The organism is Pseudomonas sp. IT-P44, assembly GCF_949768225.1.
GTDB lineage: Bacteria > Pseudomonadota > Gammaproteobacteria > Pseudomonadales > Pseudomonadaceae > Aquipseudomonas > Aquipseudomonas migulae.
Map to the genome: position 1 here is coordinate 1 of NZ_CATKQM010000033.1, position 47,407 is coordinate 47,407.

The 47,407-nt window shown below is 59.5% G+C and carries 42 protein-coding genes and 1 pseudogene; 26 read left to right on the plus strand and 17 right to left on the minus strand.

Features of this window, described 5'->3' with window-relative positions; genetic code table 11:
• The first annotated feature begins 207 nt into the window (after positions 1-207).
• The 15 genes from ACM6IO_RS17700 (at position 208) to ACM6IO_RS17770 (ending at position 18,266) form a co-directional block, all read left to right on the plus strand.
• Positions 208-1,623, plus strand: coding sequence for a purine-cytosine permease family protein (locus tag ACM6IO_RS17700; RefSeq protein WP_414911952.1), 1,416 nt, complete (start codon positions 208-210; stop codon positions 1,621-1,623).
• Positions 1,624-2,213: 590 nt separating this feature from the next.
• A complete protein-coding gene (locus ACM6IO_RS17705) occupies positions 2,214-3,524 on the plus strand; it encodes a nucleotide sugar dehydrogenase (protein WP_008027175.1) in 1,311 nt (436 codons plus the stop codon).
• A 57-nt stretch (positions 3,525-3,581) separates the two neighbouring features.
• Positions 3,582-5,063 carry a glycosyltransferase family 2 protein gene (locus ACM6IO_RS17710; RefSeq protein WP_414911953.1) on the plus strand — a complete coding sequence of 494 codons (1,482 nt, stop codon included), beginning with the start codon at positions 3,582-3,584 and terminating at the stop codon, positions 5,061-5,063.
• Between the two features lie 64 nt (positions 5,064-5,127).
• A complete protein-coding gene (locus tag ACM6IO_RS17715) occupies positions 5,128-6,342 on the plus strand; it encodes an HlyD family efflux transporter periplasmic adaptor subunit (RefSeq protein WP_414911954.1) in 1,215 nt (404 codons plus the stop codon).
• Positions 6,339-7,739, plus strand: a complete 1,401-nt coding sequence (locus ACM6IO_RS17720) for an alginate biosynthesis protein AlgK (RefSeq protein WP_223497626.1) — start codon at positions 6,339-6,341, stop codon at positions 7,737-7,739. Before ACM6IO_RS17715 ends, ACM6IO_RS17720 begins: the two co-directional genes overlap by 4 nt.
• Positions 7,740-7,780: 41 nt before the next feature.
• The gene (locus ACM6IO_RS17725; RefSeq protein ID WP_223415530.1) at positions 7,781-9,169 is read left to right on the plus strand and encodes an alginate export family protein; all 1,389 of its coding nucleotides are present in this window, start codon (positions 7,781-7,783) and stop codon (positions 9,167-9,169) included.
• An 83-nt stretch (positions 9,170-9,252) separates the two neighbouring features.
• A complete protein-coding gene (algG, locus tag ACM6IO_RS17730; RefSeq protein ID WP_192228291.1) occupies positions 9,253-10,770 on the plus strand; it encodes a mannuronan 5-epimerase AlgG in 1,518 nt (505 codons plus the stop codon).
• An 11-nt stretch (positions 10,771-10,781) separates the two neighbouring features.
• Positions 10,782-12,179: an alginate O-acetyltransferase AlgX-related protein gene (locus ACM6IO_RS17735; protein WP_414911955.1), complete on the plus strand. Its 1,398-nt coding sequence runs from the start codon at positions 10,782-10,784 to the stop codon at positions 12,177-12,179.
• The gene (locus tag ACM6IO_RS17740) at positions 12,179-13,291 is read left to right on the plus strand and encodes a mannuronate-specific alginate lyase (RefSeq protein WP_414911956.1); all 1,113 of its coding nucleotides are present in this window, start codon (positions 12,179-12,181) and stop codon (positions 13,289-13,291) included. The genes ACM6IO_RS17735 and ACM6IO_RS17740 overlap by 1 nt, the downstream gene beginning before the upstream one ends.
• 105 nt (positions 13,292-13,396) lie before the next feature.
• Positions 13,397-14,818: a mannose-1-phosphate guanylyltransferase/mannose-6-phosphate isomerase gene (locus tag ACM6IO_RS17745; RefSeq protein WP_414911957.1), complete on the plus strand. Its 1,422-nt coding sequence runs from the start codon at positions 13,397-13,399 to the stop codon at positions 14,816-14,818.
• Positions 14,819-14,937: 119 nt separating this feature from the next.
• Positions 14,938-15,570: a CGNR zinc finger domain-containing protein gene (locus tag ACM6IO_RS17750; RefSeq protein WP_192228295.1), complete on the plus strand. Its 633-nt coding sequence runs from the start codon at positions 14,938-14,940 to the stop codon at positions 15,568-15,570.
• A gap of 112 nt (positions 15,571-15,682) precedes the next feature.
• Positions 15,683-16,558 carry an alpha/beta fold hydrolase gene (locus ACM6IO_RS17755; RefSeq protein WP_414911958.1) on the plus strand — a complete coding sequence of 292 codons (876 nt, stop codon included), beginning with the start codon at positions 15,683-15,685 and terminating at the stop codon, positions 16,556-16,558.
• Between the two features lie 499 nt (positions 16,559-17,057).
• On the plus strand, positions 17,058-17,351 hold the full coding sequence (locus ACM6IO_RS17760) for a fructose-bisphosphate aldolase (RefSeq protein WP_207284517.1): 294 nt from the start codon (positions 17,058-17,060) through the stop codon (positions 17,349-17,351).
• Between the two features lie 143 nt (positions 17,352-17,494).
• Positions 17,495-17,809 (plus strand): type II toxin-antitoxin system RelE/ParE family toxin, encoded by a 315-nt coding sequence (locus ACM6IO_RS17765; protein ID WP_253403897.1) that lies wholly within the window; start codon positions 17,495-17,497, stop codon positions 17,807-17,809.
• Between the two features lies 1 nt (position 17,810).
• A complete protein-coding gene (locus ACM6IO_RS17770) occupies positions 17,811-18,266 on the plus strand; it encodes an addiction module antidote protein (RefSeq protein WP_414911959.1) in 456 nt (151 codons plus the stop codon).
• Positions 18,267-18,403: 137 nt separating this feature from the next.
• Here the strand turns inward: ACM6IO_RS17770 and ACM6IO_RS17775 are convergent, their stop codons facing one another.
• From ACM6IO_RS17775 to ACM6IO_RS17795, 5 genes are all read right to left on the minus strand, one after another.
• Positions 18,404-18,850: an NUDIX hydrolase gene (locus tag ACM6IO_RS17775; RefSeq protein ID WP_192228300.1), complete on the minus strand. Its 447-nt coding sequence runs from the start codon at positions 18,848-18,850 to the stop codon at positions 18,404-18,406.
• Positions 18,851-18,964: 114 nt separating this feature from the next.
• Positions 18,965-19,513, minus strand: a complete 549-nt coding sequence (locus ACM6IO_RS17780; protein WP_007946335.1) for a cupin domain-containing protein — start codon at positions 19,511-19,513, stop codon at positions 18,965-18,967.
• 372 nt (positions 19,514-19,885) lie between these two features.
• Positions 19,886-21,184, minus strand: coding sequence for an NAD(P)/FAD-dependent oxidoreductase (locus ACM6IO_RS17785; RefSeq protein WP_253403902.1), 1,299 nt, complete (start codon positions 21,182-21,184; stop codon positions 19,886-19,888).
• Between the two features lie 52 nt (positions 21,185-21,236).
• Complete coding sequence (locus tag ACM6IO_RS17790) at positions 21,237-22,727, minus strand: aldehyde dehydrogenase (protein WP_414911960.1); 1,491 nt, start codon at positions 22,725-22,727, stop codon at positions 21,237-21,239.
• 198 nt (positions 22,728-22,925) lie between these two features.
• Positions 22,926-24,302 carry a glutamine synthetase family protein gene (locus ACM6IO_RS17795; RefSeq protein WP_008039000.1) on the minus strand — a complete coding sequence of 459 codons (1,377 nt, stop codon included), beginning with the start codon at positions 24,300-24,302 and terminating at the stop codon, positions 22,926-22,928.
• 272 nt (positions 24,303-24,574) lie between these two features.
• Here ACM6IO_RS17795 and ACM6IO_RS17800 point away from each other — a divergent pair, with 272 nt between their 5' ends.
• The 5 genes from ACM6IO_RS17800 to ACM6IO_RS17820 all read left to right on the plus strand — a co-directional run bounded on the left by ACM6IO_RS17800 (position 24,575) and on the right by ACM6IO_RS17820 (position 29,887).
• Entirely contained in the window at positions 24,575-25,336 is a 762-nt protein-coding gene (locus tag ACM6IO_RS17800) for a gamma-glutamyl-gamma-aminobutyrate hydrolase family protein (protein ID WP_008027209.1), read from the plus strand.
• A 348-nt stretch (positions 25,337-25,684) separates the two neighbouring features.
• A complete protein-coding gene (gene potA / locus ACM6IO_RS17805; RefSeq protein ID WP_414911961.1) occupies positions 25,685-26,827 on the plus strand; it encodes a polyamine ABC transporter ATP-binding protein in 1,143 nt (380 codons plus the stop codon).
• A 29-nt stretch (positions 26,828-26,856) separates the two neighbouring features.
• A complete protein-coding gene (locus ACM6IO_RS17810; protein WP_162130710.1) occupies positions 26,857-27,738 on the plus strand; it encodes an ABC transporter permease subunit in 882 nt (293 codons plus the stop codon).
• Positions 27,735-28,619, plus strand: a complete 885-nt coding sequence (locus ACM6IO_RS17815) for an ABC transporter permease subunit (RefSeq protein ID WP_008027215.1) — start codon at positions 27,735-27,737, stop codon at positions 28,617-28,619. The genes ACM6IO_RS17810 and ACM6IO_RS17815 overlap by 4 nt, the downstream gene beginning before the upstream one ends.
• Before the next feature lie 170 nt (positions 28,620-28,789).
• On the plus strand, positions 28,790-29,887 hold the full coding sequence (locus ACM6IO_RS17820; RefSeq protein ID WP_192228304.1) for a polyamine ABC transporter substrate-binding protein: 1,098 nt from the start codon (positions 28,790-28,792) through the stop codon (positions 29,885-29,887).
• A gap of 383 nt (positions 29,888-30,270) precedes the next feature.
• Here the strand turns inward: ACM6IO_RS17820 and ACM6IO_RS17825 are convergent, their stop codons facing one another.
• Together ACM6IO_RS17825 and thpR are read right to left on the minus strand one after the other, a co-directional pair.
• Entirely contained in the window at positions 30,271-32,157 is a 1,887-nt protein-coding gene (locus ACM6IO_RS17825; protein ID WP_414911962.1) for a hypothetical protein, read from the minus strand.
• Positions 32,158-32,446: 289 nt separating this feature from the next.
• Complete coding sequence (thpR, locus tag ACM6IO_RS17830; RefSeq protein ID WP_414911963.1) at positions 32,447-32,986, minus strand: RNA 2',3'-cyclic phosphodiesterase; 540 nt, start codon at positions 32,984-32,986, stop codon at positions 32,447-32,449.
• Between the two features lie 60 nt (positions 32,987-33,046).
• Between thpR and ACM6IO_RS17835 the strand changes: the two genes are divergently transcribed.
• Positions 33,047-33,241, plus strand: coding sequence for a hypothetical protein (locus tag ACM6IO_RS17835; protein WP_008027221.1), 195 nt, complete (start codon positions 33,047-33,049; stop codon positions 33,239-33,241).
• Positions 33,242-33,254: 13 nt separating this feature from the next.
• Here the strand turns inward: ACM6IO_RS17835 and ACM6IO_RS17840 are convergent, their stop codons facing one another.
• Together ACM6IO_RS17840 and ACM6IO_RS17845 are read right to left on the minus strand one after the other, a co-directional pair.
• Entirely contained in the window at positions 33,255-33,608 is a 354-nt protein-coding gene (locus tag ACM6IO_RS17840; protein WP_008039011.1) for a DUF1428 domain-containing protein, read from the minus strand.
• A 2-nt stretch (positions 33,609-33,610) separates the two neighbouring features.
• Positions 33,611-34,696: a hypothetical protein gene (locus ACM6IO_RS17845; RefSeq protein ID WP_192228307.1), complete on the minus strand. Its 1,086-nt coding sequence runs from the start codon at positions 34,694-34,696 to the stop codon at positions 33,611-33,613.
• 414 nt (positions 34,697-35,110) lie between these two features.
• On the opposite strand from ACM6IO_RS17845, the gene ACM6IO_RS17850 reads away from it, so the two are divergent.
• Positions 35,111-35,371: a hypothetical protein gene (locus tag ACM6IO_RS17850; RefSeq protein ID WP_008027230.1), complete on the plus strand. Its 261-nt coding sequence runs from the start codon at positions 35,111-35,113 to the stop codon at positions 35,369-35,371.
• Positions 35,372-35,390: 19 nt separating this feature from the next.
• On the opposite strand, the gene ACM6IO_RS17855 is transcribed toward ACM6IO_RS17850, so the two are convergent.
• Positions 35,391-36,278 (minus strand): LysR family transcriptional regulator, encoded by an 888-nt coding sequence (locus tag ACM6IO_RS17855; protein ID WP_414911964.1) that lies wholly within the window; start codon positions 36,276-36,278, stop codon positions 35,391-35,393.
• A 135-nt stretch (positions 36,279-36,413) separates the two neighbouring features.
• Here ACM6IO_RS17855 and ACM6IO_RS17860 point away from each other — a divergent pair, with 135 nt between their 5' ends.
• The gene (locus ACM6IO_RS17860) at positions 36,414-37,832 is read left to right on the plus strand and encodes an MFS transporter (protein WP_414911965.1); all 1,419 of its coding nucleotides are present in this window, start codon (positions 36,414-36,416) and stop codon (positions 37,830-37,832) included.
• A 237-nt stretch (positions 37,833-38,069) separates the two neighbouring features.
• Here the strand turns inward: ACM6IO_RS17860 and ACM6IO_RS17865 are convergent, their stop codons facing one another.
• Both ACM6IO_RS17865 and ACM6IO_RS17870 read right to left on the minus strand, forming a co-directional pair.
• The gene (locus tag ACM6IO_RS17865; RefSeq protein WP_192228310.1) at positions 38,070-38,519 is read right to left on the minus strand and encodes a cupin domain-containing protein; all 450 of its coding nucleotides are present in this window, start codon (positions 38,517-38,519) and stop codon (positions 38,070-38,072) included.
• Positions 38,520-38,657: 138 nt separating this feature from the next.
• Positions 38,658-39,044: a DUF1801 domain-containing protein gene (locus ACM6IO_RS17870; RefSeq protein ID WP_414911966.1), complete on the minus strand. Its 387-nt coding sequence runs from the start codon at positions 39,042-39,044 to the stop codon at positions 38,658-38,660.
• Between the two features lie 208 nt (positions 39,045-39,252).
• On the opposite strand from ACM6IO_RS17870, the gene ACM6IO_RS17875 reads away from it, so the two are divergent.
• Positions 39,253-40,629, plus strand: a complete 1,377-nt coding sequence (locus tag ACM6IO_RS17875) for a pyridoxal-phosphate dependent enzyme (RefSeq protein ID WP_008039030.1) — start codon at positions 39,253-39,255, stop codon at positions 40,627-40,629.
• Entirely contained in the window at positions 40,626-41,804 is a 1,179-nt protein-coding gene (locus tag ACM6IO_RS17880; protein WP_414911967.1) for a cystathionine gamma-synthase, read from the plus strand. Before ACM6IO_RS17875 ends, ACM6IO_RS17880 begins: the two co-directional genes overlap by 4 nt.
• A 158-nt stretch (positions 41,805-41,962) precedes the next feature.
• Here ACM6IO_RS17880 and ACM6IO_RS17885 read toward each other — a convergent pair whose 3' ends face one another.
• Entirely contained in the window at positions 41,963-43,063 is a 1,101-nt protein-coding gene (locus ACM6IO_RS17885) for a polyamine ABC transporter substrate-binding protein (protein ID WP_008027246.1), read from the minus strand.
• Positions 43,064-43,899: 836 nt separating this feature from the next.
• Here ACM6IO_RS17885 and ACM6IO_RS17890 point away from each other — a divergent pair.
• The gene (locus ACM6IO_RS17890; protein ID WP_008027251.1) at positions 43,900-44,328 is read left to right on the plus strand and encodes a nuclear transport factor 2 family protein; all 429 of its coding nucleotides are present in this window, start codon (positions 43,900-43,902) and stop codon (positions 44,326-44,328) included.
• 50 nt (positions 44,329-44,378) lie between these two features.
• Here the strand turns inward: ACM6IO_RS17890 and ACM6IO_RS17895 are convergent, their stop codons facing one another.
• From ACM6IO_RS17895 to ACM6IO_RS17910, 4 genes and pseudogenes are all read right to left on the minus strand, one after another.
• Positions 44,379-44,654 carry a DUF971 domain-containing protein gene (locus tag ACM6IO_RS17895; protein WP_008027252.1) on the minus strand — a complete coding sequence of 92 codons (276 nt, stop codon included), beginning with the start codon at positions 44,652-44,654 and terminating at the stop codon, positions 44,379-44,381.
• Positions 44,651-45,613, minus strand: a complete 963-nt coding sequence (locus ACM6IO_RS17900; protein WP_414911968.1) for a HEAT repeat domain-containing protein — start codon at positions 45,611-45,613, stop codon at positions 44,651-44,653. The genes ACM6IO_RS17895 and ACM6IO_RS17900 overlap by 4 nt, the downstream gene beginning before the upstream one ends.
• Positions 45,610-46,458: pseudogene (locus ACM6IO_RS17905) on the minus strand (ABC transporter ATP-binding protein). The gene ACM6IO_RS17900 and the pseudogene ACM6IO_RS17905 overlap by 4 nt, the downstream one beginning before the upstream one ends.
• Entirely contained in the window at positions 46,458-47,240 is a 783-nt protein-coding gene (locus ACM6IO_RS17910) for an ABC transporter permease (protein ID WP_414911969.1), read from the minus strand. Before ACM6IO_RS17910 ends, ACM6IO_RS17905 begins: the two are co-directional and overlap by 1 nt.
• Positions 47,241-47,407: the final 167 nt, after the last annotated feature.

Genomic DNA, 47,407 nt, shown 5'->3' on the forward strand with positions numbered 1-47,407 from the left:
ACCCCGGATTACCCTATGGGAGCAAGCCCGCTCCCACAGGTTTTTGACCTGTCCACAGGCATACATTTTTTAACGTCTGTACCAACAAAACTACTAATTTATCTATCCCACCCCACCGCACATCATCAACTCCAACAAGAAAAGCGTCGCCCCACGCGGCGCTCACCGAAGTACGTCCACGTACTCAAAATTGCCTTGGAGTCCGTCATGGTTACCGCAGCAACAACCCCCGCCCCGCTCATCGAAAAACACACCATCGGCTACGTGCCACCCGAAGATCGCCACGGCAAAACCCGTGACCTGTTCACCCTCTGGTTTGGCGGCAACATCGCCCCGCTGCCCATCGTCACCGGCGCCCTCGGCGTGCAGATGTTTCACCTCAACCTGGTGTGGGGCATTGTCGCCATCCTCGTCGGCCACCTGGTCGGCGGCGTGCTGATGGCACTGCACTCGGCGCAAGGCCCGCAGATGGGCATCCCGCAAATGATCCAGAGCCGCGCCCAATTCGGTTCCCTCGGCGCGCTGCTGGTGGTGCTGATCGCCGGCATCATGTACATCGGCTTTTTCGCCTCCAACATCGTCCTCGCCGGCAAGTCCCTGCATGGCGTGGTCGACAGCGTGCCGGTGCCAGTCGGCATCGTCATCGGCGCCCTCGGTTCCGGCATCATCGGCATCATTGGCTATCGCTTCATCCACGTGCTCAACCGCATCGGCACCTGGGTGCTCGGCGCGGGTATCGTGCTCGGCTTCGGCTACATCTTCACTCACGTGCAGACCGCCGATTTCCTCACACGCGGCAGCTTCAATATTTCCGGCTGGCTCGCCACCGTGTCCCTTGCCGCACTCTGGCAGATCGCTTTCGCGCCTTACGTCTCCGACTACTCGCGCTACCTGCCGGCCAACGTGCCCGTCGCCGCAACCTTCTGGACGACTTATCTGGGCACCGTGCTCGGCTCCAGCCTCTCGTTCATCTTCGGCGCCGTAGCCGTCCTCGCCACGCCCGTCGGCATGGACACCATGGACGCCGTCAAACTCGCCACCGGCTCCATCGGCCCGTTGATGCTCGTGCTGTTCCTGCTCAGCGTCATCAGCCACAACGCCCTCAATCTCTACGGTGCGGTGCTGTCGCTGATAACCCTGGTACAAACCTTCGCCTACCGCTGGATCCCCACCGCCAAAAGCCGCGCCATCCTGTCGATCATCCTCCTCGCCGCCTGCTGCTTTGCCGCCGTCGGCGCCTCCGCCAACTTCATCGGCCACTTCGTCGACATGGTGCTGGTGTTGCTCGTGGTGTTGGCGCCATGGACCGCGATCAACCTGATCGACTTCTACGCCATCCACAAAGGCCAGTACGACATCAATTCGATCTTCAAGGTCGATGGCGGCATCTACGGCCGGTACAACCCGCAGGCACTGTTGGCGTATGCGATCGGGATCGTGGTGCAGATTCCGTTCATGAACACGCCGCTGTACGTCGGGCCGATTTCGCAGCACATCAATGGGGCTGACCTGTCCTGGCTGGTGGGCCTGATCATCACCTCGCCGCTCTACTACTGGCTGGCCAATCGCGACACCGCGTACAAGCGCCGACTCTCCATCGGGAAACTGGCCAATAGCCTCTAACTCCCCCGCATTTCAACCTTAATAAAAAACCGCATCAATGCGGTTTTTTATTGCTTGATCATATTATGCAGCTCCAAGATATTTACTATCACGCATAATACAAACGCCAATAAAACCGTTATTGAAAATTTGACATGTCTCAGCAACTTTACACTCTAAGAAAAAATTGATCTGGCTGATTGCAAAATTGTAACGCTGGCGTTGCACCGCGCCAGTGCCGCTTCAAAAAAACGATATAGGCGCCTGCCTGATTTTGGTGCAAAAATACATATTCTACTCATATTTCCAAACGAAATAAGTTAGTTATCTTGCTGTTTTTATTAGTATTTTTTATTCGCAATTCACACATTGTCTTTTGGCACCTTCCTTGTAACCCCCACTCTTTATATTGCTGGCGCGAACTGTTCGAAATTCCTGTTAAAAAAAATGACAGTGCCAGGAAGATGTTTGTCTACACTCTTGGTTCTGCGTTTGCGGACCCGAAAAACACGTTGAACCAAACTGCCGCTTAGTTAGCCAAATAGAGCAACTGTCGGCCTGTGTGGCATGCCGATGGCCATCCGAAATCCGGGTATATGGGGAACTTACCAATGCGTATCAGCATATTTGGTCTGGGGTATGTGGGCGCTGTATGCGCGGGCTGTCTCTCTGCTCGCGGTCATGACGTAATCGGCGTGGATGTCTCGCAAGTCAAGATTGACCTGATCAACCAGGGCAAATCGCCTATCGTCGAGCCCGGCCTGGAACCGCTGCTCGAACAGGGGGTGAATTCGGGGCGGCTACGCGGCAGCAGTGATGTAAAGGCGGCCGTGATGGACACGCAGATGTCATTCCTCTGCGTCGGTACACCCTGCAAGAAGAATGGCGATCTGGATCTGGTCTACATAGAGTCGGTCTGCCGCGAGATCGGCGAAGCCCTGCACACCAAGGACAGTTGGCATACGGTGGTGGTGCGCAGCACGGTACTGCCGGGCACCGTCAAGAATGTGGTGATCCCGATACTGGAAGACTGTTCCGGCAAGAAGGCCGGGGTCGACTTCGGTGTGGCGATCAACCCGGAATTCCTGCGCGAAAGTACGGCGATCAAGGACTACAACTGTCCGCCCATGACAGTGATCGGTGAACTCGACCAACGCAGCGGCGACCTGCTCGCCTCGCTCTTTCAAGAGCTGGACGCGCCGCTCCTGCGCCGCAGTATCGAAGTGGCCGAGATGATCAAGTACACCTGCAATGTCTGGCACGCGACCAAAGTCACCTTCGCCAATGAGATCGGCAATATCGCGAAGGCTGCCGGCGTGGACGGTCGCGATGTGATGGACGTGGTCTGCCAGGACACCAAGCTCAATCTGTCGCGTTACTACATGCGCCCCGGATTCGCATTCGGCGGTTCCTGCCTGCCCAAGGATGTGCGTGCGCTGAACTACCGCGCCGGGCAACTGGATGTCGAGCACCCGCTGCTGGCGTCGATCATGCGCAGCAATGCGGCGCAGGTTCAGCGAGCCTTCGACATCATCACCAGTTACGGCAAGCGGCGTATCGCCCTGCTCGGCCTGAGCTTCAAGGCCGGCACCGATGACCTGCGCGAAAGCCCGCTGGTGGAGTTGGCCGAGATGTTGATCGGCAAGGGCTACGACCTGCATATCTTCGACCGCAACGTTGAATACGCGCGCATCTACGGCGCCAACAAGGACTACATCGAATCGAAGATTCCGCACCTGGCTTCGCTGCTACGCGCTGACCTTGTGAAGGTGATCGACGAGGCAGAGGTGATTGTGCTTGGCAACGGTGACGAGTCCTTCAGAGCCCTCGCGCTTGAGGTGCCCGAGGGCAAGCAGGTGGTTGACCTGGTGGGTTTCATGCCACACACCAGTGACGATCAGCTCGAAGGCATCTGCTGGTAAGAGAGTCACCGAACTGCAACACGGGCAATACGGGTTTATCGAACAGGAGTCACAAGTATGGCTGGTGCCAGGGATTACTTGCGCGAAGCGGCGGGCTGGCTGTTTTACGTCACCGCGTTGCTGGGGCTTGCACTGCTGCTGCCGCGCTCAGTGTTCGATCCCCAATCCAGGGACTTCCTCCTGTTGCTGGGGGCGGTCGGCATCTGGCGCTACTCGATGGGGGCTGTCCATTACATACGAGGGTTACTGTTCCTTTATGTGGTGTTCCCCTACTACAGACGCAAAGTCACCCGGCTCGGCAGCATTGCCGATCCGTCGCACGTGTTTTTGCTGGTCACCAGCTTTCGGATCGAGGCGTTGACCACGGCGCAGGTGTACCGCTCGGTGATTGAAGAGGCCATCGGTTGTGGTTACCCGACCACGGTGGTCTGTTCCATCGTCGAGCTCGCCGATGAATTGCTGATCAAGGCACTCTGGGACAGCTATACCCCGCCAGAGCAGGTCAAGCTGAGCTTCGTGCGGATTCCCGGCACCGGCAAGCGCGATGGCCTGGCCCATGGTTTCCGGGCGATCTCCCGGCACGTGCCGGACGTCGATGCAGTGGTGGCCGTGGTCGATGGCGACACCGTGCTTTCCGCCGGGCTGGTACGCCAGACCGTGCCCTGGTTCAAGCTTTTTCCGAACGTTGGCGGGTTGACCACCAATGAGTTCTGCGAAGTGCGCGGCAGCTACCTGATGAGCGAATGGCACAAGCTGCGGTTCGCCCAGCGGCACATCAATATGTGCTCGATGGCACTGGGCAAGCGGGTGCTGACAATGACCGGGCGGATGTCGGTGTTCCGCGCCCAAGTGGTGACCGATCCCGGCTTCATTCAAGACGTTGAGCGCGATTATCTGCAGCACTGGCGCCTGGGGCGTTTCCGCTTTTTGACCGGCGATGACAAATCCAGTTGGTACAGCCTGATGCGGCTGGGTTACGACACCTTTTATGTGCCCGACGCGGCGATCAACACCGTCGAGCATCCCCCGGAAAAGAACTTCATCAAGGCCAGCCGCAAGCTGATGTTCCGCTGGTATGGCAATAACCTGCGGCAGAACTCACGGGCCCTGCACCTGGGCGTGCGGCGGCTGGGCTGGTTCACCTCGCTGGTGTTGCTCGACCAACGCGTATCGATGTGGGCCAGCCTGCTCGGGCCGTCGGTGGCGATCATTGCCAGCCTCAAATACAGCATCGCCTACTTGCTGATTTATGTGCTCTGGATCGGCGTGACGCGCCTGATCCTGAGCCTTCTGTTGCTGGCGTCGGGGCACCCGGTCGGGCCGGCTTATCCCCTGATTCTCTATTACAACCAGCTGGTCGGCGCCATGGTGAAGATCTATGTGTTCTTCCGTCTCGACCAGCAATCGTGGACGCGCCAGAAAACCAAACTCGACCGTGGGCTGGCGAGCTATCAGCGCTGGTTCAATACCTGGTCGTCGCGGGCCATGACGTTTTCGGCCGGCAGCGTGTTTTGCGCGCTGCTGATGTGGATTGTGTAGTGCAGGTGTCAGGGCCGTGGCAGGCCGTGCCGGATCGGACTCAATCGATGGGAAGGAACGCGTTATGAACACAGCTTTTGTTGCTGTTGATGACAATGTCGTGCACGAGTCGGAGGTGCAGCGTCAGCATGCGCGGCTGACTCTGCCGGCGAGGATCAAGTTTCACGGGCCGGACCGGGAGCCGTTCGATTGCGAGCTGATCGACTTGTCAGCCGGTGGATTCAGCCTGAGTCAGCCGGCTACAACGCTGATCGTTGGCCGGCAACACAAAGGCAAACTGGTGTTCCAGGTCGATGCGCTGGGGTTTGCCATCGACGTGGAGTTTGTCGTGCGCTCGATTAACGACGAGGGGCAGCGCATAGGTTGCGAGTTTCAAAACCTGCGCCCTCGTGCGATTTCCGCCTTGCGTTACGTGATCACCTCTTACCTCTCGGGCGGGGTGATCAGCCTGGGTGACATGCTCTCGACCCAGCAGCGCGACAACTTCACCAAGCCGCGAAAGCACGAAAGTGGCCACGGCATGGGCATTCTCGCTCGCGTGCGGGCCACCGCGGTAAGCCTGCTGATGTTCCTGGTGGGACTGTTTGCCTTTGGCTATGTGGTGCACCAGTTGTATGGCATTTATTTCGTCACCCATGCCGAATCGGCGCGGGTCAATGTGCCCGGCCAGTTGATCGGTCTGCCGCGCGACGGCAGCGTCAATTCGTTGGTCAAAGTCGGGTCGGTGGTGGCCAAGGGCGCCCCGCTGGCGACCTTTTCCGCCTCGCTGCTGGATGTGATGAAAGGCAACCTGCCGCCCGGACAGGCGACCCCGGAAAACCTTGAGCGCCTGTTCAGCCGAACCCTGCAAGGTTCGCTGACCAGCCCTTGCGATTGCCGGGTGGTGTCGCAACTGGTGCCGGACGGCCAGGTCGTCGGCAAGGGCACCACGGTGTACGAGTTGATGCCAATCGACGGTGTGGCAACCATCGAGGCGCGCTTCCCCTACAAGAATTTTGCCAAGATCCAGCCCGGCAAAGCGGTGAGCTTCCAGTTGATCGGCGAAGAACAGCCTCGCGCGGGCAAAATCACTGCGGTGGCGCTGGACAACGGCGGCCTGGCCTCGGACCTGCGGGTCACCATTGAGCCTGACAGCCCGTTGCAAACCGATCAGGCCGGGCGACCGGTGGAGGTCAGTATCGAAGACCTGCAAGGCAATGTCTGGGTGCAGAGTGCCTCGGCGGCCAATGCCTGGGTGAAAAACACCTGGGCGAATAAAGTCATGGCGGCCGGAAAATGAACGGCGCATGGCGATCGGGGCTGCGGTTTTCCGCGCTGGCCGCGGCCCTGACAATGATTCATGGGTGCGGCACCCTCCCCGATCAAGGCTTGGCGCGCGAGGCCATGGCGCGCGGCGATTATGAAACGGCTCGCAAGAACTACGCACCGCTGGCCGAGGACGGCTATGCCGACGCACAGGCCGGAATGGGCGACTTGACGGCCTCGGCGGGCGACCCCGCGAGCCTGAAAGAGGCTGAGGGATTGTATCGGCAGGCCGCGCCGGAATCGGTCAAGGCGCAGTCACGTCTGGGCCGCGTGTTGCTGCGCCAGGGACCGACGGATCCCAAGCAAGTGCAAGAGGCCCGGCAATTGCTGGAAGGTGCGCTGGACAAAGGCGAGTTCAGTGCAGTGGTGCCGCTGACCTTGTTGTACCTGGGCTACCCGCAACTGACGCCGGGGGTGGATCCGCAGCAGAAGGTCAACAGTTGGCGCGCCCAGGGCATTGTCGAGGCAGACATGGCGCAGATTCTGATTTACCGCAATCAGGGCACTTATAACGCTCACCTGCCGCAGATCGAGCAGATGTGCCGGGCGAGACTGGCATTACTCGATGCCTGTTATGTGGAGCTGGCCACCATCAACCGAATGCGCGCCCAGCCCAAAGCGCAAGCCGACTTGCTGGCGCAGTTGCGCCAGGGTTGGCGCGAGGGACGAGTCGCGCCCTTGCGGGTCGAGTCGGTGGCGCGCGTTCTGTCGACGCCGACACTCGAAGGCCCGGCCGATCCGCAAAGCGCCCAGCGCCTGCTCGAAGAACTGGCACCCGACTATCCACCGGCCTGGACCAGCCTGGCGCGGCTGATCGACGACTACCCCGCCCAAGGCGATGCGCCGCAATTGCTCTCGGCCTTGCAGCGCGGGCGCGAAGCGGGCGATCCACGGGCGGAACTGCTGACCGGGCGCCTGTATTACCTCGGCAAATGGCTGCCGCAGGATCCGCGCCTGGCGCAAGAGCACCTGCTCAAGGCGGCCGCCGCCGGTGAAGTCGGGGCGCATTACTACCTCGGCCAGTTGTACCGGCGCGGTTATCTGGGCCAGGTCGAACCACAGAAAGCGCTGCAACACTTGCTGCTGGCAGCGCGCAACGGTTCGCCCAATGCCGACCTGGCGCTGGCGCACATGTTTTCCGATTCACGCGGGGTCAAGGTCAATCGAATCAATGCTTTTGTCTTTGCGCAACTCGCGCAACGCCAGGGCGTGGTAAATGCGGGGCCAGTGCTGTCGGCCGTGCAGTCGGGGATGACCCCGGCAGAGAGGAAAATCGCGCAGCCCTTACTTGAGGAAGAAGCTCAGGCCCGTCTGACGGGCGCGGCTCTCGCCAGGCTGCAAACTCCGGAAAATGGACAGGACTTACTATGAAACAAGCACTGTTGGCAGGTTATGGTCTGGGAGTTTCGCTGATGTGCAGCGCCGGTCTGGTGCTGGCGGCGGAAGTGGCGCCGAAGAATTTCGGCCTGGATGTGAAGATTACCGGCGAGTCGCAGGACGACCGGGACCTGGGCACTGCACCCGGTGGCACCCTCAACGATATTGGCCTCGACCTGCGCCCCTGGGCCTTTGGCCAATGGGGCAACTGGAGCGCCTATGTGATGGGCCAGGCGGTAGCGGCGACCGACACCATCGACACCGACACCGTGAACAACGGCGTCGACGACAGCAACACCCGTGAAGCGGATGACAGCTACCTGGCGCTTCGCGAGTTCTGGGTCGACTATTCAGGCATCACGGCCTATCCGGGCGAGCACCTGCGCCTGGGGCGCCAGCGTCTGCGTGAGGACAGCGGCGAGTGGATGGACACCAACATCGAAGCGCTCAACTGGACCTTCGAAACCACGCTGCTGCGCAGCCACGTCGGCGCCGCTCAACGCTTTTCCGACTACCGCACCGACCTGGACGACCTGGCGCCGGAAGACAAAGACCGTTCCCATGCCTTCGCCGACATCTCTACGCAATGGACGCCCAACAATTGGGTCGGCCTGCGTGTACATCACTCGGAAGACAGCGGCAATCTGCCGGACCCCGGTGACCGGCTCGACACACTCGACAAGACCACCACCGGCAGCCTGACCTGGGTCGGCCTTGAAGCGAACGGTGACGGCTACAACTATCGCTCGACGATGCCGCTCAATTACTGGATCAACGCAACCTGGCTGACCGGCGATCGCGACAACCTCAACAGCGTGATCGTCCCTTCCGGCGATCGAATCGCGACAGGCCACACCAGCGGCGACGTCAATTCCTGGGCCGCGGACCTGGGCTTGCGCTGGAACATCGATGACGCCTGGCGCCTCGGTGCTGCCGCCGCCCGTGGCGATGGCGGCGGCAACGACCAGGAGAACCAGTTCCAGCAAACCGGCCTGCAAAGCAACCGCTCCAACTACACCGGCACGCGCTCACGGGTACACCGCTTCGGCGAAGCCTTTCGCGGTGAACTGAGCAACCTCCAGACCGCAACGCTGTTCGGCGCCTGGTCGTATCGCGAGGACTACGACGCCAGCCTCGTCTACCACCGCTTCTGGCGGGTCGACGACCAGACGGAAACCGGCGACGACGGGATCATCAATGCGGCGCTGGTGGACGGCGAGAAGGACCTGGGCCAGGAAGTCGATCTGGTCATGACCAAGTACTTCAAGCAAGGCCTGTTGCCCGCGAGCATGGTGGATTGGGTCGACGAACCCTCGGCACTGATCCGCCTGCGCCTGGGCGTGTTCTTCCCCGGTGACGCCTACGCCAATGACACCGATTCGAGCATGCACCGGGCGTTCATCGATTTCGTCTGGAAAATCTAGGACCCGGTGGCTGCCCGCGCTGAAGCCATCGCGGGCAACGGCACATTGATCACAACCGGCTGCCTTTTGGATGAGTGAGACTTATGGACCGTGTCGTCAAGATAGGACTGATGCTCGCCGCAATGCTGTTGGTGCAGACGGCAGGTGCCAGTGCGGCAGGTGACCTCCTGATACCGCGCTACAGCATCAGCGAGGCTCCGGGAAAACCGTTGCTGATCAAGGAACCGAAAATGCCCGACCTGTCCGGCTATACCGCCGAGGCAGTCGCCGCGAAGATTGCCTACAAGCCCGCCGGCCGTGCCTTGATCCAGCCGATGCTCAAGGAAAACGCGCTGGACGAGTTCATCGGCGGCCAGGACCGCTTCAAGGAATGGGTGGTGCGCCAGAAGCAAATGCCCGTGGCGATCTTCATCGACCGTGGCTACATGAGCCTGACGCAACTGGCACGCAGCCTGCCGCAGACAGCCCTGCGCGAGACCGCACCGGGGGTGTTTCTGGCGCGCTTGCCGATCGTCATCCGTCCCGGCGGGACGCTGCATATCGACAAGTCGGTGAAGGAATTGCGCTTGTCCCAGGACGGCGGTTCGTTCCTGGTCAACGACGGCAAACTGTTCATTACCGATACCAAGGTCAGCGCCTGGAGCGAGAAAGACGACAGCCCGGCCTGGTTCAAAAAAGAGGAAACGTTTCGCCCGTTCCTGATTTCCTGGGGCGGCACCGAAACCTACATCGTCAACAGCACCATCACCAGCTTCGGCTACACCGAGAGCAAGAGTTATGGGGTGAGTATTTCCCAGTACAGCCCGAGCATGGCGCCGAAGATGAAGCGCAAGAAACCGACCGGCTGGCTGATCAATTCGCAGTTCATCGACAACTATTTCGGCTTCTATTGCTACGAGGCCGACGACGTGGTGATTCTGCGCAACACCTATCGCGCAAACATCGTATATGGCATCGACCCGCACGACCGTTCGCGCCGGCTGATCATTGCCCATAACGATGTCTTCGATACCCACAAGAAGCACGGCATCATCCTCTCGCGCGAGGTCAACGACAGCTGGATCATCTACAACCGCACCTACAACAATCATCTGTCGGGCATCGTCCTGGACCGTTCCAGCGTCAATAACCTGCTGGCCTACAACGAAACCTACAAAAACCGCTCCGACGGCATCACCTTGTACGAGAGCGGCAATAACCTGATCTGGCGCAACCGCGCGGCGGACAATGACCGACACGGGATCCGCGTGCGCAACAGCACCGGCGTGCGCCTGTACGAAAACGAGCTGATGGCCAACGCCCTGACCGGGATCTATGGCCACACCAAGGATTTGCGTGGCAGCGACCGCGATCTCAAGGAAGACCCCTACGAAGCCAAACTGTCGCTCACCGTGGTCGGCGGCAAGCTGATCGGCAACGGTTCCAGCCCCATCGCCGTGTTTTCACCCTCGCGCCTGGAACTCTATGACTTGACCTTTCTCGCGCCGCAGAAACAGGACGGCCTGGCCTTCACCGGTTTGCTGGGGGACGTCCAGGGCGACTTGATGGACATCCTCCTGCGCCGCCATGCCGCCGCGCTGATTCTGCCCGAGACACTGTGAGGAGCCTGCCGATGAACACCTTTCATGGATTTGCCGCGCTTGGCCTGCTGTCCATGTCGATGGGGGCACAAGCACAGCCGCAGTACACGGCCGAGGCCTGCTGTCAGCTGTGCCCGCAAGCGGCACAGGCAACCTATTACGAGCCACCGGAACTGAAAAACTACGCGACGCTGGTGGAGGCCAAGGACCAGTGGCTGTTTCGCACCCGTAGCGATTTGCGCACGGACTTCGGCCTCGACGAGAGCGGCTACAAAGCCCTCAAGCGCCTGCGCGACGGGCTCGCCCAGCGCGGGGTCGAACTGGTGCTGGTGATGCCACCCAGTCGCGGCCTGCTGCACGCCGACCGCCTGACGCCGCTGGAACTGGCCAGCTTCGATCAGGCCAGGGCCCGGCAAAACTACCTGCAAACCCTGGACCGGGTGCGCGGCCTGGGCATCCTGGCACCCGACTTTGCCAACCTGCTGAGTTCGCCACAGCCCGCCGGGCAGCCCTTCTACTTCAAGGGCGATCACAACTGGACGCCCTATGGCGCCGACCGCAGCGCCCAATTGGTGGCCCAGACACTCAAGGGCAACGATGTGCTCAAGGCGTTGCCGCATCAGGTCTTCGCCAGCCAACCGGCCGGCCTGTTGGGACGCTCGGGCACGCTGCAAAAAGCCGCCGCACAGATCTGCGGCAACGGCTATGCGGCGCAGTATGTGACCCGATATCAAACCCGCGCCCAAGGCGATGCCAAGGGGCCGGCCAAGGTCGCACTGATCGGCACCAGCGCCAGCAGCGAGCTGTTCAACTTTCCCGGTTTCCTTGAACAATACCTGCAGACGCCAGTCCGCAACTTCAGCGTACCGGGCGGTGGCTACGATGATTCATTGATCGCCTACCTGCTCGGCGACGACTTCCAGAACACCCCGCCGGCGGTGCTGGTGTGGGAAACCGACAATCTCGACAGCCTCGGCAAATCCAGCTTCTACCGCCAGGCAATGGCGGCGCTGAGCGATGGCTGCGACAACCAGTCCCCGCTGCTCAAAAGCCAGGCGACCCTGCACAGCGGGCGCAATCAAGTGTTGTTCAACGGCAGTGGCGGCAACGTGTATCCGATCAAGGGCAATCGTTATCAGGTCGACCTCAAGTTCGCGGATCCCGGCGTGCGTCTGTTGAACGCGACCCTGACCTACCTGAACGGTCGCCAGGAAAACCTCAGCTTGAGCCGTTCGCCGACGGTCAATACCCAGGGCCGCTTCGCCTTCGAGCTGCGCGGCGACGGGGATTGGGGCGAACAGACGCTTCTTTCCATGGACGTGCAACCGCCGCCGGGTATGACCACCACAGGGCTTTCGACCCGACTGTGCGTCAAACCCGCCATCACGGCAGCACCGACCCTGCGCACTGCGCAGACGGAGGAAAACTGATGCGCCCGGCACACTGGGCCGCCATTGGCGTGGCCTTCGTTCTGATGGGGCCGACTGTATCGGCAGCCGCACAACTACGCCCGCCGCAGGGCTATTACGCACCGGCCACGGAGAAAAAGGGCGACGCGCAGAGCTGTCCGGCGACGCCCAAACCCTATACCGGCGACCTGTTGATCCCCAGCAAATACGAAGGCTCGGGCAAGGCACGGGATCAGCTCAACGCAGAGTCCAACAAACGCTACAAGGAAATGTCCGGCGATATCAACGAACTGGAAAAAGGCGTCAACAAACAAGTCGCCGCCTATCTGCGGCTCGGCCGCCCGGGTCATGTGGACTGCACATTGAGCTGGCTGGGCGATTGGGCCAAGGCGCAGGCGCTGCTGAGCACCACCTACACCCACACCGGCAAGTCGATGCGCAAATGGGCGCTGGGCAGTATTTCTTCGGCGTACCTGAGGCTCAAGTTTTCGCAATCACAGCCATTGAGGGGCCGTGAAGCGCAGACCCGTCCCATCGAAGCCTGGATCGGCAAGCTCGCCGAACAGGTGGTGCGGGACTGGCGCGACCAACCGCTGGACCGCCTCAACAATCACCAGTATTGGGCGGCATGGTCCGTCATGGCGGCCTCGGTGGTGGTTGACCGGCGCGACCTGTTCGACTGGTCGGTTGCACAGTTTCGCATCGGCGCGTCCCAGGTCGATGCCGACGGGTACCTGCCCAACGAATTGGGCCGCGACACCCGCGCACTGGCTTACCATAACTACGCGATGGGGCCGCTGATGATGATCGCCTCCTTCGCCCAAGCCAACGGCGTCGACCTGCGCGAAGAAAACCACGGCGCCATGCGGCGTCTGGCGACGCGCGTGGAAGAAGGCATCAATAATCCAGGTTTGTTTGAACGCAAGACCGGCCACAAGCAAGCACTCGAGGACCTCAACGAGGATGGCAAGTTTGCCTGGCTGGAACCGTACTGCGCCCTATACGACTGCTCAGCGCAAACCAACCGCTGGCGCCAATCGGTCGAACCGATGAAAAACTACCGCCTGGGCGGCGACATCACCCAACTGTTTGCTGACCAGAAAGACCAGGTGCAACAGCCGGCACGCCCCTGATTGCGGCCACTTTGAATTGAGCTTGTGTTTCAAATAATGGAAGGCAGTCCTTCGCTGTTCGAAGCGCCTTCATATCGAACGATGAAGGTGTGGGAGGAAAGAAAAATGATTCCAGTCATTCTGTCCGGGGGCAGTGGTTCCCGGTTGTGGCCATTGTCACGCAAGTTGTATCCCAAACAATTCCTGAGCCTGGCCGGTGAAGGATCACTCTTTCAACAAACCCTGCAGCGCCTGGCGTTCAACGGTATCGGCAAACCGATCGTCGTGTGTAATCAGGAGCATCGCTTTCTCGTCAACGAACAACTTGCCGCCATCGGCTGCACGCCGCAGGCGATCCTGCTCGAACCCTTCGGTCGCAACACCGCACCGGCGGTGGCGCTGGCAGCCCTCAAGCTGATTGCCGAGGGCCGCGATGAGCTCATGTTGGTCCTTCCGGCCGACCATGTGATCAGCGACGTCCCCGCCTTGCGCGCCACGCTGGAACACGCAGAGCAAGAGGCGCTCAAAGGCAATCTGGTGCTGTTCGGCATTCCGGCGACGCGTCCGGAAACCGGCTTCGGCTACATCAAGGCCGACTGCAGCGATGCGGATGCCCATGCCTTCAAGGTCGAGCAATTTATCGAAAAACCCGACCAGCAAACCGCCGCCGAATTTGTCCGCTCCGGCGAATACTTCTGGAACAGCGGCATGTTCCTGTTCCGTGCCAGCCGCTACCTCGAAGAGCTGCGCACTCACGAACCGGACATGTACGACACCTGCGTGATGGCCCTGGAGCGCAGCCCCAGCAGCGAAGGCGTGACCAGCATCGATCGCGTCACCTTCGAATGCTGCCCGGACAACTCCATCGACTACGCGGTAATGGAACGCACCCACCGCGCGTGGGTCGTCCCGCTCAGCGCTGGCTGGAGTGACGTCGGTTGCTGGTCGTCGCTGTGGGATGTGCACGAAAAGGACACCGACGGCAATGTGCTCAAGGGCGATGTCGTCAGCTACAACAGCCGCAATTGCTTCGTCCATGGCAGCAGCAAACTGGTGACCTTGCTCGGGGTGGAAAACCTCGTCGTGATAGAAACCGAAGACGCACTGATGGTCGCGCACCGCGACACCGTGCAAGACGTGAAAAAACTGGTGAACGCGCTCGACGCCCAAAATCGCTCGGAAACCCAGAACAACTGCGCGGTGTATCGCCCCTGGGGCAGTTACCACTCGGTGGACAACGGCATCCGCCACCAGGTCAAACACATCACCGTCAAACCGGGCGCGCAACTGTCCCTGCAAATGCACCACCACCGTGCCGAACACTGGATCGTGGTCTCCGGCACGGCCCAGGTGACGTGCAATGAAAAAGTCTTCCTGCTGACGGAAAACCAGTCCACCTACATTCCGATCGCTTCGGTGCATCGGCTGGCCAACCCCGGGAAAATTCCGCTGGAGGTGATTGAGGTGCAGTCCGGAAGCTATTTGGGTGAGGATGATATTGAGCGGTTGGAGGATGTTTATGGGAGGAACCAGCAGGTCAAGAATTGAGCCCATTCAGTAACCCCACCGAATACCATGAAGAGGTTATCAATTAAACAGTAACTTGTCGGATGCACTTTGAGTGGTTACGCTGAGCCTTATCAATCCAGGCTTTAGCGGACATCCTCATGAATAGCACTCCCCGTGGACCGGCCCTCTTCGTCGCCGACGCCGCCGCTCTCGATTTCCTGAACTCGATAGCAACGCCGGTCGATGAACCCGTCGACTGGATCGACGACGGCAACGGCTGGCTGGACTGGCTGAAACAATCGGGCTGGGTGGAAGACGAGATACTGCAACGGCTTCAGGCACAAGCGATGCCTGGCGAGCTGGAAACCGTCGCGGCGCAGGCACGGTCATTGCGCGAGTGGTTTCGCGGTTTTGTCCTGAAATACAAAGGCCAACCGCTTGAAGCCTCGGCCCTGAAAGAGCTCGACGCCTTGAATCGCTTGCTCGAACGGGACGAAAAATACACCCAGATCACGCTGCAGAACGGCGAAACACCAAAGCTCGCCTGGGAACTGAAACGCCGCTGGCGCAGCCCGGATTCCCTGCTGTTGCCACTGGGCGAAGTGCTCGCGCAGTTCGTCAGCGAGGAAGATTTCACCAACGTAAAATGTTGCGAAGGACCGAGCTGCACCCTGATGTTCGTCGACCACACCCGTGGCAGAAAACGCCGCTGGTGCAGCATGGCGGTCTGCGGCAACCGAGCGAAAGCAGCGGCCCACCGCGAACGGCAAAAGAAAATCATCGATGCTTGAGGGCGAAAAATAATAACCTATCAAAATCATTTTGACAGGTTACTTTGTTCGTGCCAGATTTAATCTCGAAAACCGGCTTGATCTCATCCATGCGGTTACGAGGCCAATCATCATGACCAGCACCACTGCACCCATCCGCTACACATTTGCCGACGTCGACGGCGTTCGCGTCTTCTACCGGGAGGCAGGAGAACCGGCCAAGCCGACCCTCCTCCTGCTCCACGGGTTTCCCAGCTCATCCCACCAGTTCCGCCAACTCATCCCGCTGCTGTCGGCACACTTCCACATCATCGCCCCGGACCTGCCCGGCTTTGGATTCACCCAAGTGCCTGCCGAGCGCAAATACGCGTACACCTTCGACGCGCTGGCAGAAACGCTGGGGCATTTCGTCGAGACCCTGGGACTGAAACGCTACGCGATGTACGTCTTCGATTACGGCGCACCGACCGGCCTGAGACTGGCAGTCAAATACCCCGACAGAATGACCGCACTGATCTCGCAAAACGGCAACGCGTATCTGGAAGGATTGGGCGATGCCTGGGCACCGATCAGAGCCTACTGGGCAGAACCGTCGGCCGAAAATCGCCAGGTCATCGCCGACGCAGTCCTGCACCTGGAAGGCACGCGCTGGCAATACGAACATGGCGTCAGCACGCCTGAACTCATCGCCCCCGAGTCCTACACCCTCGACGCGCTGCTATTGGAGCGGCCGGGCAACAAAGACATCCAGCTCGACCTGTTCCTGGACTACGCGAACAACCTCAAACGCTACCCGGACTTTCAGCGCTTCTTCCGCGAGACCCAACTGCCAACCCTGGCCATCTGGGGCCAGAACGACCCCTTCTTCATCCCGCCTGGCGCAGAGGCGTTCAAACGCGACAACCCCAATGCCGTAGTCGAACTACTCGACACCGGACACTTCGCCCTGGAAACCCACGTCGACTACATTGCGAAGCGAATCATCGAAGTGATTGGTCACGCGGCATAAAGGGATCACAGGCGGACGCAACAATGCGCCCGCCTACATCTCCCCTGTGGGAGCGAGACCGGCTTGCCGGCGATGAGGCCCTCACATTCAACACAAACATTCACTGTCACACCTTTCAGCCCACTCGATTTCACAAACCTGACATCCGAAAAACGTGTAGGAATTTACCTTTTGTAACGAGGGGAATTGTTCCCAGTAAGCAGCGAATCGACCCCAAAACCTGCCCCCGATTTCCCACGGCACTCCACCCCCCTCGGAATGCCGTGAAAACCCCGTAAACAGTGGCATTGAGCCTTGTCACAACAAGCGCCAAAGCGTCCTACAGCCCGGTTGTGAGCGCCAAAATCGCAGCTTATAGTTTCCCCCGTCGCTGCCATTGTCGGTGACCGGGATTCGCAGCCCAAAAGAGAAGACACCGAAGACCGCCAGACCCGCGCAGCCGACCCCCGTCGGTAAACGAGTAATGGCGATTGTGATTCATCTTTCTAGGACTACATCCATGTCGACCCAACATCCGCCCCGCCGCTTCACCCCCATGTCCCAATTCGCCACCGACTACCCCGTGCTAGTCATCGACAGCCACGCCCCAATCCGCGAACTGCACAACGTCGTCAGCGAACGCCTGAACGCCGTCCTCCCCTACCTCCAGCTCATGGGCTGCACCAGCCTCCCCGACTACGCCGAAAACGACATCAACACCGTCGCCAACATCGCCCGGATTTTGCTCCAGGACGTGAGTGATGTTTTTCGGGTGATTGAGCAGCGGGGGTTTGATACCTCCAAAGGTCAGTGAACGAATTTCACACAAAAAGCCCGCGTTAGATGCGGGTTTTTCTTGCCTCATAAATCCTCAACTGGGCGATGTGCAAGAAGTCATTTCGACCCGCACATAGCTTTTCATCAGCAAGGAGTAGCCAGTAGGCTACAACCAGGACTATTATCGAAAAGAGAGAAATCAACATTCACAACACGCCCGAGTTTGATAAATGGCTGGGTGATGTGACGGACGGCCTGGGAAAGGCAGCTATCTTGAGCCGCTTGGACCGCGCCAAAGATGGCCATTTCGGGGATTGCGAAGCGGTGGGTGGCGGTATGAGCGAAATGCGTGTTTTTGTTGGTCCTGGCTACAGAATCTACTTTGTGCGCACCGGGATGACCGACTACACGATGCTCACTGGAAGCGATAAAACGGATCAAGCGCGAGGCATCAAACGAGCTAAACAGATCCTTGATGCTATGAAAGGTAAATGACATGAGCGAACCGACATTCAATCCCGAGGATATGCCTATCCTCAATCTCGACACTTCTGGCACAAGTCGTCACGAAGCCTCCCGCTTCCTCGACAGCCCGGAAATAATGGCTGCTTACATTGCTGAAAGCATGAAGGCAGGTGACACGGCATTGGTTCGTGCACTGGGTGAAGTTGCAAAAGCTATAGGCGTAAACAAAGTCGCCCAGGAAGCAGGGGTCAACCGCGAAAGCCTTTATAAGGTGCTTAAAGGTGGAACGAAAACGCGATTTGAGACAATCCGAAAGCTGATGACAGCGATAGGCCTAGAACTCACCGTACGCCCGATATCGACGCCAGTCGCAGCCCCAAGCAATCCCAGACCTACTGCTGAAAAATCCGCTGCCCGGCCTACTGCTGGCAAACCGAAGTCCAGAGTTGCGGTAACCAAAGTTGCTATCAAACCAGTTCCAGCCTAAACCGGTTGTTTGTTGCCAGGTTCCGACGAAAAAAGGTGAAAAAAAGGTGACAGATCTATTTATTCAAATAGATCTGTCACCTTTTAGGTCTAAAAATCAGCCGGACGCGCTTGATCCAGAGTTATTGGAGGACGCCGTCAATCCAGCAATGCGACTTTCTTCAGCAATTCGTAAAGGCCATCAGGCACCAACAGTGCTTCATCAGTAAAGCTCGCACAAGGAAGCCACTTCGCAACGAAGGCCGCACCATCGCTTTCTTGAGCATTCAAGTGCGACAACTCATAGACACTGGCATCCACAAACTTCGCGTCGTACACCTGCACGATTTCGTGCCCTGGTGTGCCGTTATACGTAAAGAGGCTTTCAAGCGTGCCGAGCAAGCGAACATCGGTGATGGGCAAACCGAGTTCTTCCTGTACTTCTCGTACAACGGCTTGGGCACTGGTTTCACCGAATTCGATTCCGCCACCGATTGGGCGGAAGAATGGCTTTTCAGTGATGGGGTCGCGAGCTTCGTTGACCAGTATCTTGCCGTCGTGATGGAAGATACAGAGTGCGAGGGGGCGGATGCGGGGTGTGGTCATGATGTGAAGTCCATTTACTTTGAAAATTCCTGAAGCAGCTGCTTCCATTCGGCATGGGCGTTGGTCGCGGACGCAACCTCGGCAGCTGCGACAGGTTGGCGTCCGTTTTTGAGATCAGAAGTTCGCTGGGGTGTTGGCGCTGATGATTTCCGCTTCGTCCTGGCCGATGTTGCGAAACTTGTGCGGCAACGTCGTCGGGAAGTAGTAGCCATCCCCCGCGTTGAGCACACTAATCTGCCCATCCACCGTCAACTCAACCGTCCCCCGCGTAACCAACCCACACTCCTCCCCTTCCGAGTGCACAATCGGCTCTTCCCCTGAGCTCGCGCCCGGCGCGTATTGCTCGCGCAGCAGCCGCATCTGCCGGCTCGGCACCGAAGCGCCAATCAGCAGCAACCGCAACCCATGACGCCCGAGATCCGGCTGTTCATTGGCGCGGAACACGTATTGATGTTCACGCGGCGGCTGATCAAAGGTGAAGAAGTCCGCCAGAGACATGGGGATGCCTTCGAGCAGTTTTTTCAGGGAGCTGACGGAGGGACTGACGCGATTCTGTTCGATCAGGGAGATGGTGGCATTGGTGACGCCGCTACGCCGGGCCAGCTCGCGCTGGGAGAGTTTGTAGCTTTCGCGTACTAATTTGAGTCGTGAGCCCGTGTCCATGACAGCCTTATGCGAGGAAAACTTAAGGGTTATGGGGGTGGATGGCGGGCGACTTTTGGCCGCGAAAGTACCGCTTCCCTGTCCCGTAATTGTGAAAGGCGGGTATTAAATCACGTTTGGGGGTGTTGCTGTAGGCGCATGGTTATTGGTGATGGTGGTGGGTCAGTTGGCATTGATGGGGAACCGGATGGCGTCATCGCGAGCGGGCTCGCTCCCACAGTTTTTGACCTCTGCTGCACATACATTTTGTGCCTGCCATGGATCCAATGTAGGAGCAGAGCTTGCTCGCGAAGGCGGTGTGTCAGGCGGCATCGATGTCGGATGTGCCGCCGTCTTCGCGAGCAAGCTCTGCTCCTACAGGGTTGTGTTGGGTTAGATGCCGAAACGGTCGCGAAGCGCGTAGTACGCGGCGCCCATGGCGGTGAGCGGGGCCTGGAAGGTGCGGCCGCCGATCATTGGCATGTGCGGCAAGGATGCGAAAGCATCGAAGCGTTCAGCGTCGCCGCGGATCATTTCCGAGATCAGTTTGCCGGCCAGGTGCGAGCAGGTGACGCCGTGGCCGCTGTAGCCCTGCATGTAGTAGGCGTTTTTCTCGATGCGGCCGAATTGCGGCATGCGCGACATGGTCAGCAGGAAGTTGCCGGTCCAGCGGTAGTCGATCTTCACGTCCTTCAGTTGCGGGAAGGTCTTGAGGATTTTTGGCTTGATCAGTTGCTCGATGTCGTCCGGTTCACGGGCGCCGTAGACCACGCCGCCGCCATACAGCAAACGGTTGTCGGCGGTGAGGCGGTAGTAGTCGAGCAGGTAGTTGCAGTCTTCGACGCAGTAGTTGTTTTTGATCAGGCTGCGCGCAACCTTTTCCGACAACGGTTCGGTGACGACGATTTGCGAGCCGCACGGCATGCTTTTGGCGGTCACGCGATTATCGAGGCCCTGCGGCAGGTAGGCGTTGCCGGCGATCAACAGGTATTTGGCGCGGACCACACCTTTGGCGGTGCGCACGGTGATCGGTTCGCCGTAGGTGATTTCCACCGCCGCCGATTGTTCGTAGATTTTGCCGCCCAGGCCGATGATGGCCGAGGCTTCGCCGAGGGCCAGGTTCAGCGGGTGGATGTGGCCGCCCTGCATGTCGAGCAGGCCGCCGACGTAGTTGTCGCTGCCGACTTCGCGCTTGATGTCCGCGGCGTCGAGCATTTTCAGGTTCTTGTTGCCGTAGCGTTCCCAGCTGCTTTTCTGCTCGGCCAGGCCTTTGAGCTGCTTTTTGTTCAGCGCAGCGAAGATGCCGCCCGGCTTGTAGTCGCACTGGATGTCGTAGTGTTGTATGCGCTGACGGATGATGTCGGCGCCTTCAAAGATCATGCTGCCGAGGACTTCGGCGGTTCTGTCGCCGTAGCGCTCTTCGATGACATCGACGTCGCGGCTGTAGGAGTTGACCAGTTGGCCGCCGTTGCGACCGCTGGCGCCGAAACCGACTTTGGCGGCTTCGAGCACAGTCACGCTGTAGCCGGCTTCGGCAAGGAACAGCGCCGAGGACAAACCGGTGTAGCCGGCGCCGATGATGCAGACGTCGCAATCCACCGCTTGTTCCAGCACCGGGAAGTCGCCGGTGAAGTTGCGGGTTGCGGCGTAGTAGCTGTTTACATGCTTTTGTTCAACAGAGGCGTGTTTCATAGGTTTCTCCGATGGCCGCTGGCATGTGCCGGCGGCCGCCGTTGTAGAAGTATTAGAGCTTGATCCAGGTCGCTTTGAGTTCGGTGTATTTGTCGAACGCGTGCAGCGATTTGTCCCGACCGTTACCCGACTGCTTGTACCCGCCGAACGGCGCGGTCATGTCGCCGCCGTCGTACTGGTTGACCCAGACGCTGCCGGCGCGCAAGCCGCGAGCGAAGGTGTGGGCCTTGCTCAGGTTGCTGGTCCAGACACCGGCAGCCAGGCCGAAGATGCTGTCATTGGCGATGGCCAAGGCTTCTTCAGCGGTGTCGAAGGTGATCAGCGACAGCACCGGGCCAAAAATTTCTTCCCGGGCGATGGTCATGGCATTGGTCACGCCGTCGAAAATCGCCGGCTCCACGTACAGGCCGCCGGTGGCTTCGAGGGTGCGGCTGCCGCCCGCGATCAGTTGCGCGCCCTGGTCTTTGCCGACCTGGATGTAGCGCAACACGTTGTCCAGTTGACGCTGATCGACGACCGCGCCGACGGTGGTTTGCGGGTCCAAAGCATGCCCCGGTTTCCAGGCTTGCAGCGCTTCCACCAGCAGCGGAATGAACTGCTCGCGGATCGAACGTTCGACCAGCAAACGCGAACCGGCGGTGCAGACTTCGCCCTGGTTGAAAGCGATGCCGCTGGCCGCTGCCTGTGCTGCCGCGCGCAGATCCGGCGCATCGGCGAACACCACGTTCGGGCTCTTCCCCCCTGCTTCGAGCCAGACGCGTTTCATGTTGCTTTGGCCGGCGTAGATCAGCAGTTGCTTGGCAATCGCGGTCGAGCCGGTAAAGGCCAGCACGTCGACGTCCATGTGCAACGCCAGCGCCTTGCCGACGGTGTGGCCGTAGCCCGGCAGGACGTTGAACACGCCTTTCGGAATGCCGGCGTCCAGCGCTAATTGCGCGATGCGGATCGCGGTCAGTGGCGACTTTTCCGAAGGCTTGAGGATGAACGAGTTACCCGCCGCGAGGGCCGGGGCGAACTTCCAGCTGGCCATGATCAGCGGGAAATTCCACGGCACGATGGCGGCAACGACACCGGCAGGTTCGCGGGTGATGAGGCCGAGTTGATCGTGCGGCGTGGCGGCGACTTCGTCGTAGATCTTGTCGATGGCTTCGGCGCTCCAGCGGATCGCGTTGGCGGTCGCCGGGATGTCGATGTTCATCGAATCGTTGATCGGTTTGCCCATGTCGAGGGTTTCGAGCAGGGCGAGTTCTTCCCGGTTGGCCAGGATCAGGTCGGCGAAGCGGATCAAAGTGCGCTTGCGCTCGGCCGGGGCGAGATTAGCCCAGACGCCGGATTCGAAGGTGCGGCGTGCGACGGCAACGGCTTCGTTGGCGTCGGCTTCATCGGTGCTGGCGACATTGGCCAGGAAGCGGCCGTCGACCGGGCTGATGCATTCGAAAGTTTCACCGCTGAGTGCAGCGCGGTATTGGCCGTCGATGAAGGCGCGGTTTTCGATGGTTAGGGACTGGAAGCGTTGTTCCCAGTCGCTGCGAGTGTTTGTCATGGTTGTGACTCGACGCAGAGGAATAGGTAGTGGGACTGGAGCTGCTCAATCAATGGTTTGAAATGCAGTCCCCTGTGGGAGCGAGCCTGCTCGCGATAGCGGCGCATCAGTCAGCATTGATGCGCCTGATCCACCGCCATCGCGAGCAGGCTCGCTCCCACAGTTGATCGGGTTTCAGCCTGGATCCGGGTCAAGCCGTCAAACCGTGTGCAGGTACCAGTTGTACTCAAGGTCCGAAATGGAGTTTTCGAACTCGGCCAGCTCGCTTTCCTTGCACGCCACGAACACGTCGATGTACAGCGGGTCGATGTATTTGGCCATGACTTCGCTGTCGTCCAGCTCGCGCAATGCATCGCGCAGGTTGTTCGGCAGGCTTTGCTCGTTCTGCTCGTAGGAGTTGCCTTCCACGGGTGCGCCCGGCTCGATCTTGTTGGTCAGGCCGTGGTGCACGCCCGCCAGCACCGAAGCCATCAACAAGTACGGGTTGGCATCGGCACCGGCAACGCGGTGTTCGATGCGCACGGCATCGGAGGAACCGGTCGGCACACGTACCGCAACAGTACGGTTGTCGATGCCCCAGCTCGGCGAGTTCGGCACATAGAACTGCGCGCCGAAACGACGGTACGAGTTGACGTTCGGGCAGAGGAAAGCCATCTGCGCCGGCAGGGTCTCGAGCACACCGCCGATCGCGTGTCGCAGCGCGGCGTTCTGCTCGGGATCCTCGCTGGCAAAGATGTTGTTGCCTTCTTTGTCGAGAATCGAAATGTGCACGTGCAAACCGTTGCCCGCCTGGCCCGGATACGGCTTGGCCATAAACGTGGTGTCCATCTCGTGGTCGTAGGCGATGTTCTTCACCAGACGCTTGAGCAACACCGCGTAGTCGCAGGCCTTGATCGGGTCGTTGACGTGATGCAGGTTCACTTCGAACTGCGCCGGGGCGCTTTCCTTGACGATGGCGTCGGCCGGGATGCCCTGCTCTTTCGCACCTTCGAGGATGTCTTGCAGGCAATCGACGTATTCGTCGAGGTCGTCGATCAAATACACCTGTGTCGACATCGGACGTTTGCCGGAGACCGGCGAGCGTGGCGATTGCGGACGACCGTTCACGTTGTCCTGGTCGATCAGGTAGAACTCGAGTTCGAACGCAGCGCAAATGGTCAGGCCAAGTTCATCGAACTTGCGCACCACATTGGCCAGCACTTCACGCGGGTCGGCGAAGAAAGGTTCGCCTTCGAGTTCGTGCATGGTCATCAACAGTTGCGCGGTCGGGCGCTTCTGCCAAGGCTCGATGCTCAGGGTGCCAGGGATTGGATAGCAGATCCGGTCGGAGTCGCCGATGTCCAGACCCAGGCCGGTGCTTTCCACCGTGGAGCCATTGATGTCCAGGGCAAACAGGGACGCCGGCAGGTTGATGCCTTTTTCGTAGACCTTATGAAGACTGGTGCGCTCGATGCGCTTGCCGCGCACCACACCGTTCATATCCGCAATCAGAAGGTCGACGTACAAAACCTCAGGATATTTCTTAAGGAATGCGTTTGCTTCGTTGAGTTGAACGGCACGCAGAGGGACCGACATGATGCACCTATTAGCTGTTAATTATTATGTTCACCGCACTTTCTGGAGCCCAGTCAACCCGAACGGCAAAGTGAAGTCAATAGCGAACACTTGGCCTTTCATCCTTTATTTTTGGGACTTTTCTGGGCACGAGAGTGCCATATAGGCCCTCAACACCGCACAAAGACTAGCAATCGGACGTGCGGCGTTTAGAATTTTTTACATGAGAGTTGTTAATTAAAATCAACAAAGCTAAGCTCCTGAAAAACTCGTTCAAGGTCGAGGTGATAAAAATGGCATTCAAGCCATTGATCGGCGTTACAGCGTGCGTCAAACAGATTGGCCTGCACCCCTACCACATCAGCGGCGACAAGTACTTGCGTGCTGTCAGCGTCGCGGCTCTGGGGCTGCCCGTGGTCATTCCTTCCTTAGGCGAACTGACTGAAATCGAGGATGTGCTCGCGCATCTCGACGGTCTGTTGCTGACCGGTTCGCCATCGAATGTGGAGCCCTTCCACTATCAAGGCCCGGCCAGCGCTCCCGGCACGGATCACGATCCGGCGCGGGACGCCACTACCCTTCCTTTATTGCGTGCAGCCATTGCGGCGGGCGTTCCGGTACTCGGCATCTGCCGTGGTTTCCAGGAAATGAACGTGGCGTTTGGCGGCAGCCTGCACCAGAAGGTGCATGAACTGCCGGGCATGCTCGATCATCGCGAAGCGGACAGCCCTGAGCTGGCGGTGCAATACGCCCCGGCGCATGCGGTGACGGTGCAACCGGGTGGCGTGTTCGAAGCGCTCGAGTTGCCGACCGAGTTCATGGTCAATTCGATTCACAGCCAGGGCATCGACCGCCTCGCTCCCGGCCTGCGTGCCGAGGCGATTGCGCCAGACGGCTTGATCGAAGCGATTTCGGTGGACCACAGCCCGACCTTTGCGGTCGGTGTGCAATGGCACCCGGAATGGCAGGTGCTTTCGAATCCTCCTTATTTGAGTATTTTCCAGGCGTTCGGCGATGCATGCCGACGACGGGCCGCGCAGCGTAAAACCCGCTGACCCAAAACACCCATTTACTGCCCCCGCGAGTTTGGCGGGCGTGCCTTTGCGCGTCCGTGGCTCGCGAAAACAACACACTGCAATAACAACAAGTACGACCCAGGCAGCCAGGACGGCGGCGCCGAATAAGCCCGAGCGGTATGGATCAGGCGAGCGCAATCCTTTGTAGGAGCGAGGCTTGCCCGCGAAGGCGGTGTATCAGGCAACGATGATATCGACTGACATACCGTCTTCGCGGGCAAGCCTCGCTCCTACAGGGGGTTGCGCCAACCGAATGCCCCGGGCTTGCAATCCACTCTTAAGTCAGGCCGCGTTGGCCCGACGACTGAAACCTGTTGGGAGTTTCACATGGCAAACGCCTCCAGCATTTACAGGAAGGCTCTTGAAGGTCACCAGGCACCGAAAAAGGTGTTGGTGAAAGTCGACCGCGTCACCAAGAAATTCGACGAAACCACCGCAGTGGACGATGTTTCGCTTGAGATTCATCAAGGGGAAATCTTCGCCCTGCTCGGCGGTTCCGGTTCCGGTAAATCGACGCTGCTACGCATGCTCGCTGGCTTCGAGCGCCCGACCGAAGGGCGGATTCTGCTCGATGGCGTGGACATCACCGACATGCCGCCGTACGAGCGGCCGATCAACATGATGTTCCAGTCGTACGCCCTGTTCCCACACATGACCGTCGCACAGAACATTGCCTTCGGTCTCAAGCAGGACCGTTTGCCCGCCAGTGAAATCGACGCCCGCGTGGAAGAGATGCTGCGCCTGGTGCACATGACCCAATACGCCAAACGCAAGCCGCATCAATTGTCCGGCGGTCAGCGTCAGCGTGTCGCCCTCGCCCGCTCCCTGGCCAAACGCCCGAAGCTGTTGTTGCTCGACGAACCGATGGGCGCGCTGGATAAAAAACTGCGTTCGCAGATGCAGCTTGAGCTGGTTGAAATCATCGAGCGCGTCGGCGTGACCTGCGTCATGGTGACCCACGACCAGGAAGAGGCCATGACCATGGCCCAGCGCATCGCGATCATGCACCTGGGCTGGATCGCCCAGATCGGTAGCCCGGTCGACATTTACGAAGCCCCGGTCAGCCGCATGGTCTGCGAATTCATCGGCAACGTGAACGCCTTCGAAGGCACCGTTGTCGAGGACCTTGAAGGTCACGCGATCATTCACAGCAAGGATCTGGAGCAGAAGATCTACGTCGGCCACGGCGTCAGCACTTCGGTGGAGGACAAGTCCATCACCTACGCGATCCGTCCGGAAAAACTGCTGGTCAGCACCACCCAACCCGAGTCCCGCTACAACTGGTCCCTGGGCAAGGTGCATGACATCGCCTACCTCGGCGGTCACTCGGTGTTCTACGTCGAATTGCCTGGCGGCAAAGTCGTGCAGTCGTTCATGGCCAACGCCGAACGCCGTGGCGCGCGTCCGACCTGGGACGACAAGGTCTACGTGTGGTGGGAAGACGACAGCGGCGTGGTACTGCGCTCATGAAAACACTCAATCAGCGGTTCATGCGGCTGATGCCGAGTGGTCGAAAGCTCGTCATCGGGATTCCATTCCTGTGGCTGTGCCTGTTTTTCCTGTTGCCGTTCTTCCTCGTGATGAAGATCAGCTTCTCGGAAGCGGCGCTGGCCATTCCTCCTTACTCCGAGATCTACACCTTCGCCGAACAGAAACTCCAGCTGTTCCTCAACGTCGGCAACTACCTGCTGCTGACCGAGGATGAGTTGTACATCTCGGCTTACTTCGGTTCGTTGAAGGTCGCGTTTTTCAGCACGCTGATGTGCCTGGTGATCGGCTTTCCGATGGCCTACGCGATCACCAAGGCAAGCAAGGAAGCGCAAAACGTCTTGCTGCTGTTGATCATGATGCCGACCTGGACTGCGATCCTGATCCGCGTGTATGCGTGGATGGGCATCCTCAGCAACAACGGTTTGCTCAACGCGTTTTTGATGTGGACCGGGCTGACCGATCACCCGATCGAGATCCTCAACACCAACACGGCCGTGTACATCGGTGTGGTCTACGCCTACCTGCCGTTCATGGTCTTGCCGCTGTACGCCAACCTGGTCAAGCACGATCAAAGCTTGCTGGAAGCGGGTTCGGACCTGGGGTCGAGCAACTTCAACAACTTCTGGAAAATCACCGTGCCGCTGGCCAAGAACGGGATCATCGCCGGCTGCATGCTGGTGTTCATTCCGGTGGTCGGTGAGTTCGTGATTCCGGAACTGCTGGGCGGCCCGGAAACCCTGATGATCGGCCGTGTGCTGTGGCAAGAGTTCTTCAACAACCGCGACTGGCCGGTGGCGTCTGCCCTGGCGGTGGTGATGCTGTTGATCCTGATTGTGCCGATCCTGTTGTTCAACCGTAGCCAGGCCAAAGAGATGGAGGGTCGGGGATGAAACGCTTCGGATTTTCAAAGTTCATGCTGATTTTCGGCCTGTCGTTTATCTACCTGCCGATGCTGATTCTGGTGATCTACTCGTTCAACGCCTCGAAACTGGTGACGGTGTGGGGCGGCTGGTCGGTGAAGTGGTACGTCGGCTTGCTCGACAACTCGCAACTGATGGGCTCGGTGGTGCGCTCGCTGGAAATCGCCTGCTACACCGCGATTGCGGCTGTGGCGCTGGGGACTTTGGCGGCGTTCGTGCTGACTCGCGTCACGCGCTTCAAGGGTCGTACGCTGTTTGGTGGCCTGGTCACCGCGCCGTTGGTGATGCCTGAAGTGATCACCGGTCTGTCGCTGTTGCTGCTGTTCGTGGCCATGGCGCAGCTGATCGGCTGGCCGATGGAGCGTGGCATCGTGACCATCTGGATCGCCCACACCACGTTTTGTGCGGCCTATGTGGCGGTGGTCGTCTCCGCCCGCCTTCGTGAGCTGGACCTGTCCATCGAAGAAGCGGCCATGGACCTCGGGGCGAAACCGTTCAAGGTGTTTTTCCTGATCACCATCCCGATGATCGCGCCGTCACTGGCGGCCGGCGGCATGATGTCGTTTGCGCTGTCGCTGGATGACCTGGTGTTGGCGAGTTTCGTATCCGGCCCAGGCTCGACGACCTTGCCAATGGAAGTGTTCTCGGCGGTGCGTCTGGGCGTGAAGCCTGAGATCAACGCCGTGGCCAGCCTGATACTGCTCGCCGTTTCGATTGTGACCTTCATGGTCTGGTACTTCAGCCGCCGCGCTGAAGCCAGCCGCAAACGGGCGATCCAGGAAGCGATGGACCAGACCGCCAGCGAATCCTGGCAGCAACCTGAAAAGCAAATGGCAGGAGCGACGGCCTGATACCCGTCCCTGTAGGAGCGAGCCCGCTCGCGATGGACTTCAACGATAACGCGGGCTGTCTGATTGAACGCGGCGTCCTCAGGTTTTTCGCGAGCAGGCTCGCTCCTACAAAGGAGCGCGCAAGCGCTTGCTGTGTGATTTTGAATAAAAAGAGAAATGGAGTTGTACCGATGAAAATGTTTGGCAGGACTCTGCTGACACTGTCCTTATTGGGCGCGATGGCTACCGGCGCCCAGGCCAATGACAAGGTACTGCGCGTCTACAACTGGTCGGATTACATCGCCCCGGACACCGTCAAGAAGTTCGAAGACGAGACCGGTATCCGCGTGACCTACGATGTGTTCGACAGCAACGAAACCCTTGAGGCACGCCTGCTCGCAGGCAAATCCGGCTACGACATTGTCGTGCCGTCCAACAGCTTCCTGGCCAAGCAGATCAAGGCTGGCGTCTATCAGGAACTGGACAAGTCGAAGCTGCCGAACTGGAAAAACCTCAACCCGGTGTTGCTGAAAAACGCTTCGGCCAGCGACCCGGGAAACGGTCACGCCTTCCCGTACATGTGGGGCTCGATCGGCATCGGGTTCAACCCGGCCAAGGTCAAGGAAGTGCTCGGTGCCAATGCGCCGACCAACTCCTGGGACTTGCTGTTCAAACCGGAAAACGCCGAGAAGCTGAAAGCCTGCGGCATCAGCTTCCTCGACTCGCCGACCGAAATGCTGCCCGCCGCCCTGCACTACCTGGGCTACCCGGTGAACTCGCAGGACAAGGCGCAGATCGCCGAAGCTGAAGCGCTGTTCATGAAGATCCGGCCGTCGGTGGCGTACTTCCATTCGTCGAAGTACATCTCCGACCTGGCCAACGGCAACATCTGCGTCGCTGTCGGTTATTCCGGCGACGTGCTGCAAGCCAAGGCCCGCGCACAGGAAGCGGGCGACAAGGTGAAAATCGAATACAGCATTCCGAAAGAAGGCGCCGGCAGTTTCTACGACATGGTCGCAATCCCACGGGATGCGGCGAACGTCGACAACGCCTACCTGTTCATGAACTTCCTGATGCGCCCGGACATCATCGCCGAGATCACCAACAACATCGGCTACAGCAACGCCAACGCGGCGGCGACGCCGTTGGTGGATGAAGCGATTCGCGATGATCCGGGCTCGTATCCGCCCTTGGCCGTGATGGCGACGTTGTATGCGATTCCGGACATGCCGATCGGGGTTCAGCGGGTGATGACGCGCGGCTGGACGCGGGTGAAGCTCGGGAAATAATTGAGCCCCTTTGTAGGAGCGAGGCTTGCCCGCGAAGGGTCCGTCACATTCAACATTGATAGCGACTGACACACCGTCTTCGCGGGCAAGCCTCGCTCCTACAGGGGCATTGGATTTCTACTGTTTACCGTTCACGCAGCGCCTTACCACCGCTGCACTCCTCTCTGACGAACGGCCTCACCTGGCTTCCTCGGTTAAGGTGAATTTGGCGCCCTCCTCGGGCGCCTTTTTTTGCAACGACTGAAACCCTGTGCCTTGTGCCTTGTGCCTTGTGCCTTGTGCCTTGTGCCTTGTGCCTTGTGCCTTGTGCCTTGTGCCTTAAAGCTATGAACTTACTTGTTCGATGTTTCAACCACACACGTTACTGCTCGTCACCTAAAAATTTAATTTCCGTTCTTGGTTACTTGCCCAATCATCACGTCCGGCCATGCATTACCACTGAAGTCAACAATTACTCCCTCTGTTGATCGGCCGGCACGCCCCAACAAAGTAGTAATTTTTTCTAGATACTCCGTTTGTAGCGGACTGGTTACAAAAGCCATATTAACTTCCGGCAAGTCAAGACCCGTCAGCATTCCGCTGGTGATCACAAGGACGCTTCCTCCGTCACTTGCATTATTGAATTGTTGAACCGCATGACGACCTCCATCTTTTTCTGCACTCGAAAGAAGTCCTACTGCTAGCGGAGTCACACCACTCTCTCCCTTCCCACCTAACGCGACCACCAATTTTTCGTACAAAATGGATGCAACAGATATTCTATTCGTGACGATAATAGCCTTATACCTACTATCAAACGAAAAACTCTTCAGGTCTTTACAAACCTCACCAATTACCCACTCCTCCCTGACACCATCAGAAACCGCGCTTTCATCAGCACCCGCTCGAGCAACTACAGTTACAGGCCTCTTATCCAGTATCAACGGAAGAAGAACACCATGCTCTACAGCTTGCTGCAGACCAAAACTAACAACAAGAGACCCAAAATTCTTATCCGGAAACTCTTTGAGACCAACAGGAGAACTGGAAAAATTAATTAATGAAGCAAGCGGAGTTGATCTCTTGAAGTCAAACTGAACGCCTTGCAAGTCGACACCAATCAAAAGACACTTCTGCTCAAACACTATCGGGACATTTCGAAGTTGCGCCATCGTAGTAAAGATTACTCCAGGATTCGGTGCAGAGAGCGAATCCATCAAATTCTCTTTACCCATGGGCATTACAGTATGCATCCCCGAGAAGCTAGGGCAGTGTTCGATTAATCTATGTTGAAGTTGGCGCAACAGCGCTCTGTGAGTGCCAACCACAATGAATGGCACGTACTCCAGCCCTGCAATTTGACGTGCGCGAATTATGTACGAGACAATGGACATACTAATCCCTGTCCCAAGTGTTTGATGAACCACCCCCACTTTTCCATCTTCATGCAACGACAGTGATTTAACCGTCGCTTCAACGGCTGCCTCTACCAATTTTAACTGATAAAATTTGAGCTTCGAATCTATCTGGGCCGAATACCTCATCAGCTCTGACGATAGAGTTTTAAGCTCAACTCCCGACAAGTCCGGCTGTTCACCACCAAGCATGACCCCCCTAACTTCTTCCGCCTTTACAGCTGCAGCAACTAATCCGTCAGGCAATTTTATTGGATAATTTTCGGCAAACTTCCGTATAGCAGAAACTAGAGAGTTCGAGTGTTCAACACCATCCGCACCCATTTCCGAATTCAACAGATTTTTCACATCTATGAATGCTTTCAAGAACAGGGTAGCAGATGAAAGACCAGTTTCATCAGTTGGAAAAGGTGATTTACTCTCAACAACCCGACTGACAAAATGATCTTCAGGCTTGCTTTCGAACAATACGGAAAAGACCCAATGCGCTGCGGACTTTATGCCATCGACAATTTCCAAAGCCGGTGCAAACCCATTCCCATTATGATAAAGCTCATTCCGAATCGAATGATAATAGACCAAAACATCACGCTCTATGAGCATCTCTTGTTTAAGCTGAGAAACAACATAATATTCCAAAAACTCAAGCTTTGAGTGAAAGTTGTGCATCCACCTCCCCACTTGCGCTTTTTCATATTGCAAACCACTTCGTTGAATGGGATTAAGTGACAAAAAGGTGATGATTGAAAGTTCAATAGCATTGTCAAAACTAACCAAGACCATGCGACGGTCGAAATCACTGTCCCCTCTCAAGTGCTCCTCGGCATGTTGGATCAGCTCCAAAGGTCCACGTGCCCAAGGTTTCAGTTTTTTCATAACAGTCCTTAAAACTAATTTCTCCGATAACTAACACTACCAGATCTCTCAGCGTGCGACGCGATAGCTATCGCCAGCAAGCCGGCTCCTACAGTGATCTGCGGCGCGACGCGTACCTTGTAGGAGCCGGCTTGCTGGCGATGAGGCCAAAACATCCAACATAGATACTGGCCGCTTACCCTTTTCCGTTCACGCAGCGCCTTACCACCGCTGCACTCCTCTCTGGCGAACGGCCTCACCTGGCTTCCTCGGTTAAGGTGAGTTCGGCGCCCTCCTCGGGCGCCTTTTTTTATGCCGGCACCAGCGGCCATTCGGCCAGCGCCCGATAGCGGCCCTTGTGGGATTCAAACAACACAAATCGATCCGCCCGCAGAAAAAACTCCGGCGGCGTCGTCGACTCAGGCACCGGCGCCCGATAGTCGCGCATCAACGTCAGATGCGGTCTGAATTCCTTGTGTGCCTCTTCAAACCCGAACGGCAACATCGCCTGCTCCAGCGCATACACCAGCCGCAGCAATTCCGGCGGCGCCTGTTCCGGCGCGAGCACCAACACCCCGGCCTTGCGCCACACATCCAGGCGATCCAGCGCCAACCGCAACGCCGCACCCGACACGCGCACCTTTGCTGCCGCCGTGCAGATTTCGGCAATCTGCGCCACCTCCACAGCGCCCAAAAACAGCAACGTCAGATGGAAGTTTTCCACCGGCACCGGACGCCCGATGCGCAATTGCAGCGCGCCGCGCCATTGGGCAATCGCCTTGCGCTGTTCGGGTGGGCAATCCAATGCAAAAAACAGCCGTTTGACCGGCTCCGGGGTTTCGTCGCTCACGCCTGGCACCTCCTGACATGCACGTTATAGTTGAACCAACCGAATAAACGGGACGGGGCCATGCGAGAGATCATCAGCAAAGAGCCATGGTGGGCCGTGCCACCGAAACCGGGTCAGGATGAGTCAGAGCTGGAATGGGGCTGGCTGGTTCACTATAGCGAAGGTGAACCGCGTTTCGAGTTTGTCAAAGAACGACCGACGGACAGCGAGATCCGCAATCGCAAGAGTTGCAGGATCACCCCGACGCCGGAGTGATCCTGCCACACGCTCAGACCTGCAAGAGGATGTCGAAGCCGCCGAAAATCATCCGTTGGCCATCGAACGGCATCGGATTGACGTCTTGTTGCATGCGCGGGTCGGCCATCAATTTCTGCATGCCGGCATCGCGGGTGGGCTTGTCCGGCCAGACGATCCAGGAAAACACCACGGTTTCGTCATCCTTGAGTTTCACGGCCAGCGGAAACGAAGTCACTTTGCCATCGGGCACGTCATCGCCCCAGCATTCGACAATGCTCAGGGCGCCGTTTTCCTTGAAAATCACAGCGGCGGATTCCGCGTGTTTCTTGAATTTTTCGCGGTTGGCACTGGGCACCGCAAAGACACAGCCATCGACGTAAGACATGGTCATTCTCCTGCCGGGGGTTGAGGGTCGATCTGCGGTTTAGTCGGTTCGGACGGGCTCCAATCGACAGCGCCGCTGCCCGAACTGACCGACGGTACGTCGGCACTCCCCGCCAGGTTGCCCTCGATCTGCCCTGCCATGTACAACGTCCCCGCCATCACACCGGAGGTCGGGTTCTGCACCATTTTTATCCAGGCCTTATCGAACGTGTTGCCCAGGCTGCTGCGAATCAGCGCCTCGCTGTCCGGTCGGTCGCTGGCCTGAATCAGTGCGCGAATCCCCGCCACGCCCAAGGTAATCAAGCCTCCAGCGATTTTTCCCGCCGCTGCGGACACCGCGCTGGCGGCACCGCGCGGGGCCATTTCGGCTTCCATCCGCTGGCTGGCGCGCTTGGCCACCGGCGCCATGGCTTGGTCGGTGGAATCAACACCCTTGCTACCGCCGGCCTTGTGGATCTTGTCGATCAGCGCCGCGTACGCCGGCAGTGTGTTGAGCGGCTGGGTGTGCACGACCTGGTACAGCGAAGCGTCCCGCGCGGGCGGCGGTCCGAGGGCGATGGCCGGGATTTTCTGGATACGGCCATTGAGCTGGGCCATGGGCACGCCGTGGCGCTGGGAGATTTTTTGCAGTTCTTCCTGAAGAATATCCACGTAGAACGCCGTGGCCAGACCGAGGATCTGGTCGGGATCAATCTCTACCGCGACCGGGGCCAGCACGCGTTTCTGGTATTGCTCCAGCAGATAGGCCGCCAGGCGTTTCGACGAGGCATCCTGCTCACCCTGGGCGCTGAGGCTGTACCAGCTGACTTTCATCGACAGCCATTCCTGGGTCCAGTAACTGCTGAACCAGGGAATGAATTTTTCTTCGGTCAGTTGATAGACGCGGGTTCGCCAGTAATCCATGGCGCCGCGCGAATAGATTTTTGCCTGCTCGGTGGCGGACTGGGATGCCGCGACGATGTCCCGATCCACCTGCTGCCAGGTGCTCTGGGAAATGACCACGGGCGGCGCAGGCGCCGGGGCACGCGCAGGCGTGACGCATCCCGCCAACACCAGCAGCACGGCGACGATCAGCGAACGCAGGTTCAAGATCGTGGTGTCCTAAAGTCTTCCCCCGAACGGGATATTCAGGGGTTAAAGCGCCCTGATTTGAGTATAGGCGGCGGACTCTCAGGTTGATGGTGTTGCTGATGGCCTCTTCGCGGGCAAGCCTCGCTCCTACAGAGGACTGGTGTCCCGCGGAAATCCCTGTAGGAGCGAGGCTTGCCCGCGAAGGGTCCCTCAAGAACACCACAAAAACCCGACCATCACTGACATCGATATTCACCATCGCCGCGAATGCCTTCCGCTCATGAACCGTCAGCGTAGGATCAACTTCAACCCGACATACAACCCCGAACCGGAGGGGCAAATCATGTTGATCCATCTGCTGACCTGCCTGGCCCTGACAGCCTTCACGCTGACCGTTTTTTCGTGGTACGTCCTGACCGAGGAGCGCACATCATGATCCACACCGTCACCCTCGCCGTGAGCTTTCCGGTGTTCGGCAACAACTACTACTCGCAGCAGGCCGTCTCGCGCAAAGTGCTGTCGCTGGTGTTCGACAAGAACTTCGAAGCGCTGCTGATGCCCGCCGCCGGCAACCACTTCAGCAACGAAGTGGTCGGCCTCAACGATCAATTCCGCTTTTTGAATGATGTGCTGGCCGAACATCTGCTGGATGCCGAGCTGGCCCAACACACCTCGCGGTCGTTCAGTTTTTGAGACTGACCGTCACTGACTATTACGCACAGACCTCACGAACACACCCACGTAACCAGCGATGCACCGGATCGGCGTCCAGACGCGGATGCCAGAGCATCGCGACGGTGAATTCCGGCAAGGCAACCGGCAGCGCAAAACTGTGCATGCCCGCCCGCAGGTTTTCGGTGTGGCGTTCAGGAACGGCAGCGATCAAATCGGTGGCTCGGGCAAGCGCCAACGCGGTCGAGAAACCGGCGACGATGGTCACGACCCGCCGTTCCAGTTGCAGCGCCGCCAGCGCTTCATCGACAGGCCCCTTGTCGAGCCCGCGCCGCGAGACGCTGATGTGACCGCCCGCCGCATAACGTTCCGGAGTGATCTCGCCCTGGCTCAACGGGTGCCCCACGCGCACCACGCCGATGAAGCGATCACGAAACAAACCCTGGGTCCTTAACTCGGGCCCGGCAGCCTTCCCCACCACACCGGTTTCCAGATCAACGGTCCCGTCCCGCAGCGACGTGCTGTCCTTGTCAGGTTTGTGCATGAAGCGCAGCAGCACGCCTGGCGCTTGCTCAGCGACGCGGGCGATGAGCGGCGCGCCAAAGGTCTCCACAAAGCCCTCGCTGGTACGCAACGTGAACGTGCGGGCCAATTGCTTCAGGTCAGGCTGTTGCGCCGGGCGCAGCACCGCTTCGGCGTCCTGCACCAACTGGCTGACCCGCTCGCGCAATTCCAGCGCCCGAGGCGTGGCGACCAGTCCGCGCCCGGCCCGGACCAGCAACGGGTCACCGGTGGTTTCGCGCAACCGCGCCAACGCCCGGCTCATCGCCGACGGGCTCAGCCGCAAGCGTTTGGCCGCGCGCGCCACGCTGCCTTCGGCGAGCAGCACATCAAGGGTGATCAGCAAATTGAAATCGGGAGTCGACATGCGTTGCCCCACGGCCGGGTGAGATGGCGTTTGACGCACGAGTAGAGTGCAACCCGTGCGCCTTCCGCCATGTTAGGCGCCAGCGTAGATTTCTGATAGCTCCACTTCGGGAGCGGTCAGATCCAGAGGGACAGCATGAAGCCGACTATCGCCATCGCGGACAACACAACACAGACACCCGCCGTACGCTGGGCGCTGGTCAGCCTTTCGTTGTCGATGCTGCTGTCGTCACTCGGCACCAGCGTCGCCAACGTCGGTTTGCCGACGCTGGCCCAGGTGTTCGGTGCAACCTTTCAGGACGTACAGTGGGTCGTCATCGCGTATCTGCTGGCGATCACCACGCTGATCGTCAGCGTCGGAAGGCTCGGTGACCTGATCGGCCGCCGCCGGCTGCTGCTCGGTGGCATTGGCGTGTTCACCCTCGCCTCGGCGCTGTGCGCATCGGCACCGACATTGGGCGTGTTGATCGGCGCCCGAGCCCTGCAAGGGCTCGGTGCGGCGATCATGATGGCGCTGACCATGGCCTTCGTCGGTGAGACAGTGGCGAAAGCCAAAACCGGCAGCGCCATGGGGTTGCTCGGGACGATGTCGGCGATTGGCACCGCGCTGGGGCCATCGCTGGGCGGCCTGTTGATCAGTGGATTCGGTTGGCAGGCGATGTTCCTCGTCACTGTGCCATTGGGCCTGATGACGCTGCTGCTTGCGCATCGCTACCTGCCGGCGGATCGGCAGCAGGCAACCACCGGGAGCGTCCGTTTCGACGCGTGGGGCACGCTGGTGTTGGCACTGACGCTGGCGGCGTATGCGTTGGCCATGACGTTGGGCCGTGGCCATTTCGGGCTGCTTAATATCGGTTTGCTGTTGGCGGCGGGGTTCGGCGTGGGGCTCTTCGTTTTGGTTGAAATGAAAGTCGCTTCGCCGCTGATACGGCTGGCGATGTTTCGCAACCCGGTGCTGAGCGCGAGCCTGGCCATGAGCACACTGGTCGCGACGGTGATGATGGCAACGCTGGTGGTCGGGCCGTTTTATCTGGCCCACGGGCTTGGGCTGAAGGCGGTTGTGGTGGGCATAGTGCTCGCGGTCGGGCCCTGTGTCGCGGCCCTGACAGGTGTGCCCGCCGGCCGGATCGCCGACCGATTCGGCGCCCAACGGATGACTGTCGCCGGGTTGATCGCCATGGCCGTCGGGTGCCTGGTGTTATCGGTGTTGCCGCTGACAGTTGGCATCGGCGGGTACGTTGCGCCGATGGTGGTGATCACGCTCGGCTATGCCGTATTCCAGACGGCCAACAACACCACGGTCATGAGCGATGTGCAGCCCGATCAGCGCGGCGTTGTCTCGGGCATGCTCAATCTGTCGCGAAATCTGGGACTGATCACTGGCGCCTCGGCATTGGGCGCTGTATTCGCCCTCGCCTCGCAGGCGGCCGACATCACCCCGACACCACCCGAAGCCGTGGCCCACGGCATGCGGGTCACCTTCGCGGTAGCGTTGGGGCTGATCGTTGTTGCACTGGGCGTCGTGCTAGCCCGCCGAGCGCTGAAACCTTTGTAGGAGCCGGCTTGCTGGCGATGGCGGCGTATCAATCACCATTGATGTTGGCTGACACACCGCTATCGCCGGCAAGCCGGCTCCTACAAGTGCGGGAGTGTTCCGGGAATGTCCGGTTGACATAAATCCTGTAGGAGCCGGCTTGCTGGCGATGGCGGCGTATCAATCACTATTGATGTTGGCTGACACACCGCTATCGCCAGCAAGCCGGCTCCTACAGGGGATTTGCGTGCCTTTGGCTTACTGTTTGATCACAACCAGCGGTTCGCCTTTCTTGACGATGTACGTCGCCAGTTCGGAGCTGGTTTTGGTCCCGATGTTCTTCGCGATATGCGCGACGCCAGCCGGGATATACAGCGAGTCACCGGCCTTCAACGTCACCGGTGGCTGCCCTTCCAGTTGATATTCGAACGTGCCGTCGATGACATAAGCCACCTCCACGCCGGGATGGGAGTGGTTGGGCGACGAGACGCCCGGATCGATATCAACCCGTACCTGGATCACTTCACGACCGTCGACATCGAGGTCCTTTTTCAGGAGATCGGTGCGATGAATCCCTGTCTGCCAGCTTTTTGCGGGGGCCTTCACTTCCTCGGCCTGAGACATCCCGGAGAACGCCGCGAGTGCGGCAGTGGTGACAACAGCGACGCCAAGCATTCTGGCGGTGTGACGAGCGTTGATACGGAACATGGCATTTCTCCGGGTGATACCGTTGTGGTGCCCCATTAGGCGGCCGTCGTGTATCGGGGACGTGTCGCGGATGCCATGGTTTTGTAAGCCAAGATAGCTGCGGCCCCGAGGGATACACAGGAATACAAACCGGCCGACTCATTTGGAGGTGTTGAGCACCACCGCCGCCCGGATCAGCGCCTTCAATGCTGTTTCATCAAGCGTCTCGCCTTCATGAACATCAATCGCCCGACGGGTATTGCCTTCCAGGCTGGCGTTGAAGAGATGGGCAGGATCGTCCAGCGCAGCGCCTTTGGCGAAGGTCATTTTCACCGCCGTTTTGTACGTCTCGCCCGTGCAGATGATCCCGGCATGCGACCACACCGGCACGCCCCTCCACTTCCACTCCTCGACCACGTCGGGGTCTGCCTGTCGGATGATCGCCCTGACGCGCGCGAGCGTCTCGCCCCGCCAGTCATTCAATTCCCTGATTCGTGCGTCGATCAGCGCAGAGGCCGATTCGCCCCCGCTGCTTTCCTTCGTCATGGTGCTCGCCCTCGACTGATGGTGGTCGCTTGAGTATTGCCGACTCGGGGATTCTCTCCAGCAATCAGGTGACCGGCTGGTCGCACAAAGTTGCGAGAGGCGCATTCGCGGCCTATGGTCCAAACGATGCATTGCTGGCGACCGGCGTGCGATGGCTCGCCGCCGGTTGCTGTCCTTCCCGTGCGAATTTTCGCAAAGAGGTGACAACATGCCGAACGACTCCCGCCCTGCCGTGCTTGAACTGATCGGCAATACGCCGCTGGTGCGCGTCAGCCGCTTTGACACGGGCCCGTGCACCCTGTTTCTGAAGCTCGAATCACAGAACCCCGGCGGCTCGATCAAGGACCGCATCGGCCTGGCGATGATCGACGAAGCCGAGCGCGACGGCCGGCTGAAATCTGGCGGCACCATCGTCGAGGCCACCGCCGGCAACACCGGCCTCGGCTTGGCCCTGGTCGGCCGCGCCAAGGGCTATCGGGTGGTGCTGGTGGTGCCGGACAAGATGTCCACAGAGAAAGTCTTGCACCTCAAGGCCATGGGCGCCGAGGTGCACATCACCCGCTCCGACGTGGGCAAGGGCCATCCCGATTATTACCAGGACGTCGCGGCACGGCTGGCGCTGGAAATTCCCGACGCATTCTTCGCCGATCAGTTCAACAACCCGGCCAACCCGCTCGCCCATGAGTGCAGCACCGCACCGGAGATCTGGGCGCAAACCCAGCATGACGTGGATGCGATTGTCGTCGGCGTCGGCTCGGCCGGCACGCTGACCGGGCTGACCCGTTTCTTCAAGCGCGTACAGCCCAATCTGGAAATGGTGCTGGCCGACCCCATCGGTTCGGTGATGGCCGAATACAGCCGCAGCGGCACCATGCAGACGCCCGGCTCGTGGGCGGTGGAAGGCATCGGCGAAGACTTCATCCCCTCGATTGCCGACCTGTCCAGCGTGCGCCACGCCTATTCGATCAGCGACGAGGAAAGCTTCGATCACGCCCGCCAACTGCTGCGCGCCGAAGGCATTCTCGGCGGTTCCTCGACCGGCACCCTGCTGGCGGCGGCGCTGCGTTACTGCCGCGAGCAAACCACGCCCAAACGCGTGGTCAGCTTCGTCTGCGACACTGGCACCCGCTACCTGTCGAAGGTCTACAACGACCAGTGGATGAACGATCAGGGCTTGCTCAAGCGCAAACCTTATGGCGACCTGCGCGATGTGATCGCACGGCGTTTCGAGGATGGCCGGGTGATCAGCGTCGGCCCGGACGACACGCTGCTGACGGCGTTCCAGCGCATGCGCCTGGCGGATGTGTCGCAATTGCCGGTGCTGGCGGACGGCAAGCAACTGGTCGGCGTGATCGACGAATCCGACATTCTGCTGGGCATGCAGGAAGATCCTTCACACTTCCGCTTGACCGTGGCCAGCGCAATGACCGACAAAGTAGAAACCCTGCCGCCCAGCGCCAGCCTGGAAAAGCTGCAGGCAGAACTCGATCGCGGGCTGGTCGCGATCATCGCCGACGCCTCGGGCTTCCACGGCCTGATTACTCGCGTCGACCTGCTCAATCATTTGCGGAGATCCCTTGCATGAGTCAACACGATGAAAACGCCGCGGCACGCGCCTTTGCCACTCGGGTGATCCACGCCGGGCAAACGCCGGACCCGACCACCGGCGCATTGATGCCACCGATTTATGCCAACTCCACCTATTTGCAACAAAGCCCCGGCGTGCACAAAGGCTTCGATTACGGGCGCTCGCACAACCCGACGCGCTTCGCCCTGGAACGCTGCGTCGCCGACCTGGAAAGCGGCACCCAGGCCTTCGCGTTCGCCTCCGGGCTGGCAGCGATTTCGACGGTGCTGGAACTGCTCGACGCCGGTTCGCACATCGTGTCCGGCAATGACCTGTACGGCGGGACGTTCCGACTGTTCGACAAGGTGCGTAAACGCAGCGCCGGGCATCGCTTCAGCTTCGTCGACCTGACGGACCTCGGGGCGTTCGAAGCGTCGTTGCAGGACGACACCAAAATGGTCTGGGTCGAGACGCCGAGCAATCCGTTGCTGAGCCTGACCGACCTCGCCGCCGTCGCACGTATCTGCCGCGACCGCGACATCATCTGCGTCGCCGATAACACCTTTGCCAGCCCGTGGATCCAGCGCCCGCTGGAGCTGGGCTTCGACATCGTGCTGCACTCGACCACCAAATACCTGAACGGCCACTCCGACGTGATCGGCGGCATCGCCGTGGTCGGGCAGAACCCGGAACTGGCGCAACGCCTGGGTTTCCTGCAGAACTCGGTGGGCGCGATCGCCGGCCCGTTCGACGCGTTTCTGACCCTGCGCGGCGTGAAAACCCTGGCGCTGCGCATGGAGCGTCACTGCAGCAACGCGCATGAGTTGGCGCAATGGCTGGAGCGCCAGCCGCAAGTGGCGCGCGTCTACTACCCGGGCCTGCCGTCGCACCCGCAGCATGAATTGGCAAAGCGGCAGATGCGCGGTTTCGGTGGGATGATTTCTGTCGATCTGAAGAGTGATCTGGCGGGTGCCACGCGCTTTCTTGAGAGCGTACGGATATTCGCCCTGGCCGAGAGTCTGGGCGGCGTGGAAAGCCTGATCGAGCACCCGGCGATCATGACCCACGCCACCATCCCCGCAGAAACCCGCGCACAGCTGGGCATCGGCGACGGGCTGGTGCGGTTGTCCGTGGGGGTTGAGGATGTCGAGGATCTGCGTGCCGATTTGGCGCAGGCGCTGACGCGGATCTGAACAAAGCTGGGTGATACACCGCCCCGTGTAGGAGCCGGCTTGCTGGCGATTGCGGTGTATCAATCACCATTGATGTTGGCTGACACACCGCCATCGCCAGCAAGCCGGCTCCTACAGGGGAATGCGTAAGGCCGGCCGATTGCGCTCCGTCTTGGGCCTTATTCGCCGGACTTGATGCTGGTCCAGACCCGCGTGCGCACCCGCTCAAGCTTTTGCGGCAGCGGTTGCACCACATACAAGGTTTTCAACGCTTCGCTGGTCGGCGTCAGGTTCGGGTTGCCGGTGATCTCTTTGTTGATCAGCGCAAGCGAGTCCTTGTTGGCGTTGGGGTAGCCGAGGAAATCACTGATCGGGGCGATGACTTTCGGGTCCAGCAAGGTGTTGAGAAACTCGTGGGCCTCCTCCACGTTCTTCGCGCTTTTTGGAATCGCAAAGGTATCAAACCAGATCGGCGCGCCCTCCTTCGGCAAGCGCCAATCGACCACTACGCCGTTGCCCGCTTCCTTGGCGCGATTGCCGAACTGGTAGAAGCTGCCGGAGTAGCCGATGGCGACACAGATGTCGCCATTGGCGATGTCGGTCATGTACTTGGCGGAGTTGAAGTAGGTGACGTAAGGGCGAATCTTCAGCATCAATGCCTTGGCTTTTTCGTAGTCGTCCGGGTTCTGGCTGTTCGGGTCCAGCCCCAGATAGTGCAGCGCCAGCGGCAGGATTTCCGAAGGTGAGTCGAGCATGGCGACGCCACAGGATTTCAGCTTCTGCATGTTCTGCGGGTTGAACACCAGATCCCAACTGTCCACCGGCGCATTCTCACCCAGCGCGGCCTTGACCTTGGCCGGGTTGAAACCGATCAGCACGGTGCCGTACATGTAGGGCACGCCGTACTGGTTACCCGGATCGTTCTTGTCCAGCAATGCGAGCAGTGCCGGGTCCTGATGTTTCCAGTTCGGCAGCTTGGACTTGTCGAGTTTCTGGAATACACCAGCCTTGATCTGGGTTTCGATGAACTGGTTCGACGGCACCACCAGGTCGTATCCCGAGTTGCCGGTCAGCAGCTTGGCTTCCAGCGATTCGTTGGTGTCGAAGGTGTCCCAGGTCACTTTGATTCCGCTTTTCTGGGCGAAGTCCTTGGGCACGGACGGCAGGATGTAGTCCGCCCAGTTGTACACCCGCAATTCCCGCTGTTCGGCGTGCACCGCACTGGCCAACAGCGTCAGCCCACAAACAGTGGCGCCCAGTATGCGTTTCATCATGACCATGAATGAATTCCCCAAATGTGTCGCTCGTTGGTTTTTATGTTCTGTACACGGCAGGCCTTAAAAATTGCCCAGGGCAAGGAAAACAGGATTTCAGTTGTGGATTCGCAAGCGTGCTGAAACAGCAATGCTGCTTCGATTCTTGCTGACGAACGAGTGAGTTCATAGTGCGAGGTCGGCCAAAAGGAGATCGAAATGGCCAATATCGGTGTCCCGGTGGATCCGGTGGCGGAAGACGCCCTGATCACCCTGTTATACGCAATCCCTGTAGGAGCCGGCTTGCTGGCGATAGCGGTTGGCCAGGCAACATCATGGGTGACTGACACACCGCTATCGCCAGCAAGCCGGCTCCTACAGGTTTGGCGTCAATCTGGAAATGAGTGAAATACGCGCATTTGGGTGAAGGCAAAGGCCACAAAAAAAGCCCGCACAAGGCGGGCTTTGGGATTCGAGTAGGTGGCCGGCGCTGGTCTCCGGCTTACAAGGTTTATCAGGACTCTCACAGAAGAGTTTTGTGCTCTTCTGCTTCACACGGCATAAGGGCTGGATCTCAGCGCGGAGATCTTTCTAACCGTGTACCCTTCGGAACGCGCCCCACGTGTCCTTGCCATCCGCTTGCGCATCAGTCTGCGTCTTCACCTACAAGTTCTAGACTAGTACACCCTCCCGAACCGCGCCCCGGAATTTTTAGAACGATTTTGCCCATGGCGACGGGCGTCAGGACAGAAAAATACTAACCAGTGCTCGAGGGTTTTGCTGCCGGAGGGTTTCCCTTCAAGCCCTTTGATGTACAGTCTTCGCCGACGTTTGCAGAACAACAAAAAATACAGGAGTTGAAAATGTCGGAACTGAAACTGCATCCAAACGCCGCACAATCCTTGAACCAGTGGCACGCGATGATCAAAAAGGCTGACTTGAAGGCCTTGCCCGAATTACTGGACCCGCAAGTGGTTTTCCGCTCGCCGATGGCGCACACGCCTTATCCAGGGGCGCCAGTGGTCAACATGATTCTCAACACGGTGTCCGGCGTGTTCGAGGATTTCCAGTACCACCGCGAACTGTCGACTGCGGACGGCTTGAACGTCATCCTCGAGTTCAGCGCCAGAGTCGGTGAAAAACAGCTCAAGGGCATCGACATGATCCGCTTCAACGAACAAGGAAAAATCGTTGAATTCGAGGTGATGGTCCGCCCCCTGAGTGGCTTGCAAGCCTTGGGTGAAGAGATGGGCCGCCGACTGGGCGCTTTCCTGGCCGCCAGCAAAGCCTGACCACTGCGCAGCGCTTCATCGGCGGGCACACGCACCGGTGAAGCGCGTCATCAGGCCAGGCTCGAAAGATACGGCCACGGGTAGATGCCGCGTTCGTGGCCATCGCTGAAAATCAGTTGCAGGCCATAGCCCTGCGCGTTCAATTCGATGACTTGCACTCGGTCATCGACCCTCGGCGTCAACCCTTTCAAGCGAAACGCCCGGCACTGCGAACACGGGCATTGCCGGCGCAACTCGGCATGATCCAGCAACTGCTCACGACCATCCGGCCAGTTCAGTCGCAGCTGCTGTTTGCTCCGGGAATTGCCGATCGCCAGCGGGTTCATTGCAACTGACTCAAGGCAATGCGCACGGCTTTGCGCACTTCCGGGTCGCCGTCGTTCTGCGCGGCCTGCAACGGTGCGATAGCACCTTTATCGTTCAATTCGCCGAGGGCCAATGCGGCTTCCTTGCGCAGGTTGCTGATGCGATGACCGAGGGTTTCGATCAATGCGTCCAGCGCCGGGGCATAACGCAAGCGACCGAGACTGCGGGTGGCACGCAGGCGCACTTGCCAATAATCATCGCTCAACGCTTCGACCAATGCCGGGCCCGCATCGGTATGACCGACCTTGCCAAGGGTGGTCGCGGCTTCTTCGCGCACTTGCCAGGCGCTGTCCTGTAATGCCTGGCGCAGGGCCGGCAGGACGTGCGCATCGGAGGCCAGGCCAAGGGCTCCCGTGGCGGCGCGACGGACTTCGGTGTCCGGGTCGTGACTGGCCAACGTCGCCAGGGCCGGCAATGCATCAAGTTGTTTGAGCCAGCCGAGCACGCCCACAGCTTCGCGGCGAACGCTGGCGTCTGCATCGCCCAGCGCCGCCAAAGCAGCGGTCGCGGCATCGGGAAAACGCAATTCGCGCAACGCCCGGAACGCGGCGATACGCACGTTGATGTCGGCATGCCCGGTCCACGGCAGAATCACCCTGCCCGCGGCTTCACTCTTGAGCAGGCTCAGGCTCTGCGCGGCGGCGGTCTGCACGGCCGGCGACGGATCGGTCAACGCCTGGCACAGCGCCTCGACGACCGGCGCATCCTCCCAGGCTTCAAGCAGGCGCGCGGCTTCGGCGCGAACCTCTGCGGTCGGGTCTTCGGCCAGTCGATCGACCAGCCACAGCAAACCGTCCGGCTCTTCCAGGTCCGCCAGCTCGATCAGGGCGATCCGGCGCACGCCGGCGTCGGCATCGGTCAGGCGCGGTTGCAGGGAGAGAATGTCATCGTTATCGGTTACATCAAATAGAGAGGTCATAGGGCAAATCGCGGCAGTTTGTTTTCAGGGGGAAGTCCGAGAGGGTTCAGGCGCGGTAGTTGCCGACCGTCTTCGTGACGCAGTAATTCGAGGCAATGGCGCTTCAAGCGGGAAAACTCATGGCTTGTCACCAGTTCGCTGGTGCGTGGCCGAGGGAAGTCGAGGCGAAGGTCTTCGATGATCCGCCCGGGACGCGTGCTCATGACCAGCAGCCGGTCGGCGAGGAACAACGCTTCGTCGATGTCGTGGGTGACGAACACCACGGTGGTGCGAATCCGCGTCCAGATGTCCAGCAGCAGCTCTTGCATGTTCAATCAGGTCAGCGCGTCGAGGGCACCGAACGGTTCGTCCATCAGCAACAGACGCGGACGGTTGATCAGCACACGGGCGATTTCCACCCGCTGCTGCATGCCACCGGACAACTGATCCGGCCAGCGCTCGGCGAAACCTTCGAGGCCGACCAGCGCGAGGATTTCATCGGCGGCTTCGTGCCGTTCGGCCTTGCCGATGCCGCGCATTTTCAGGCCGAACGCGACGTTGTCGCGCACCGTACGCCAAGGGAACAGCGTGTGGTGCTGGAACACCATGCCGCGCTGGGGCGAAGGACTCGACACGACTTCGCCATCGACTTTAAGGCTGCCGGCGCGAGGTTGCAGGTGTCCGGCCAGCGCGCCGAGCAAGGTCGATTTGCCGCAACCGGAGGGGCCGAGAATGCACACGAACTGCCCCGGTTCGATCTGGCAATCGAGGCCTTGCACGGCTTCGAACGCGGCACGGCCCTCCCCGAGGCTGATCGACAATCCGCGAATGTCGATGCGCCCTTCAAGGTGTTGAAATACGCTCATCAGGCTTTTCCTCGTGGTCGATGCCAGGGCGTCAACAAACCGCCCAACCGTTTGATCAGCAGGCTGCTGCCCATGCCGAGCACGCCGATCAGCAACATGCCGACGACGATGTCGGCGTAGTTCTGGATGGTGTAGGACTCCCAGGTGTAATACCCGATGCCGTATTGGCCGGAGATCATTTCGGCGGTCACCAGGCAAAACCACGAGGTGCCCATGCCGATGGCGAGGCCGGTGATGATGCTCGGCGCGGCGCCCGGCAGAATCACCTCCAGCAGAATCGCCCGACGCCCTGCCCCGAGGCTTTTCGCCGAGGCAATCAGGCGCGGGTCGACGCCTTCGACGCCGTGCACGGTGTTGAGCAGGATCGGGAACAGCGCGCCGGTGAAGGTGATGAAGACCATCGACAGTTCCGACGACGGGAACATCAGGATCGCCAGGGGAATCCAGGCGACGGCGGGGATCGGGCGCAGGACTTCCAGCGGCGGCAACAGCAAATCTTCGGCCCATTTCGAACGACCGATGGCCAGGCCCAACGCGATGCCGATGATCAGCGCTGCGAGGTAACCGGCGAAGACCCGGCTGAGGCTACTGCTCAGGTGCTGGGCGAGTTTGCCGGAATCGCCCAGGCCGAGGGCGGCTTCGATCACCGCCAGCGGTGTCGGGACATTGGCGAAGGTGACCAGGCCGAGGTTCCAGTGGTGGCTGGCGGCGAGTTGCCAGAATAAAAGGCAGAGCAGCAATGAAGCTGCCCTCGGGATCCAGCGCTTTATAGATCGGGACATACATCTTTCTCCCCCCTGTAGGAGCCGGCTTGCTGGCGATGGTGTGTCAGCTACATTGATGTCGACTGACACTCCATCGCCAGCAAGCCGGCTCCTACAGGGGAATGCGTAAGGCCGGCCGATTGCGCTCCGTCTTGGGCCTTAGTCGCCGGACTTGATGCTGGTCC

What these genes read in the sequence shown, in the direction of transcription:
- ACM6IO_RS17850 (WP_008027230.1), top strand. Translation starts at nt 35,111, where the DNA reads ATGATCCACACCGTCACCCTCGCCGTGAGCTTTCCGGTGTTCGGCAAC.
- ACM6IO_RS17800 (WP_008027209.1), top strand. Translation starts at nt 24,575, where the DNA reads ATGGCATTCAAGCCATTGATCGGCGTTACAGCGTGCGTCAAACAGATT.
- ACM6IO_RS17715 (WP_414911954.1), top strand. Translation starts at nt 5,128, where the DNA reads ATGAACACAGCTTTTGTTGCTGTTGATGACAATGTCGTGCACGAGTCG.
- ACM6IO_RS17900 (WP_414911968.1), bottom strand. Translation starts at nt 45,613, where the DNA reads ATGACCTCTCTATTTGATGTAACCGATAACGATGACATTCTCTCCCTG.
- ACM6IO_RS17825 (WP_414911962.1), bottom strand. Translation starts at nt 32,157, where the DNA reads ATGAAAAAACTGAAACCTTGGGCACGTGGACCTTTGGAGCTGATCCAA.
- ACM6IO_RS17735 (WP_414911955.1), top strand. Translation starts at nt 10,782, where the DNA reads ATGAACACCTTTCATGGATTTGCCGCGCTTGGCCTGCTGTCCATGTCG.
- ACM6IO_RS17860 (WP_414911965.1), top strand. Translation starts at nt 36,414, where the DNA reads ATGAAGCCGACTATCGCCATCGCGGACAACACAACACAGACACCCGCC.
- ACM6IO_RS17895 (WP_008027252.1), bottom strand. Translation starts at nt 44,654, where the DNA reads ATGAACCCGCTGGCGATCGGCAATTCCCGGAGCAAACAGCAGCTGCGA.
- ACM6IO_RS17870 (WP_414911966.1), bottom strand. Translation starts at nt 39,044, where the DNA reads ATGACGAAGGAAAGCAGCGGGGGCGAATCGGCCTCTGCGCTGATCGAC.
- ACM6IO_RS17775 (WP_192228300.1), bottom strand. Translation starts at nt 18,850, where the DNA reads ATGACCACACCCCGCATCCGCCCCCTCGCACTCTGTATCTTCCATCAC.
- ACM6IO_RS17700 (WP_414911952.1), top strand. Translation starts at nt 208, where the DNA reads ATGGTTACCGCAGCAACAACCCCCGCCCCGCTCATCGAAAAACACACC.
- ACM6IO_RS17875 (WP_008039030.1), top strand. Translation starts at nt 39,253, where the DNA reads ATGCCGAACGACTCCCGCCCTGCCGTGCTTGAACTGATCGGCAATACG.
- ACM6IO_RS17835 (WP_008027221.1), top strand. Translation starts at nt 33,047, where the DNA reads ATGCGAGAGATCATCAGCAAAGAGCCATGGTGGGCCGTGCCACCGAAA.
- ACM6IO_RS17855 (WP_414911964.1), bottom strand. Translation starts at nt 36,278, where the DNA reads ATGTCGACTCCCGATTTCAATTTGCTGATCACCCTTGATGTGCTGCTC.
- ACM6IO_RS17745 (WP_414911957.1), top strand. Translation starts at nt 13,397, where the DNA reads ATGATTCCAGTCATTCTGTCCGGGGGCAGTGGTTCCCGGTTGTGGCCA.
- ACM6IO_RS17720 (WP_223497626.1), top strand. Translation starts at nt 6,339, where the DNA reads ATGAACGGCGCATGGCGATCGGGGCTGCGGTTTTCCGCGCTGGCCGCG.
- ACM6IO_RS17810 (WP_162130710.1), top strand. Translation starts at nt 26,857, where the DNA reads ATGCCGAGTGGTCGAAAGCTCGTCATCGGGATTCCATTCCTGTGGCTG.
- ACM6IO_RS17785 (WP_253403902.1), bottom strand. Translation starts at nt 21,184, where the DNA reads ATGAAACACGCCTCTGTTGAACAAAAGCATGTAAACAGCTACTACGCC.
- ACM6IO_RS17780 (WP_007946335.1), bottom strand. Translation starts at nt 19,513, where the DNA reads ATGGACACGGGCTCACGACTCAAATTAGTACGCGAAAGCTACAAACTC.
- ACM6IO_RS17725 (WP_223415530.1), top strand. Translation starts at nt 7,781, where the DNA reads ATGTGCAGCGCCGGTCTGGTGCTGGCGGCGGAAGTGGCGCCGAAGAAT.
- ACM6IO_RS17795 (WP_008039000.1), bottom strand. Translation starts at nt 24,302, where the DNA reads ATGTCGGTCCCTCTGCGTGCCGTTCAACTCAACGAAGCAAACGCATTC.
- ACM6IO_RS17710 (WP_414911953.1), top strand. Translation starts at nt 3,582, where the DNA reads ATGGCTGGTGCCAGGGATTACTTGCGCGAAGCGGCGGGCTGGCTGTTT.
- ACM6IO_RS17865 (WP_192228310.1), bottom strand. Translation starts at nt 38,519, where the DNA reads ATGTTCCGTATCAACGCTCGTCACACCGCCAGAATGCTTGGCGTCGCT.
- ACM6IO_RS17910 (WP_414911969.1), bottom strand. Translation starts at nt 47,240, where the DNA reads ATGTCCCGATCTATAAAGCGCTGGATCCCGAGGGCAGCTTCATTGCTG.
- ACM6IO_RS17820 (WP_192228304.1), top strand. Translation starts at nt 28,790, where the DNA reads ATGAAAATGTTTGGCAGGACTCTGCTGACACTGTCCTTATTGGGCGCG.
- algG (WP_192228291.1), top strand. Translation starts at nt 9,253, where the DNA reads ATGGACCGTGTCGTCAAGATAGGACTGATGCTCGCCGCAATGCTGTTG.
- ACM6IO_RS17770 (WP_414911959.1), top strand. Translation starts at nt 17,811, where the DNA reads ATGAGCGAACCGACATTCAATCCCGAGGATATGCCTATCCTCAATCTC.
- ACM6IO_RS17815 (WP_008027215.1), top strand. Translation starts at nt 27,735, where the DNA reads ATGAAACGCTTCGGATTTTCAAAGTTCATGCTGATTTTCGGCCTGTCG.
- ACM6IO_RS17750 (WP_192228295.1), top strand. Translation starts at nt 14,938, where the DNA reads ATGAATAGCACTCCCCGTGGACCGGCCCTCTTCGTCGCCGACGCCGCC.
- ACM6IO_RS17840 (WP_008039011.1), bottom strand. Translation starts at nt 33,608, where the DNA reads ATGTCTTACGTCGATGGCTGTGTCTTTGCGGTGCCCAGTGCCAACCGC.
- ACM6IO_RS17705 (WP_008027175.1), top strand. Translation starts at nt 2,214, where the DNA reads ATGCGTATCAGCATATTTGGTCTGGGGTATGTGGGCGCTGTATGCGCG.
- ACM6IO_RS17880 (WP_414911967.1), top strand. Translation starts at nt 40,626, where the DNA reads ATGAGTCAACACGATGAAAACGCCGCGGCACGCGCCTTTGCCACTCGG.
- ACM6IO_RS17760 (WP_207284517.1), top strand. Translation starts at nt 17,058, where the DNA reads ATGTCGACCCAACATCCGCCCCGCCGCTTCACCCCCATGTCCCAATTC.
- ACM6IO_RS17790 (WP_414911960.1), bottom strand. Translation starts at nt 22,727, where the DNA reads ATGACAAACACTCGCAGCGACTGGGAACAACGCTTCCAGTCCCTAACC.
- ACM6IO_RS17740 (WP_414911956.1), top strand. Translation starts at nt 12,179, where the DNA reads ATGCGCCCGGCACACTGGGCCGCCATTGGCGTGGCCTTCGTTCTGATG.
- potA (WP_414911961.1), top strand. Translation starts at nt 25,685, where the DNA reads ATGGCAAACGCCTCCAGCATTTACAGGAAGGCTCTTGAAGGTCACCAG.
- ACM6IO_RS17755 (WP_414911958.1), top strand. Translation starts at nt 15,683, where the DNA reads ATGACCAGCACCACTGCACCCATCCGCTACACATTTGCCGACGTCGAC.
- ACM6IO_RS17885 (WP_008027246.1), bottom strand. Translation starts at nt 43,063, where the DNA reads ATGGTCATGATGAAACGCATACTGGGCGCCACTGTTTGTGGGCTGACG.
- ACM6IO_RS17890 (WP_008027251.1), top strand. Translation starts at nt 43,900, where the DNA reads ATGTCGGAACTGAAACTGCATCCAAACGCCGCACAATCCTTGAACCAG.